This is a genomic window from Thioflexithrix psekupsensis (assembly GCF_002149925.1).
GTDB lineage: Bacteria > Pseudomonadota > Gammaproteobacteria > Beggiatoales > Beggiatoaceae > Thioflexithrix > Thioflexithrix psekupsensis.
In genome coordinates this window covers 57,672-115,342 of sequence record NZ_MSLT01000007.1, presented here as the reverse complement: position 1 = coordinate 115,342, position 57,671 = coordinate 57,672, and the positions used below count along the sequence as shown (strand labels likewise).

At 41.9% G+C, this 57,671-nt stretch carries 47 protein-coding genes, 1 tRNA gene and 1 pseudogene (2 of these 49 cut by a window edge); 29 read left to right on the top strand and 20 right to left on the bottom strand.

Going from position 1 to position 57,671, the window contains the following annotated elements; translation table 11 throughout:
- From TPSD3_RS04895 to ychF, 3 genes are all read left to right on the top strand, one after another.
- A protein-coding gene (locus TPSD3_RS04895; RefSeq protein ID WP_086487474.1) for a 50S ribosomal protein L25/general stress protein Ctc crosses the window boundary here: on the top strand, positions 1–599 show its 3' portion. It extends 25 nt beyond the left edge of the window; only the last 599 of its 624 coding nucleotides appear in the window; its start codon lies beyond the left edge, outside the window; the stop codon is at positions 597–599.
- 112 nt (positions 600–711) lie between these two features.
- Positions 712–1,281 carry an aminoacyl-tRNA hydrolase gene (pth, locus tag TPSD3_RS04890; RefSeq protein WP_086487473.1) on the top strand — a complete coding sequence of 190 codons (570 nt, stop codon included), beginning with the start codon at positions 712–714 and terminating at the stop codon, positions 1,279–1,281.
- 27 nt (positions 1,282–1,308) lie between these two features.
- Positions 1,309–2,400 carry a redox-regulated ATPase YchF gene (gene ychF / locus TPSD3_RS04885; RefSeq protein ID WP_086487472.1) on the top strand — a complete coding sequence of 364 codons (1,092 nt, stop codon included), beginning with the start codon at positions 1,309–1,311 and terminating at the stop codon, positions 2,398–2,400.
- Positions 2,401–2,581: 181 nt separating this feature from the next.
- Here the strand turns inward: ychF and TPSD3_RS18300 are convergent.
- From TPSD3_RS18300 to TPSD3_RS04870, 4 genes and pseudogenes are all read right to left on the bottom strand, one after another.
- A pseudogene (locus TPSD3_RS18300) lies at positions 2,582–2,674 on the bottom strand (IS5/IS1182 family transposase); the annotation flags it as partial.
- 288 nt (positions 2,675–2,962) lie between these two features.
- On the bottom strand, positions 2,963–3,715 hold the full coding sequence (locus tag TPSD3_RS04880; RefSeq protein ID WP_086487471.1) for a phytanoyl-CoA dioxygenase family protein: 753 nt from the start codon (positions 3,713–3,715) through the stop codon (positions 2,963–2,965).
- 82 nt (positions 3,716–3,797) lie between these two features.
- Positions 3,798–5,705 carry a tRNA uridine-5-carboxymethylaminomethyl(34) synthesis enzyme MnmG gene (gene mnmG, locus TPSD3_RS04875; protein ID WP_086487470.1) on the bottom strand — a complete coding sequence of 636 codons (1,908 nt, stop codon included), beginning with the start codon at positions 5,703–5,705 and terminating at the stop codon, positions 3,798–3,800.
- A 102-nt stretch (positions 5,706–5,807) separates the two neighbouring features.
- On the bottom strand, positions 5,808–6,473 hold the full coding sequence (locus TPSD3_RS04870; protein WP_086487469.1) for a hypothetical protein: 666 nt from the start codon (positions 6,471–6,473) through the stop codon (positions 5,808–5,810).
- Between the two features lie 181 nt (positions 6,474–6,654).
- On the opposite strand from TPSD3_RS04870, the gene nadN reads away from it, so the two are divergent.
- The 11 genes from nadN (at position 6,655) to TPSD3_RS04815 (ending at position 18,123) form a co-directional block, all read left to right on the top strand.
- Complete coding sequence (nadN, locus tag TPSD3_RS04865; protein WP_086487468.1) at positions 6,655–8,769, top strand: NAD nucleotidase; 2,115 nt, start codon at positions 6,655–6,657, stop codon at positions 8,767–8,769.
- Positions 8,770–8,984: 215 nt separating this feature from the next.
- Positions 8,985–9,299: an HMA2 domain-containing protein gene (locus tag TPSD3_RS04860; protein ID WP_086487467.1), complete on the top strand. Its 315-nt coding sequence runs from the start codon at positions 8,985–8,987 to the stop codon at positions 9,297–9,299.
- An 18-nt stretch (positions 9,300–9,317) separates the two neighbouring features.
- The gene (locus TPSD3_RS04855; protein ID WP_086487466.1) at positions 9,318–9,647 is read left to right on the top strand and encodes a hypothetical protein; all 330 of its coding nucleotides are present in this window, start codon (positions 9,318–9,320) and stop codon (positions 9,645–9,647) included.
- 26 nt (positions 9,648–9,673) lie between these two features.
- Positions 9,674–10,309: a hypothetical protein gene (locus TPSD3_RS04850; RefSeq protein ID WP_086487465.1), complete on the top strand. Its 636-nt coding sequence runs from the start codon at positions 9,674–9,676 to the stop codon at positions 10,307–10,309.
- Positions 10,310–10,393: 84 nt separating this feature from the next.
- Positions 10,394–12,541: a heavy metal translocating P-type ATPase gene (locus TPSD3_RS04845; protein ID WP_086487464.1), complete on the top strand. Its 2,148-nt coding sequence runs from the start codon at positions 10,394–10,396 to the stop codon at positions 12,539–12,541.
- 56 nt (positions 12,542–12,597) lie between these two features.
- Positions 12,598–12,957, top strand: coding sequence for an HMA2 domain-containing protein (locus TPSD3_RS04840; RefSeq protein WP_086487463.1), 360 nt, complete (start codon positions 12,598–12,600; stop codon positions 12,955–12,957).
- A gap of 22 nt (positions 12,958–12,979) precedes the next feature.
- Entirely contained in the window at positions 12,980–13,219 is a 240-nt protein-coding gene (locus TPSD3_RS04835) for a FeoA family protein (protein ID WP_086487462.1), read from the top strand.
- Positions 13,216–15,549 carry a Fe(2+) transporter permease subunit FeoB gene (feoB, locus tag TPSD3_RS04830; protein ID WP_086487461.1) on the top strand — a complete coding sequence of 778 codons (2,334 nt, stop codon included), beginning with the start codon at positions 13,216–13,218 and terminating at the stop codon, positions 15,547–15,549. Before TPSD3_RS04835 ends, feoB begins: the two co-directional genes overlap by 4 nt.
- Positions 15,550–15,619: 70 nt before the next feature.
- Positions 15,620–15,856, top strand: coding sequence for a FeoC-like transcriptional regulator (locus TPSD3_RS04825; protein ID WP_086487460.1), 237 nt, complete (start codon positions 15,620–15,622; stop codon positions 15,854–15,856).
- 162 nt (positions 15,857–16,018) lie between these two features.
- Entirely contained in the window at positions 16,019–16,291 is a 273-nt protein-coding gene (ftsL, locus tag TPSD3_RS04820; RefSeq protein ID WP_086487459.1) for a cell division protein FtsL, read from the top strand.
- The gene (locus tag TPSD3_RS04815) at positions 16,288–18,123 is read left to right on the top strand and encodes a peptidoglycan D,D-transpeptidase FtsI family protein (RefSeq protein ID WP_086487458.1); all 1,836 of its coding nucleotides are present in this window, start codon (positions 16,288–16,290) and stop codon (positions 18,121–18,123) included. The genes ftsL and TPSD3_RS04815 overlap by 4 nt, the downstream gene beginning before the upstream one ends.
- A 129-nt stretch (positions 18,124–18,252) precedes the next feature.
- Here the strand turns inward: TPSD3_RS04815 and TPSD3_RS17460 are convergent, their stop codons facing one another.
- Complete coding sequence (locus TPSD3_RS17460) at positions 18,253–19,590, bottom strand: hypothetical protein (protein WP_176329736.1); 1,338 nt, start codon at positions 19,588–19,590, stop codon at positions 18,253–18,255.
- Between the two features lie 342 nt (positions 19,591–19,932).
- Positions 19,933–21,009 (bottom strand): A/G-specific adenine glycosylase, encoded by a 1,077-nt coding sequence (gene mutY, locus TPSD3_RS04800; RefSeq protein ID WP_086487457.1) that lies wholly within the window; start codon positions 21,007–21,009, stop codon positions 19,933–19,935.
- Positions 21,010–21,308: 299 nt separating this feature from the next.
- On the opposite strand from mutY, the gene TPSD3_RS04795 reads away from it, so the two are divergent.
- From TPSD3_RS04795 to TPSD3_RS04780, 4 genes are all read left to right on the top strand, one after another.
- Positions 21,309–22,421: an ABC transporter substrate-binding protein gene (locus tag TPSD3_RS04795; RefSeq protein ID WP_086487456.1), complete on the top strand. Its 1,113-nt coding sequence runs from the start codon at positions 21,309–21,311 to the stop codon at positions 22,419–22,421.
- Positions 22,422–22,541: 120 nt separating this feature from the next.
- Complete coding sequence (locus TPSD3_RS04790; RefSeq protein ID WP_086487455.1) at positions 22,542–23,210, top strand: hypothetical protein; 669 nt, start codon at positions 22,542–22,544, stop codon at positions 23,208–23,210.
- On the top strand, positions 23,186–23,812 hold the full coding sequence (cbiM, locus tag TPSD3_RS04785; protein WP_086487454.1) for a cobalt transporter CbiM: 627 nt from the start codon (positions 23,186–23,188) through the stop codon (positions 23,810–23,812). The genes TPSD3_RS04790 and cbiM overlap by 25 nt, the downstream gene beginning before the upstream one ends.
- A 12-nt stretch (positions 23,813–23,824) precedes the next feature.
- Positions 23,825–25,444 (top strand): tetratricopeptide repeat protein, encoded by a 1,620-nt coding sequence (locus TPSD3_RS04780; protein ID WP_086487453.1) that lies wholly within the window; start codon positions 23,825–23,827, stop codon positions 25,442–25,444.
- Here the strand turns inward: TPSD3_RS04780 and TPSD3_RS04775 are convergent.
- Both TPSD3_RS04775 and TPSD3_RS17455 read right to left on the bottom strand, forming a co-directional pair.
- Positions 25,430–26,014, bottom strand: coding sequence for a CoA pyrophosphatase (locus TPSD3_RS04775; protein ID WP_086487452.1), 585 nt, complete (start codon positions 26,012–26,014; stop codon positions 25,430–25,432). The two genes, TPSD3_RS04780 and TPSD3_RS04775, sit on opposite strands and share 15 nt — an antisense overlap.
- Positions 26,015–26,082: 68 nt before the next feature.
- Positions 26,083–26,250: a hypothetical protein gene (locus TPSD3_RS17455; protein WP_176329725.1), complete on the bottom strand. Its 168-nt coding sequence runs from the start codon at positions 26,248–26,250 to the stop codon at positions 26,083–26,085.
- 202 nt (positions 26,251–26,452) lie between these two features.
- On the opposite strand from TPSD3_RS17455, the gene pgsA reads away from it, so the two are divergent.
- The 3 genes from pgsA (at position 26,453) to TPSD3_RS04760 (ending at position 29,331) form a co-directional block, all read left to right on the top strand.
- Positions 26,453–27,022: a CDP-diacylglycerol--glycerol-3-phosphate 3-phosphatidyltransferase gene (gene pgsA / locus TPSD3_RS04770; protein ID WP_086487451.1), complete on the top strand. Its 570-nt coding sequence runs from the start codon at positions 26,453–26,455 to the stop codon at positions 27,020–27,022.
- 197 nt (positions 27,023–27,219) lie between these two features.
- A complete protein-coding gene (rodA, locus tag TPSD3_RS04765; protein WP_086487450.1) occupies positions 27,220–28,314 on the top strand; it encodes a rod shape-determining protein RodA in 1,095 nt (364 codons plus the stop codon).
- Positions 28,315–28,353: 39 nt separating this feature from the next.
- Positions 28,354–29,331: an ABC transporter substrate-binding protein gene (locus TPSD3_RS04760; RefSeq protein ID WP_217884383.1), complete on the top strand. Its 978-nt coding sequence runs from the start codon at positions 28,354–28,356 to the stop codon at positions 29,329–29,331.
- Positions 29,332–29,408: 77 nt separating this feature from the next.
- Here the strand turns inward: TPSD3_RS04760 and gyrA are convergent, their stop codons facing one another.
- The 6 genes from gyrA to TPSD3_RS04730 form a co-directional block, all read right to left on the bottom strand.
- Complete coding sequence (gene gyrA / locus TPSD3_RS04755) at positions 29,409–32,030, bottom strand: DNA gyrase subunit A (RefSeq protein ID WP_086487448.1); 2,622 nt, start codon at positions 32,028–32,030, stop codon at positions 29,409–29,411.
- A gap of 236 nt (positions 32,031–32,266) precedes the next feature.
- Positions 32,267–33,067, bottom strand: a complete 801-nt coding sequence (gene panB, locus TPSD3_RS04750; protein WP_086487447.1) for a 3-methyl-2-oxobutanoate hydroxymethyltransferase — start codon at positions 33,065–33,067, stop codon at positions 32,267–32,269.
- 20 nt (positions 33,068–33,087) lie between these two features.
- Positions 33,088–33,375, bottom strand: a complete 288-nt coding sequence (locus tag TPSD3_RS04745; RefSeq protein ID WP_086487446.1) for a DUF167 family protein — start codon at positions 33,373–33,375, stop codon at positions 33,088–33,090.
- Positions 33,375–34,181 carry an adenosylmethionine decarboxylase gene (gene speD / locus TPSD3_RS04740; protein ID WP_086487445.1) on the bottom strand — a complete coding sequence of 269 codons (807 nt, stop codon included), beginning with the start codon at positions 34,179–34,181 and terminating at the stop codon, positions 33,375–33,377. The genes TPSD3_RS04745 and speD overlap by 1 nt, the downstream gene beginning before the upstream one ends.
- A gap of 234 nt (positions 34,182–34,415) precedes the next feature.
- A tRNA-Met gene (locus TPSD3_RS04735) sits at positions 34,416–34,492 on the bottom strand.
- Between the two features lie 161 nt (positions 34,493–34,653).
- Complete coding sequence (locus TPSD3_RS04730; RefSeq protein WP_086487444.1) at positions 34,654–35,259, bottom strand: PilZ domain-containing protein; 606 nt, start codon at positions 35,257–35,259, stop codon at positions 34,654–34,656.
- A 316-nt stretch (positions 35,260–35,575) separates the two neighbouring features.
- Here TPSD3_RS04730 and TPSD3_RS04725 point away from each other — a divergent pair, with 316 nt between their 5' ends.
- The 5 genes from TPSD3_RS04725 to recQ all read left to right on the top strand — a co-directional run bounded on the left by TPSD3_RS04725 (position 35,576) and on the right by recQ (position 43,828).
- Complete coding sequence (locus TPSD3_RS04725) at positions 35,576–35,767, top strand: YgaP family membrane protein (RefSeq protein ID WP_086487443.1); 192 nt, start codon at positions 35,576–35,578, stop codon at positions 35,765–35,767.
- Between the two features lie 126 nt (positions 35,768–35,893).
- A complete protein-coding gene (locus TPSD3_RS04720; RefSeq protein ID WP_086487442.1) occupies positions 35,894–36,871 on the top strand; it encodes a DUF58 domain-containing protein in 978 nt (325 codons plus the stop codon).
- A gap of 4 nt (positions 36,872–36,875) precedes the next feature.
- Complete coding sequence (locus TPSD3_RS04715; RefSeq protein WP_086487441.1) at positions 36,876–38,888, top strand: transglutaminase TgpA family protein; 2,013 nt, start codon at positions 36,876–36,878, stop codon at positions 38,886–38,888.
- 324 nt (positions 38,889–39,212) lie between these two features.
- Positions 39,213–41,939: a [protein-PII] uridylyltransferase gene (glnD, locus tag TPSD3_RS04710; protein WP_086487440.1), complete on the top strand. Its 2,727-nt coding sequence runs from the start codon at positions 39,213–39,215 to the stop codon at positions 41,937–41,939.
- On the top strand, positions 41,939–43,828 hold the full coding sequence (recQ, locus tag TPSD3_RS04705) for a DNA helicase RecQ (RefSeq protein ID WP_245391523.1): 1,890 nt from the start codon (positions 41,939–41,941) through the stop codon (positions 43,826–43,828). The genes glnD and recQ overlap by 1 nt, the downstream gene beginning before the upstream one ends.
- 15 nt (positions 43,829–43,843) lie before the next feature.
- On the opposite strand, the gene TPSD3_RS17450 is transcribed toward recQ, so the two are convergent.
- The 5 genes from TPSD3_RS17450 to TPSD3_RS04685 all read right to left on the bottom strand — a co-directional run bounded on the left by TPSD3_RS17450 (position 43,844) and on the right by TPSD3_RS04685 (position 51,047).
- Entirely contained in the window at positions 43,844–44,014 is a 171-nt protein-coding gene (locus TPSD3_RS17450; protein WP_176329735.1) for a hypothetical protein, read from the bottom strand.
- On the bottom strand, positions 43,992–44,846 hold the full coding sequence (locus tag TPSD3_RS04700) for an FkbM family methyltransferase (protein WP_086487439.1): 855 nt from the start codon (positions 44,844–44,846) through the stop codon (positions 43,992–43,994). Before TPSD3_RS04700 ends, TPSD3_RS17450 begins: the two co-directional genes overlap by 23 nt.
- Positions 44,847–44,926: 80 nt before the next feature.
- A complete protein-coding gene (locus tag TPSD3_RS04695) occupies positions 44,927–45,646 on the bottom strand; it encodes a hypothetical protein (RefSeq protein WP_176329734.1) in 720 nt (239 codons plus the stop codon).
- Positions 45,647–45,778: 132 nt separating this feature from the next.
- Complete coding sequence (locus tag TPSD3_RS04690) at positions 45,779–48,718, bottom strand: hypothetical protein (RefSeq protein ID WP_086487437.1); 2,940 nt, start codon at positions 48,716–48,718, stop codon at positions 45,779–45,781.
- Between the two features lie 493 nt (positions 48,719–49,211).
- A complete protein-coding gene (locus TPSD3_RS04685) occupies positions 49,212–51,047 on the bottom strand; it encodes an EAL domain-containing response regulator (protein WP_086487436.1) in 1,836 nt (611 codons plus the stop codon).
- Between the two features lie 283 nt (positions 51,048–51,330).
- On the opposite strand from TPSD3_RS04685, the gene TPSD3_RS04680 reads away from it, so the two are divergent.
- Positions 51,331–51,888 carry an HNH endonuclease gene (locus TPSD3_RS04680; protein ID WP_086487435.1) on the top strand — a complete coding sequence of 186 codons (558 nt, stop codon included), beginning with the start codon at positions 51,331–51,333 and terminating at the stop codon, positions 51,886–51,888.
- Positions 51,889–51,892: 4 nt separating this feature from the next.
- Here TPSD3_RS04680 and TPSD3_RS04675 read toward each other — a convergent pair whose 3' ends face one another.
- Positions 51,893–54,646 (bottom strand): AsmA family protein, encoded by a 2,754-nt coding sequence (locus TPSD3_RS04675; RefSeq protein WP_176329733.1) that lies wholly within the window; start codon positions 54,644–54,646, stop codon positions 51,893–51,895.
- A gap of 73 nt (positions 54,647–54,719) precedes the next feature.
- Between TPSD3_RS04675 and polA the strand changes: the two genes are divergently transcribed.
- Both polA and TPSD3_RS04665 read left to right on the top strand, forming a co-directional pair.
- Entirely contained in the window at positions 54,720–57,410 is a 2,691-nt protein-coding gene (polA, locus tag TPSD3_RS04670) for a DNA polymerase I (RefSeq protein WP_086487433.1), read from the top strand.
- Positions 57,411–57,455: 45 nt separating this feature from the next.
- Positions 57,456–57,671 carry the 5' end (the start) of a tetratricopeptide repeat protein gene (locus TPSD3_RS04665; protein ID WP_217884382.1) on the top strand. Its footprint extends 252 nt past the window's final position, so only the first 216 of its 468 coding nucleotides appear in the window; the start codon lies at positions 57,456–57,458; the stop codon falls past the right edge of the window.

Here is a 57,671-nt window from a genome sequence, read left to right as displayed (position 1 = left end):
ATGCCCTGCCACGCAGCGATACAGGGAAAGGTGCGAGCCGCCGCCTGCGTCGTGGGGGCTTAGTTCCCGGTATTTTATACGGTGGAGTGGGACAAGAACCCGTGATGTTGTCCACTCGTTTTCACGAATTGAACAAGCACTTGCAAAATGAAGCGTTTTACAGCCATATTTTAACGCTGCAACTCAATGAGCAAAGCCAACAAGTGGTATTGAAAGACTTACAACGTCATCCTACCAATGGTAATCCCTTACATTTTGACTTACAACGAGTCAGCGAAAGTGAGAAGATTACCATGAATGTCCCCTTACATTTCATCAACGAAGACATTTGTGTGGGCGTGAAATTGGGTGGTGGCGGCATTTCTCACCAGTTGAATGAAGTGGAAGTGCGTTGTTTCCCCAAAAACTTACCTGAATTTATCGAAGTCGATTTGAAAGAAGTCAATGTGGGTCAAGTGTTACATTTATCCGATTTAGTGTTACCTGAAGGGGTAGAATTGGTAGAATTATCTCACGGTGAAGCCCACGATCAGCCCGTCGTTTCTGTTTCTGCGCATGGCGGTGGCCACGGCACTGAAGAAGAAGAAGGCGCGGCGTAATTTCGCACGGCGTAGATGTTTTTTAGTGCTTAAACATCGGCTCAATTCGCATTTAATGGCGAATTGGGCTTTATGTTTTTATTCTTAGGCTAAAAATGGCGAGGATGAACCCATGTCCATTGGCTTAGTGGTTGGCTTAGGCAATCCCGGCGGTCGTTATGCGAATACTCGACACAATGCGGGTTTTTGGTTCGTGGATGCGGTGGCGCGGGATTATCGCTTGAGTTTTCGCACAGAATCGCGTTTTTCGGGAGAAGTGGCGCGTATTCAGACGGCAGATATTGACTGTTGGTTATTGAAACCGCAGACATTTATGAATCGCAGTGGCGTGGCGATTCAAGCCATGGCGCAATTTTATAAAATTCCCGTGAATGCGATTCTTGTCGCCCATGATGAATTGGATTTGTCGCCCGGTACGGTGCGATTAAAAGTTGGTGGCGGCCATGGCGGTCATAATGGATTACGTGACACGGTGCAGCAGTTGGCCAGTGCGGAATTTTCTCGTTTACGTTTAGGGATTGGCCATCCCGGCCATCGGGATCAGGTAGTTGATTACGTTTTATCCGCGCCTACGGATTCGGATCGCCACGCGATGGATGAGGCGATTACACGCAGTCTTGCGGTGATACCGTTATTATTCGCGGGAGAATTCAATAAAGCGATGCAACAATTACATCGTTAAAAATGATTAAATTAGAGTGGAAAAATTATGGGTTTTAAATGTGGAATTGTTGGCTTGCCGAATGTGGGAAAGTCCACTTTATTTAATGCGCTAACGAATGCAGGAATTCAAGCGGAAAATTATCCGTTTTGTACCATCGATCCCAATGTGGGTATTGTCGCCATGCCTGATGCGCGTTTGGATATTTTAGCCGACTTAGTCAAACCACAACGGGTTATTCCTACCACAATGGAATTTGTGGATATTGCGGGTTTGGTGGCAGGCGCGTCGAAAGGCGAAGGTTTAGGCAATCAATTTTTAGCCAATATTCGAGAAACACAAGCCATTGCGCACGTAGTGCGTTGTTTTGACAATGATGATGTGATTCATGTGGCGGGTAAAGTCAATCCATTGGCTGATATTGAAGTGATTCAAACCGAATTAGGTTTAGCCGATTTAGACACCGTTGATCGTGCTTTGCAACGCGCACAAAAACAGTCTAAAAGCGGCAATAAAGAAATGTTAGCGCAAAAAGCCGTATTAGAACGAATGCACGCGCATTTAGATCAAGGTTATTCAGCGCGTCATTTGCCTTTAGATGAAACGGAATCGGCTTTTATTAAAACGTTACAATTATTGACTTTTAAACCTGTTTTATACGTGGCGAATGTCAATGAAGATGGTTTTATTAATAATCCTTATTTGGATGCGGTAACGGAATTAGCGGCGAAAGAATCCGCAGGCTTGGTGACCGTATCCGCGGCGACGGAAGCGGAATTGATGCGCTTAGACCCCGCAGAGCGTGCCGAATTTTTAGAAGCGATGGGCATGAGTGAGCCGGGCTTAAATCGCGTGATTCAAGCGGGTTATGGTTTATTGGGTTTGCAAACGTATTTTACCGCAGGGGAAAAAGAAGTTCGTGCATGGACAATTCCCATTGGTGCGACTGCGCCCAAAGCCGCGAGCGTGATTCATACGGATTTTGAACGCGGTTTTATTCGGGCTGAAGTGATTGCTTACGCGGATTTTGTCGCGTATAAGGGAGAACAAGGCGCGAAAGAAGCAGGAAAATGGCGTTTAGAAGGCAAAGAATACATTGTGCAAGATGGCGATGTGATGCACTTTCGGTTTAATGTGTAGTAGATTTACTACACAATTACTTTTCAAATTTGAACTTCTGCCAAAAAACGCTATAATTACCAACACTAACGCCTGCTACATAAAAAGCCATAATGGAGTTTGATGATTTTTCTGATAACTTTTTATGGATAGTCAGCAGGCTTTTTTTGTTGCCTATTTTTGCCTTACCTAGGCAGTGTCGTCACAAGATTTGTAACCAAAGAAAGAGGCATCGAATTTGTGCAGCAGCGAGAAAGGAGTCGGTATTTTTGGCATACCGGGTGGCGGTACTCCGCCCCTGACAACCTTCCATTTCTACATACTTCTCTGTTGCTTTATTGACTCAGATTCTACCATTTATCCATTTGTGACGACAGCCTCTAGGTTACGTCATCTGTGATTTCATGACGACAGGCTCTAATATCTTCAAACAAAATTTTAGCACCCTGCCCTAACCAGTGGCCTTTTGAATTATATGCAATGCCATTACGGTAATGTAGTGTTGAATCTTCATATATCGGAAAATTTTTATATAAAAAAGAATCCATGCAGGAAAAATGTAAAGAGAAACTCTTTCTAGTAATTATGTTAGATGAGGCGATAGAACTACCATGTACGAGTTTGGAGTTAAGTAGCAATACTTCCCCTTAGTGGCAATAAAGCTTTTTTTTTGCAAACCAGAATTAGCACATATATTCTCCAATTCAGTATGATACTTTTTCATCTGAGTTAAATCCTTATCCGACCCATCCCACAATAATTTTCCATTAGAAAATGTATATGGACTTAAATGATGAGAACGTGGATAAAAAAATAATGCGCCTGAGTTCTCTGATATGTCTTCGCCAGCAATCCAACAAGTTATAGAATGGACTGGATTATCAAAAGGCTGATACACATAATCGGCATGAGCACCTTTATGTGAAGCAAGACGAAACATCTGTGACTGCATTAAAATAGGCGTTTTTCCAAAAGCCTCTATAAGAAAATCAGCAAGAAGATCATTGGTAACGATTTGTAACAAATCTTCAGAATGTTGATGAAAATCATGTACCGAATATCTACCACCTATCTCATTCATGATGTTTTCATTCAAGCTTGAGAAACATCCAATACCTTCTTTATGACAGGTCAAGTCAAAACCTGTATTTAGGGCACTTTCCAAGCTATTCCACGTATTATCAATGAGTGCAGATGGAATTTTCTTAGGCAAAACACAATATCCATCATCTATGAATTGGAAGAGTAATTTTGCATTATTTTTTTGTTTCGCAATTTGTATTGCGTCGTTACTGTCTATCCATAGCTTGTATTTTTCTAGTCGATTATAATTCACGATTTTTACCTAACTTGGGAAAATTTTAAGATTTAAAAAAGCAAATAAAGGCGCAAAAAAACGCGCCTTATCCCCAAAAAAATCACCCCACTTTATCCAAATCATTTCCTTCACTGGATTTACGGCTATAACCGTGTTTTTTCAGAAAAATTAATAATAACGAAATCGCAGCGGGAGTCATGCCCGGTATCCGTGAAGCCTGACCGATAGTCGTAGGGCGATGTCGCACTAATTTCTGGCGAATCTCCGTCGAAAGCCCACTAATCCCTTCATAATCAAAACCATCTGGCAGAATCGTCTCATCATAACGACGTAAACGCGCAATTTCCACCGCTTGACGCTCAATATAGCCTTCGTATTTGGTCTGAATTTCCACTTGTTCAGCCACTCGCGGATCAGCCACACCGGGCGCAATTTCTGGTAAACGCAACAAATCTTGATAACTGAGTTCCGGCCGCCGCAATAACTCAATCGCCGACACATCCCGACGCACCGCACTGGGAAAATTCGCCAAAGCAGGATTATCAGGGTGAATCCATAATTGACTTAAACGCGCTTGTTCAGCCACAATCGCTTGTTGTTTCGTTTCAAAGGCTTGCCAACGGAAATCATCCACCAATCCCAATTCTCGTCCTTTTGGGGTTAAACGCAAATCCGCATTGTCTTCGCGTAATAATAAACGGTATTCGGCACGACTGGTAAACATTCGATAAGGCTCATTAGTTCCCAAACGAATTAAATCGTCAATTAACACCCCAATATACGCCTCATCTCGACGCGGAGTCCATGCCGTTTTTCCTTGTACCAATAAGCCCGCATTTAAGCCCGCAATTAAACCTTGTGCGGCTGCTTCTTCATAGCCCGTTGTGCCGTTAATTTGACCTGCAAAAAATAAATGGGCAACGGCTTTCGTTTCCAAACTGGGTTTTAAATCACGCGGATCAAAAAAATCATATTCAATCGCATAACCGGGTCGTGTAATATGCGCCTGTTCACAACCGCGCATCGAACGCACCAAAGCCACCTGAATGTCAAACGGCAAACTGGTAGAAATCCCATTGGGATAAATTTCAAATGTATCTAAACCCTCTGGCTCCATAAAAATCTGATGTGAAGATTTATCAGCAAAACGCACAATTTTATCTTCTATCGAAGGACAATAACGCGGCCCAATGCCCTCAATCACGCCCGTATAAAGCGGTGAACGGTCTAAACCACTGGCGATAATGTCATGCGTGCGGGTATTGGTATGCGTAATGTGACACATCACTTGCGGCGGATGCTGTTCTGCGTTTCCCAAAAAAGAGAAAATTGGCACAGGATCATCACCGGGTTGCGGCTGCATCACGCTAAAATCTAAACTGCGTTGATCTAAACGCGGAGGCGTTCCCGTTTTCAAACGCTCCACCCGAAAAGGCAAAGCCCGCAAGGCTTCGGCTAAACTTAATGACGGCGGTTCTCCAGCGCGTCCGCCGCGATGCTGACTTAAACCCACATGAATGCGTCCGGCCAAAAATGTCCCAACAGTCAAAACCACCGCATGCGCATAAATGCGCAAACCCATTTGAGTAATTACGCCTTTAACCTGATCATTTTCAATGATTAAATCATCAACCGCTTGTTGAAATAACTGCAAATTCGTTTGTGTTTCTAAGGCAGCGCGAACCACTTTTTTATAACGTTGGCGATCAATTTGCGCACGGGTGGCGCGTACAGCGGGGCCTTTGCTGGCGTTGAGTTGGCGAAACTGTATTCCTGCCAAATCAGCGGCGTGTGCCATTAAACCGCCTAAGGCATCAATTTCTTTGACCAATTGTCCCTTGCCAATGCCACCGATAGCTGGATTACAAGACATTTGTCCCAACGTTTCAATGTTATGGGTCAATAACAACGTTTTCGCGCCCAAACGAGCCGCCGCCAAAGCAGCTTCTGTTCCCGCATGGCCGCCGCCAACAACAATGACATCATAAGTTTCAAAAGCAGTATTCATAGCAGTGATTTTACAAGCATGACAAGGGGTTAAAACAAGCGTGCCGAACGGTTAAACCAAACCGCTCGGCACTTTTAGGAAAGATAAAGCGGCGACTGCCGTCTACTCAAAATCAGGTGGCAATCGTCGAACTTGATGCCGCTCAATGAGAAAATGATCAACTTCTGAGGCTTGAGCTTCTTTTAAATCCAGCGACCCCGCGGGCAAAGCCAATGCTTGAAAAAACAATTCATTACTTTGCAATTGGGGGGCGTTTAAATCAGACAGCCATACCGTCAAAGTCACAGCGCGCGTCATGGCTGTGGCGCGACCGATGGGCGTAGGATCGTGTTGTAAATAATGGTTTACCGGTGGCGCGGAAACACCCGCGATAATTTGCATCGTGGGCATGTCAAGGCGAAATTCTCCCACGCGCACGGGCATAGGAAATTCTCCGGGGCGTGTGCTGTAAGCGAGAAAAATATCAACCGGGACATCGTTGCGAATGCCACTGATTAAAAAATCAATGCGACTATTTTCATTAATTTCTCTGGTGTAAATGACACCGTGGGCGCGACGATCTGAGGGAGGCAAACTGCCCATCAAACCGCGATCCCGCTCTACCCGATAAGGTAAACTTAACGCCTCCGCCGGAACGCCCACTTGATGCAAGGTCAATTCAGGCAGCCAATCGTCAGGCGTACTGGTGCCAAAGCCGCCTGCATAAGCCCATTGACCCCAGCACAATAGGCCGACTAGCAGCAGTGCAAGGGATTGTCGAGTGTTCATTGATTAAACGTCCTTTTGTTAAAAACTGATCAGTCATTGCTTTAATGATAGCAAAATCGCGTCCAAAATGCTGAAGTGCTTAAAAACAAGATGTTAGCTATGGGTAATCCAACAGTGTCATTGCTTTGCCATCTTAATATGATAAATAGGTACTTTTTTAACGGTAAAAACAGAGGTTTCAATGAGAAAAATATTTATTTTCTTCAATGCGTTTTTAGCATTGAATTTAAATTTTGGTATGGGTGCGGTGACAGCCGAAGAAAACTGTCAAATCCCTTATGTTGATGCGCAATTAAATATCCATATTCCCTGTTATATGGCAGAGGATATGGCCTTGAGTGTGGAATTATTATTTAAAGCGGATAATGAGAAACGGGCTTATTGGGATTTGGGGCAAGTTTCTCCCGCCACTTGCACGCCAACGACTTCCCAATGTGGCACTCGCTTAATGGAGCATGGCACGAATTTATTGCTGCATATTCCACAATTAGATGTTTTTGGCAAAACGCATCACACTCAATTCACTGTGGCTTTAGATGCAGAACATGTTAATGGCGGGTATTTTCAATTACCCGAATTAACTTATGTGGCTGAAGATGCAATTAAGTCTCCTTTAACGTTAAATTTACTCCACATTAACGATCACCATTCGCATTTGGTGGAAGAAAACATTAACCTAAAATTTGATGGAGTCACCACACAAGTTAATTTTGCAGGTTTTGCGCGAATGGCTGCGAAAATTAAAGAATTACGCAGTCAAGTGGAAAATCCACTGGTGTTTCATGTCGGCGATGCGATTGTGGGAACGCTTTATTATTCGCTGTTTAAAGGCGAAGCAGATGCGGCTGTCATGAATGCGATTGATTTTGACGCAATGGTATTGGGTAATCATGAATTTGATGATGGCAATGCACAATTAAAAACGTTCCTAAATCAGTTGCAATTCCCCATTGTAACTGCGAATATTGATTTTTCTCAAAGTGAAGACTTAAATCCAAGCCAATTAACCCGACCTATTGAACCTTATTTAGTTAAGAATATTAACGGTCAATCCGTGGCGATTGTGGGGATTAATACTTTAAAAACATTAATCAGTTCTTCTCCGGGTAAAGATTTAACCTTTTCTGATGAAATAGAAACCGCAAAACGCATCACGGCCGAATTAGAAGCCAAAGGGATTAATAAAATTATTTATTTAACCCATTACGGCTACAATCAAGAACAAGCCATGGCCTTGCAAGTGGCGGGAATTGATGTGATTTTGGGTGGCGATTCGCATACCTTATTGGGCGATTTTACCGAAGTGGGTTTAACATCTGAAGGCAGCTACCCCACGATTGTATCCTCTCCGCGTCAAGAGCCTGTTTGTGTTGCTCATGCGTGGCAATATGGCTATGTGTTGGGACATTTGACGGTTAAATTTGATGATAATGGCGTGGTGACAGAATGCCTTGGCACACCCACGTTATTATTAGGCGATCAATTTAAACAAAATGGCGAATTGGTTAATGAAGAAACGTGGGCAAATATTGAACAAAAAATTGCCCAAATGCCTAATGTAGAAATTGTCACGCCAGACCCAGAAGTCAGCGAAATTTTAGCCCGTTATGTTGAACAAGTCGATGTGTTATCTAAACAGGAAATTGGCGAGGCAAAAGAAGACTTATTGCATATCCGAATTCCTGGCCGTCATTCATCGGGTATTGAATTGGCACAAGGCAGCTTAATTGCGCCTTTAGTGGCGAAAGGATTTTTTCAGCAATTAGCCAGTCGTCAATACAATCCTGATTTAGTGATTCAAAACGCAGGCGGCGTGCGAATTGATGTGGTAAAAGGCGCGATAACCATGCAAACCGCTTATACTTTATTGCCATTTGGCAATACCATTTATTTATTAGAAATGAGCGGCGCAGAAGTGAAGCAAGTTTTAGAAGAAGCCTTAATTAATCATTTCGACAATGGCGGCTCATCGGGATCATTCCCTTATGCTTACGGTATTCGTTATACCATTGACATGAATCAAGCCGCTGGCCAACGTGTCACTGTGTTAGAAGTGAAAAACAAAGCGACAAATGAATGGCAAGCCATTGATTTACAAGCAACGTATCGCGTAGGGACAAATTCATTTAGTGCATCGGGTGGAGATGGTTATTTAGCCTTCGGGCGAGTTCCTACCGAAAAACGGGTGGATACTTTCTTTGATTATGCCGAATCTTTCATTAATTATGTTAAGGAAGTCAATACCTTATCTCCGATTGATGACGGTGGATTGACGTTTATTCCTAAAGTTGATTAATGTCTTAATTTCTTGATTTCTTCATTCAGATAAGGGCGAACTTCCATGTTCGCCTTTTTTTGTATTCATCTATTCCCCTCGTTCCCAATCTCCCCAATGAGTGTGATTATATTTTGACAATCTACACGATAACCATTATCATTTAGATTGTTTGTAGGGTTTGACGTTTACTTGCTCTGGCATCTCTTCACAAAAATTTTAACGAAGGCAACAAAATGACGACTTATTTTCACGTTGTCCATCACATTCACGGCAGAATTCGCCTGCGCTTATCGCCCAGCGTGTTGCAACATCCCATTGCAAAACAAGCAGATACATTAGTGCAACGTGTTCGTTCGATTCGCGGTATTCTTGATGTGCGTATTAATTTAGTGGTGGGATCAATTGTAATTGAATACGATCCAGACTGGATTGCTCCACAATTATGGGAGCAGTGGATAAAAGAATACGAACCGCAATTAGATGTAAACGGCTTAATTGAACGCTGGCAAGCCAGTTTAGCTGTGCGTGATGTGGTGTTGTCTTCTTGATCTCAGCGAGGTTTTTTTATGGTTTATTCTTATTTTCCAATGACTTATCCTATTGCTTATCCACCCGTATCCGCGCCTGTGCTGTCTTCTTCTGTCAAACGAGCGGCGTGGGTGGGTGCGGTGATGGGCGCGGCAGGCGCGACCGCTTCTCATTTAAAAAATAATACTACGCCCGACGCGGGTTTAATCGGGGACATTCTTGCGGGTGCGGTCGCAGGAAGCCTCGCCACCGCGGGCGTGACCGTAGTCAGTGAAGGCTTGGGCGTGAAAAATCCATTGTCTAACAGTGCCGTGATGTTCTTAACGGGAACGGCATTATTGTACGTCATGCAGAATCGTTCTGCTTAACCTTTTCATTTTTCTGGAGTTTTTTTATGAATCCGAATGACACGGGAATGCCACCTGATGCAATGGCCGCGGCCATGGCGGCGACTAACGCGAATCCTCAAGGCGCGCCTGCTTATGCGCACGCTTGTCAACACGGTCAGCCCGTCCAACAAGCGCAATACACTCATCCACAAAATGCGCCCATGATGCCTCCGCCCGCTGCGCCGTATCCGTCCCACGCACAATACGCTGCGCAATACGCTACACCCCAAGCACAACCGCCACATGCCGCTTATTACGCCCAACCTGCGCCCGCACAGCCTGCTTATTATCCGCCGCATTATGCCGCACAAAATGCGCCACATTATCCACCAAATTACCCCGCACATTATTATCCCAATGCGCCAATTTATCCGCTGATGCACGCGCATCCTAATTATACTTTAACCCATCAATTATCCAATGGTTTATCCAGCTTTTTTGATTTTAAAGATGAGCGTTTTTTAAAAGGTGCTATTGTCGGTGCGTCCGCGACTTTTTTATTAACCAACGATTCTGTACAAAAAAGTGCAATTAAATCCGTGGTTAAAATTTGGAGTTTATTCCAAGGTGGCGTTGAAGAAATGAAAGAACGTTTCCGCGATGCCGAAGCCGAAATTAAGAGCGAAGAACAGCATAAATAATCGCTGTTTTTATCAAGGGATAATATAAGGTAAAAAATTATATTATCCCTGAATTTTAAATTTAATCATCAGGTGATAACTAGAATGAATCACAGCGTTAAAATTGTACATGAATTGCCGAATCGTTTAAGGGTAAAACTCAGCTTATTAAAAGAATATCCGAAATTAGATAAAACTTATTTAGAAATCTATTTTACCCAACAAGCAGGCATTCGCACGGTACGCTTAAACCCTTATGCGGCCACGATTATTCTTGACTATGATGGGCGAATGGAAACAAAAACTGCTTTTCTTCAAGCCTGCCAAAGCTTAACGCCTGAAAATTGTCCACAATATGCAATGACAATTGCGCCGCGAAATCCTCCCGATATAGGACGGGTATTGATTTCTGGATTGACCTTGTTAATTACGCCGTGGTTAAAACCCCCGTTTAAAGCCTTATTGACTTATTTCATGATTGCGCCAACTTTAGGCAAAGCCGCACACACTTTATTACAAGAAGGCATTAAAGTTGAAGTATTAGATGGATTAGCGGTGGGATTAGCGGCGTGGCGCGGGTCTTATTTTACCGCAATGACGACGAATAGCTTATTGGCATTAGGCGAATATTTACAAGAAAAAACCGATTATCAATCCGATGCCTTATTACGCCATTTATTGCATCCATTACCCAGTAAAGCATGGGTAGAACGCGACGGCACTTTTATCGAAATTCCCAGCGATCACATTACTGAAGGCGATGTGGTCATGATTAGCGTGGGAGATATGATTCCTGTGGATGGAAAAGTCATTGAAGGCATTGCGGAAGTCAATCAGGCTTCTTTAACGGGTGAAAATATCCCCGTGCGTAAAGAAATCGGGGATCGCGTCATGTCGGGGACGGTATTAGAAAGTGGGCGTTTAAAAATACAAGCGCGACGAGTCGGCGAAAATACAACTACATCACGTATTCGTCAATTTATCGAAGAATCCCTGAATAAACGCTCGTCGGCGCAATGTGTCGCGGAAACGCTGGCAGATCAGCGCGTGCTATACACTTTGGGTCTGGGGGGCTTGGTTTACGTGCTAACGCGGGATTGGCAGCGGGTGGCGGCGGTTTTCTTAGTCGATTACGCTTGTGCGATTAAATTGGGAACGCCCGTGGCGATTAAATCAGCCATGTATCGCGGAGCAACGCATGGCGTGTTATTTCGCGGCGGCCAAGCCATAGAAAATTTACAACAAGCCGATACCTTAATTTTTGATAAAACAGGCACGCTAACAACAGGCTTATTAGAAACCACAGATGTGATTTCTTTTGACGAAAGAAAATGGACAAAAGAACAATTATTGGCTCTCGCGGCATCCGTTGAGGAACACACGACCCATCCTATTGCTGAAGCCGTTGTGCAAACCGCAAAAGAAGCCCATTTAAAACACCGTGATCATGAAGATGTGGATTATTTAGTGGCGCATGGATTGACCACGCAAATGGAAGGGCAACATTTAATTGTCGGCAGTCGGCATTTTCTCACTGAACATCATCGCATTAGTTTAACGAAATATAACAAGTTAATTAAAAGCCTAGAATCTGAAGGAAAAACATTATTATATCTCGCCTTAGAAAAGCAAGCGATTGGTGTCATTGCTTTGCGCGATCATTTACGCGCAGAAACGCCTGCGGTATTGGCAAAATTACGTCAATTGGGATTTGAACGGTTTATTTTATTAACAGGCGATCAAAAAGACAAAGCCCTTGCTTTAGCCGAACAGTTAAAAATGGACGATGTTTATTATGAATGTGTGCCTGAAAGTAAGGCTAAAGTCGTTAAAGAATTGCAGGCAAAAGGTTATCGCGTCGCTTTTGTAGGAGATGGCGTTAATGATGCGCCGGCATTAATTTCAGCGCATGTGGGAATTGCCATGCCGCGAGGCGCGGATTTGGCACGCGCCACCGCCAGTATTGTTTTATTAGCTGATCATTTAGAAACACTGCTTTATGCCAAAGAATTAAGCAATAAAACCGTAGAAATGATTGAGCAACATTTTGTGATTTCTACGGCCGCCAATTCGATGGTGGCTTTGGGTGCGGCAATGGGTTGGTTGTCGCCGATTAGCACGGCTTTATTACATAATGGCAGCACGATTGCCGTGTTATTAAATTCGTTATCGGGTGTCAGTTTAAAACACAGCCGTTTAGAAGAATGGAAAGAGAAATTAAATACTTTATATCATGCCATAGAAGCCGAATAAAGTTTTTAATATAACGTTAATTGTTGTTTATTATTTTCTTTTGAGGAGATGTCAAAATGACTTGTTATGTTCACAATATTCCAGGACGGTTACGGATTCGCGCCAATAAGCTGAAATATAGCCCTGAAGGGGCATGGCAGTTATGTCAAGAACTGCAACAATATCAAGGCATTGATAACACCGAGTATAATCCGAAAGCGGGCAGTTTGGTGATTTTCTACAATCCCAATGCACTGAGTGCCGAAGATATTTTATACCAAATTCACAAGACCGATTTATTACGGAATTGTCCCACCAGTGTCACGCGCCATCCTGCGAATCATTTGGGGACAATTTTGGGGAATGCGCTTTTTGGCACGTTGCTGAAAAAGAGCATTGAAACTTCTGTTTTATCTATCGCTAAAGCGATTCGCTAAAAATCGGCTAATAAAGGTTATTATGACAACGCATTTAAGTGATTTAAAAATTGGCGAAATGGGACGTGTAGTCGGCATTGAGAAACAGCAGAAAGCCTATCGGCAAAAATTGTTGGCGATGGGACTCACGCCCGGCACCTCGTTTAGTGTGGTACGTTACGCGCCAATGGGCGACCCGGTTGAAATTCAAGTGCGCGGTTTTTCGCTGAGTTTACGTCAAGGCGAAGCGCAGGCTTTACAAGTGGAGAAAATTGAAAAATGAGCGATTATATTGTCGGTGTGGTAGGAAATCCAAATTGTGGCAAAACAACGCTATTTAACGCATTAACGGGGTCAAAACAGCGCGTAGGCAATTGGCCGGGCGTGACGGTGGATCGCAAAACAGGCTTTTATCAACATGGCAATAAACGCATTGAATTGGTCGATTTACCGGGCATTTATTCTTTAGATATTGCTTCTGAGCATCGTTCGCTGGATGAAAAAATTGCGCAAGATTATTTATTATCGGGTGAAGTCGATTTAATTCTAAACATTATTGACGCGGCTAATTTAGAGCGTAATTTATATTTAACAACGCAATTATTGGAAATGGGAATTCCTGTGGTTTTGGCGTTAAATATGATTGATGTGGTAGAAACGCGAGGAGATGCGATTTTTGAAAATATTCTCTCCGAACGTTTGGGCATTCCTGTGGTGTCTTTATCGGCGAGTAAGGGCAAGGGTTTAACGGATTTACGCGACGTTATTAACCAGATGGCGGCCGCGCCAAAAAAGCCAAGCATTCGCGTTGATTATCCCGCTATTTTAGAACAAGCATTAACTAAAGTGAGCGCATTTACCGATGACAATTACTCTACATGGCAATGTTTAAAATGGCTAGAAGGCGATGCTTATTTTGCACAAAAATCTCCCGCAGGCTTAATGTCAGAAACGCTGCAATTACGGGCTGAACTAGAGCATGAATTTGAAGAAGATTTAGACATTATGATTGCCGATGCGCGCTATAGTTTTATTAGCGAAGTGGTCGAGGTTTCTTTAAAGAAAAATGCGGTTTTTTCTGTCACTTGGTCAGATAAAATTGATAAGATTGTATTAAATCGCTGGTTAGGAATTCCTATCTTTTTGGCGATTATGTATTTAATGTTCACTTTTACCATTACATTAGGCGGTGTTTTTATTGATTTCTTTGATCAATTTACGGGCGTTTTATTGGTTGAAGGCGGACGACATTTATTGGATAGTTTAGGATTTCCCTTATGGATGAGTACCTTACTCGCCAGTGGGATTGGTGGGGGCATTCAAGTGGTGGCCACGTTTATTCCCATTATTGGTTTTCTTTATTTATTCCTGTCTTTTTTAGAAGATTCGGGCTATATGGCGCGAGCGGCATTTGTCATGGATCGCTTTATGCGATTTATTGGTTTACCGGGTAAATCATTTGTGCCGTTAATTGTGGGTTTTGGTTGTAATGTGCCTGCAATTATGGCCACGCGCACTTTAGAAAATCCACGCGACCGTTATATGACCGTTTTAATGAATCCTTTTATGTCTTGTGGGGCGCGTTTGCCCGTTTATGCGTTATTTGCCGCGGCGTTTTTTCCCAGTCAAGGACAAAATGTGGTTTTTGGTTTATATTTGCTGGGGATTGTGGTGGCTATTCTTAGCGGATTAATTATGAAATATACTTTATTACGCGGTGATGCGGGTCATTTTATTATGGAATTACCCAGTTATCATGTGCCAAAATTAAGTGTTATTTTACGCCATACTTGGGAGCGGTTAAAAGGCTTTGTTTTGCGGGCGGGTAAAATTATTGTGCCAATGGTGGTGGTAATTAGCTTTTTAAATGCGTGGGGAACAGATGGCAGTTTTGGACATGATAATACGGATAAGTCGGTATTAAGTGAAATTGGCCGCACTTTAACGCCCGCATTTGAACCGATGGGAATTAATGAGGATAATTGGCCAGCTACCGTGGGTTTATTTACTGGGGTATTGGCGAAAGAAGTGATCGTAGGCACTTTAAACGCCATTTACACCCAATTAGACCGCGCAGAAAATCCAGAATTAGGCGACGGTGAAAATGGTGAATCGGCTTATGATTTATGGGCAGGATTAAGTGGTGCATTGGCGACGATTCCTGAGAATTTATCGGCTTTGCATCAAAAATTATTAGACCCTTTAGAATTTGGTCAATTAGACGAATTAGAAACGGTGGCTGAAGCACAAGGCGTATCCAATAGTGCATTTGGCGCGATGGTGAGCCGTTTTGCCAGTGGTGCAGCGGCGTTTGCTTACTTGTTGTTTATTTTGATGTATTTTCCTTGCGTGGCGGCGACGGCGGCGATTTATCGGGAAACGGGCGCGCGGTGGACGCTGTTTGTGGTGGCTTGGACAACGGGTTTGGGCTACATGTCTGCGGTTATTTTTTATCAAGCCGCCACATTTAGCCAACATCCCACGCAATCGGCAATTTGGATTGGTGGATTAATGACTTTATTTTTTTGTGTGGTGTTATTAATGCGTTTAAAAAGCAATCCTCATTATCGCAATTTGACAGCGACCACTGAATTGCAGAAAGCCACAAGCTAATAAAATCAGATAATGTAGAGATTATTTTTTATCTCTACATTATTAATTTTTTCTTAAAATAGGAGCGTTAATGATGGGGCTTTTAGACATTAAAAAATATTTAATGCAACATCGTCGTGCAACTTTATTGGATTTATCGTCTTATTTTAATACTGATGCGCAAATATTAATGCCGATGTTGGCACATTGGGAGCGTAAAGGAAAAGTGCGGCGCGTGCATTTTGCAGGCTCTTGTCAAAAAGGCTGCTGTCAGCAACAATCTGCGATTGATGTGTATGAATGGGTTGAACATTTGGATTTGACGTGATTTTTAAAAAGTTAAGTCGTTTTATAATTTTTAGTAGAGAGAATAGACCGCGTCAAAAATGGGTATAAAATGGGTCTCTGCTGCGGTGTGTTGAAAAAAGCACCGTTGACCCTCTTAGCTGGAGTGAATCACGAATATAAAATTACTTATTATTAGGTACTTATGAAGTTTTTTCTACACATCATGACCCTGATTCTTGCGGTGGCTTTATTGACATCTGCATTGGCTTTGATTTGGGTGCGGCATGAAAACCGTCAAATGTTTATAAAATTGCAGCAGTTACAACAACAACGCGAACAGTTGCAGCAAGAAGAAACACAATTGCGTTTAGAATACAGCACATGGTCGCATAGCCACCGCATTGACACCTTAGCACGTCAACAATTACACATGCAACCACCTGATGCCACACAGAAAAAATGGATTAAACCGTGAGTCAACGCGATTCTTATTTTTCCAAATGGCGTTATTTTCGGAGAAAAGGCGCAAAAAATACCCCACACTCGAAAATTAAACGCTCCCCCCAAAAAACATTACTCGAATACTTGCGCCAAACTGAACTTCCATCTCCTCCCTCTCCACGTCCCCGCGCCAATTCTAGCCTTGATGTGCCACCTGTGGAATCGTATTGGGGACGGCGACAGTGGTTATTGTTAATTATGGTGCTGGTTATTTGTATTTTATTGGCGCGTGCGGCGTATTTACAGGTGATGCACACCCAATTTTTGCAAACGCAAGGGGATGCGCGGCATATTCGCACGGTGACGTTGCCGGCACACCGTGGTTTGTTGCTGGATCGGCATGGGACTCCGTTGGCGATGAGTACACCGATTGAGTCGATTTGGGTGAATCCTAAATTATTTTTAGCCTTGCCTGAGCAGATTCCTGTGTTATCTCAAGTGCTTGATTTATCTTCGCCAGAGTTATTGCACTTGTTACGTGGGCGAGAGCAACGGGAATTTGCCTATATTCGTCGTCATGTGCCGCCGTCGTTAGCCCAAGCGGTGCAAGCCTTGAAATTACAAGGTGTTTTTTTACAACAAGAATATGGGCGTTATTATCCTGAAGCAGAAATTACGGCGCATATTTTGGGATTTACTAATATTGATGACGAAGGACAAGAAGGCTTGGAATTGGCGTTAAATCGTTATTTAATGGGGGTGGCGGGCAGTAAACAAGTGATACAAACACCACAGAAGCATTCGGTCGCAGAATTGGCAGTTTTACAAAATCCCCGTCATGGACAGGATGTGGAATTGACGCTTGATAGACGTTTACAATACATGGCTTATCGGGAATTAAAAACTGTCGTGGAGAAAACGGAAGCACGGGCAGGTGCAGCGGTTTTGTTGGATGTGCATACAGGCGAGGTGTTGGCGATGGTGAACCAACCCGCCTACAATCCCAATGATCGTTTACGTCGAGATGGTGGCGTGTATCGCAATCGAGCGGTGACTGATGTGTTTGAACCGGGATCAACGATGAAAACTTTTATTGTTGCTGCGGGGTTAGCCCATGGGCGTTACACGCTGAACAGTCGAATTGATACCCGTCCCGGTTATTTTCAGTTGGGAAAATATACGGTACGCGATCCGCGTAATTATGGCGAAATCAGTTTGGCCACTTTGATGCAGAAATCGAGTAATGTGGGTGCAAGTCGTATTGCTTTGTCGTTAGACGCGCAGGCATTGTGGCAATTTTTGAGGCAATTTGGTTTTGGTGATATTTCGGCTAGTGGTTTTCCCGGTGAGGCAAAGGGGCATTTATCGCTTCCTGAGCAGTGGCAAACGGTGGATCAAGCGACATTGGCTTTTGGTTATGGTTTGAATGTGACCTTGTTGCAATTGGCGCGGGCGTATGCGGTATTTGGCAATGGGGGGCGTTTACCGACGGTGCATTTTGTGCGCGCCACGGCGCAAATGCCACAGACTTGGCCACAAGTGATTTCGCCTACGGTGGCGGAAAATGTTTTACGTTTGTTGGAAGGGGTGACTTCTGCCTCTGGTACTGCTCCATTGGCACAGGTTGCGAATTATCGGGTGGCCGGAAAAACAGGCACAGCGCGTAAGCATCAAGGCAGTGGTTATGTGCAAGGTGCGTATATTAGTTTGTTTGTGGGTTTAGCTCCTGTGGATAATCCACGGTGGGTGATGGCTGTGATGATTGACGAGGCGAAAGGTGAAGAATATTACGGTGGACAAATTGCTGCGCCTGTGTTTTCTGCGGTGATGGACGAGGCATTGAGGGGATTGGGAGTGGCGCGTTAAATTTTTTAGTGGGTTGACAGCAGAAATGAAAAAGGGACAGTGTCTGTGAAACATTGTCCCTTTTTTTGTTTTACTTCAGATGGACTCCGTTGTGAAAACGCAGTCCATTTCTGATTTTTCGCTTACGTTTTATCCAGCAACGGGTTCTTCAGCGACGGGTTCTTCAGCAACGGGTTCTTCAGCGACGGGTTCTTCAGCAACGGGTTCTTCAGCGACGGGTTCTTCAGCAACGGGTTCTTCAGCGACTGGTTCTTCAGCGGCTGGCTCTTCAGCAACGGGTTCTTCAGCGGCTGGTTCTTCAGCAACGGGTTCTTCAGCGACTGGTTCTTCAGCAACGGGTTCTTCAGCGACTGGTTCTTCTTCGTCTAAAACAACTTGTTGCAAAGCCGTACTGTCTTCAACAACAGCGACTAAAGGATCAACGCTGGTGATCTTTAATGTGCCAGTGTAGGAGGTAATGACCGTTGTTCCGCCATAGCTACTGAACAAGTCAATAATCGGCAGTGCTAATGTCGCGCTTTCTTGATCAACAACTGCATCGCCTTCAGAAACTACTGGCATACCTTCAGAAGATTGAACCGCTTGCAAGACATACTCGTAACTGCCATCTTCTTGTTCAACTGCTTTGAACAGTAAGGAGAAAACGAGAACTTGTCCGTCTACTTCCATCTTCACTTCGGGTAAAAAGGCCAGTTGACCATATTTTTCTGTGTAGAAAGAACGGGTAATCAGTGCCTGTTGCAACAAGTTCAATTGTTCTTCTGGACTTGCTGTCACCAGTTCTTCGCCCACTTCTTCTAACACACCCAACGTATGTTCTTGTTCTGCGTCTGGAGTCTCAACAGTTGGAATTTCTTCGGCTGGTTCTTCAGCAACAGGTTCTTCAGCAACGGGTTCTTCTTCGGTTGGTTCTTCAGCAACAGGTTCTTCTTCGGCTGGTTCTTCAGCAACAGGTTCCTCTTCGGCTGGTTCTTCAGCAACAGGTTCTTTTTCGGCTGGTTCTTCAGCAACAGGTTCTTCTTCGGCTGGTTCTTCAGCAACAGGTTCTTCTTCGGCTGGTTCTTCAGCAACGGGTTCTTCTTCGGCTGGTTCTTCAGCAATAGGTTCTTCTTCGGCTGGTTCTTCAGCAACAGGTTCTTCTTCGGCTGGTTCTTCAGCAACAGGCTCTTCTTCGGCCGGTTCTTCAGCAACGGGTTCTTCTTCGGCTGGTTCTTCAGCAACGGGATCTTCTGGTTCTTCTTCGGCCGGTTCCTCAGCAGGGCAAGCTCCCTCTGTTGCGCCAGCATTGAGTAATCCCTTCAGCGCAGCCGCAGCAACACTTAATGTTTTACCGTTATGGCACACTTCTATTTTGCCGGGATTTCCTGCGTTTTCCGGTTTGCCACCGGGTGCTGCATGTAATGCGAAAGATGCGCCCATTAATACACCGGCCACAGCAACGGCCAGTAATTTTCTTTTCATGTTCATTTGTGATCCCCTTCGATTGCTCGAAATCTAAAATTCAGTTGCAAATTCATGATGATGCTAACTTTACAGAAATTCTAAGTTGTTGATTCAATCAAGCACTCAATTCCTCTTGTTAGCTCTTGATGAATAGTTTAAAACGATATGCAAAAATGGGCTATGAGACTTTTTCTGATTTTTCTCTGAGAGAAAAACTTATCTATCTGTTTTTTCTCTATTTTATAAAAAATAACCGACAAACGGTAATGGTTTTCTGATAACCGTGAATTTTAATTCAGTGAAAAATTCAAGTTAAAATATAAAAAAGTCTTCAAATGGATTATTTTTATCAGAATTCTGAAATGTTTAACATTTCATTTTAATTTGTTCCACTAGGCGCACCACCGGTGCCGGTAATCCCAGCGCAGGCGGTGCATCAAAGTTGTACCAGCAAAACGAAGCCGACGGCGCAACCGCTAGTAAATTAGGCGCATTTCCCTCAGGCAAAACAATGGCCACCGGATGAAGATGTAATCGTAAGTGGGTCAATTGATGGCTCAGACTCGGCCAAGTGTGCCAATTTGTCGGGGTGAATTGACAGTGTGTTTTACACCAATCGGCTATCGCGGTCATGTCAGAAACTTGCGGTAAACTCCATAATCCGCCCCAAATTCCTGTGTCAGGGCGTTTTTCTAGTAAAAGTCCTTTTTCGCTTACAATCACGAGTACTATCAAATGATTTTCAGGAGTTGCTTTGCGGGGTTTGCTGTGTGGATAGGCATCTACCGCTTGTTGCCGGTAAGCCTGACAATCGCTGTGTAAAGGACATTCCTCGCACAATGCCCCCCTTCGCCGACAAATTAATGCCCCTAAGTCCATCATGGCTTGGGTGTAATCAGCGACTCGATTGGCGGGTGTGTATTTTTCCGCCAACGCCCACAAGGACTGACTGACCGCACTTGAACCCGACCAGCCAGTTATCGCATGGTAACGACACAAAACCCGTTTCACATTGCCATCTAAAATCGCATAACGTTGTCCGTAGGCCAAGGCCATTATTGCGCCTGCGGTGGAACGCCCAACGCCCGGTAATGCCACAATCTCTGCCCATTGGGTGGGAAAAATGCCGTGATGTTGAGAGTGGATGTGTTGCGCCGCTTGGTGCAAATGACGCGCACGAGCGTAATAACCCAATCCTGTCCAATAGTGCAATACCTCGTCTACGCCCGCCGTCGCCAGCGCAGAAACATCCGGAAAACGCACCATAAACCGTTGATAATAAGGAATCACGGTGGTGACTTGGGTTTGTTGTAGCATGATTTCTGACACCCATACGTGGTAAGGGGTCGGTTGTTGTTGCCACGGTAAATGTTTGCGTCCGTGTCGATCAAACCAAGTTAATACTCGATTCGAGAAGTGATTGTCTGTTTGATGTGTGTTCATTATGCGTTTTATTTCCGTTAGATTTTTCTACATTGATAAGTTAAATCCATGTTTATTTAGCGTTTTTGTAATCAAAAAAAAGTCAATTTATCTTGATAAATCAAGCTATTGTATTCGTTAATCAAAATAACGATTGCTAATGATATACTTTACGCCTAATGTACAAAGAAAAATAATTTTTGCCTGTTTGTTTTACTTTTTAATGTAGTATAACTTAACCTTTTTATTGAATAGACGATAATGAAACACTTTTTAATACGCCATATTTCTTTTTAAATACTTTTTTATGGATCATTTTAATGATCTTTATGGGTTCAATTTCTCCTGTATTTTCTCAGGAAAAACAAGCCAATTATCCCGTACAAGCCAAAACCAATGATGGGAAAAAATGGCGTATTGGTTATTTGGAAGGCGGCCCTTTTGCTGATTACCAAATGAATTTAATCGCAATTTTTCACGGTTTGGTGAGTTTGGGATGGATTGAAGATCAAGCAATACCCACACAAGCCGACGACAAAGACAACAGCCAATTGTGGCAATGGCTGGCAACCTCGATACGCAGCGATTATGTCGAATTTGTCGCTGATGCGTATTGGACATCACATTGGGATGCTGAGTTGCGCCCTGCCACCAAAGCCGCTGTGTTAAAACGCCTTAATGAACAAAAAGATATTGATCTGATGTTGGCTTTGGGGACGTGGGCGGCTTTGGATTTGGCGAATGATGAGCATCATACGCCAACAGTGGCCGCTTCGGTGGCTGATGCCTTAGAAGCAAAAATTATTAAAAGCGTAGAAGATTCAGGCTACGATCACCTGCACGCTAAAATCGACCCCAGTCGTAATGCGCGTCAACTCATGTTGTTTCATGACACGATGGGGTTTGATCGGTTGGGGGTGGTGTATGAAAATTCAGAAGAAGGACGCAGTTATGCGGCGATCAATGATGTGGAAAAATTGGTGAAAGAACGCGAAATTGAATTAGTAACTTGTCATGCCAGCTTTTCTAACACTGATTTGGAAGTGGCTAAACAGGAAGTGTTCGCTTGTTATGAAAAATTAGTGGGAGAAACAAAAGCAATTTATATCACTCGCCATCGCGGTCTAACGCCAGATGTGGTGGAAAAGTTGGTGCCTATTTTTAATAAAAATCAGGTTGTCACGTTTTCTCAACAGGGTTCACGCGATGTTAAATTGGGTGTTTTAATGAGCATTGCATTGGCGGGGCATAAGTGTGTGGGCAATTTTTATGCAGAAACAATCGCTAAAATTTTTAATGGCGCATTACCGCGAAATTTACCGCAAGTTTTTGAAGAACCGCCAAAGATTGCAATTAATTTAAGTTCTATCCGCGCTATTGGTTTGGAAATACCTGTAGAATTATTTGGCATTGTGGATGAGGTTTTTGAATGAGTGGTTTTGGGGTTTAGACAGATTGTGCCTTGTCTTCTTTTGCAGTCGGCTTTATAGTACGATGGTGATGAGCGTTCATTGTTTCAACGTTATTTTTGAGTGATAAGTGGAGTGGTTGATATGAATGACATCACCATGAATAAAGGTGGCATTTTGTTTTATTTCAGTATTATTTTATTGGGTTTATTATGGTTTGAAAATGTGCAAGCGCACCGTTTAAAGTTATTTGCCAGTGCGCAAGGATTGGAAATAAAGGGATCAGTTTATTTTGCGGGCGGAGTTTCTGTTAAAGAAATATCGGTGGATATTTATTTTAATGAAACAAAAATCGCCCAAGTCACTACGGATTCGCAGGGACAGTTTAGTTATTTGGCTTCACATTCTGGCGATTACCAATTGGTGGCGAATGCGGGATCGGGTCATGTGGCTCGTTTTCGTGTACAGGTGACGGAGGCAAGTGAAACTGCGCCTGATGTGCCGGTGGCATTGCGGCCGTCTCCCGTGCAAACTGCCACGGAAGCGATTGAAAATGCGCAAGTTGATCAGTATCGTCATGACATGGAAGTGGCGCATTTGGAGAGGGCTTTACAGCCTTTGCACGCGCAACTTTTTGAGTTACAAAAACAAATAGATGCTTATGAAGCTAAAATTCGCTGGCACGATATTTTGGGGGGATTGGGTTATATTTTTGGTGTAGCGGGTTTGTGGCTATGGTGGCAAACTCGTTGTTTTTCTTTAAAAAATAAAAATGGAGAAGACCCCTCATGCACATCGCAGAAGGTGCGCTAACTTTGCCTGTGTTGGCTACGGGAATGCTGATGAGTGCAGCAGGCATTACAATTGGTTTACGTCAATTATCTACCGACCGTGTGCCGTTGGCGGCGATGATGGCGGCGACGTTTTTTGTGGGCAGTTTGATTCATTTGCCTGCTGGATTGAGCAGTATTCATTTGGTGCTTAATGGGTTATGCGGCATATTGTTGGGTTGGGTGGCGTTTCCCGTTATTTTTATTGGTCTGAGTTTACAAATGCTCATGTTTGGTTTTGGGGGATTAACGCCGTTGGGAGTGAATACAGTAATTATGGCGTTACCTGCCGTGATTTGCTATTACTTATTCGGGCAAAATTTAACGAATTATTCACATCAACAGGTTTTTTGGCGTGGTTTTTTAGCGGGCAGTGTGGCGATTATTTTAGGTATAATTTTATTAAATGGCGCATTATATTGGGCGGGAGAAAAGGCGTTTTTAGAATTAATGATGTTAATTGGTTTTGCCTATTTACCGGTCGCCATTGTGGAAGGATTGGTTACAGCAACGATTGTGGGTTTTTTATATCGGGTGCAACCTGCTTTATTAAACTTACCGGCTTATTTAGCCCAACGCGGTTAATTTTATTAAATAATGAGAATTATCTTTACATGGAGTTTAGTTTTTGCTTTATTAGCAATTACTTTTTTCGTTTATTTTCCTGTTTTATCTTACGATTTTGTTTATTATGATGATTATGGTTATGTGGTAGAAAATCAGTTTATTCGCGGTTTTTCTTGGTCTAATTTTTGGGGTTTATTAACGCAAACGGACATGGCGTATTGGGGGCCAAGTACTTATTTTTCTTTTGCAATTGACTATTACTTTTGGCAATTTGATCCGTTTGGGTATCATTTAAGTAATTTAATAGGACATGGTATTAATGTTGTCTTATTGTTTTTTCTGATAGCTTATATTCTGCGTTTATCTCAGTTTCAGCATTCTCCCTTTTTTAGCCAAATAACGGCTGCATTTGCCGCGTTATTATTTGCGATTCATCCGCAACATGTTGAGCCTGTGGTGTGGATTGCTTCGCGTAAGGATGTGTTAAGTTTGGCTTTATTTTTATTGACTGTGCTTTGTTATTTTCAATATCATCAAGCCCAACAAAATAGAGTTAAAAAAATATGGTATTTTACGGCAATTTTTTGTTTTATCATTGCGATTGGTGCAAAACCTATTGTGATGACGTTGCCGGTGATTTTATTGTTATTTGATGTGTATTTATTACGGCGTTTGCCGCAGGAAAGTATAAAGAAATTATTATTAGAAAAAGTGCCATTCTTTCTATTGGCATTGATTCCTGCTTTATTCACCGTATATGGTCATGCACAAAGTGCGGTTTTAGCTGATTTACAACAAGTTTCATTGGATTTTCGCTTACTCAATGCGGCACAAACCATTTTACTCTACTTATCTCATGCCATTATTCCTGTCGGTTTTTCTGTTTTCTATCCCTTGCCAAAAGCTGAAGAATTAACTGTTTTGCCGCTGTTGGCGGTTATTTTAATCACTTTATTTTTATTTTTGCGTCGGCAATCTTTAAGCTTTCTTTTGATGTCTTGGTTATTTTTTTTAATCACTTTATTTCCTGTTTTGGGTATTATTAGCTTTAATCAAATTCAAGCGGGTGCGGATCGTTTTGTTTATTTGCCAATATTGCCTTTTTATGCTTTGTTGAGTGCAGTGACAATACGATTTTTACAAGACAAAAAGCGAGTGATTCAAATCATGATGGGGGTGGTTTTATTGGGTTTAATTTTAACCTTGTCTTTACTCACGCGCCAACAGCAAACCATGTGGCAAAATGATGTCACGTTGTGGCAACACGCGTCACAACAACATCCTGAACAACGTATTATTTATGAATATTTGGCCACGGCGTATCGGCGTATTGGGCAGCCGATGCGCGCCATTGAGTCGTTGAAACAAGCCATTCAATTAAATCCCAATTGCTTGCGTTGTTATAAAGAATTGGCTGAATTATATTTACAAATCAATCAACCCCATACTGCGCTGGCTTTATTCACCCAAATGACAGAAAAGATAAGCGATTGCATGGCTGAATTAGACCGTGTTTATTTCAATATGGCATTACTGCACTATCAATTGGGCAATATTGAATCTGCTTTGCATTTTTCTCAACGTGCCTTACAGTGTAATCCAAATCACTCTCAAGCCATGCAATTAAAAGATCATTTAACGCCAATGTAAGCGTTCGGCGAAATCATGTAGAATGCTCGCTGTTGCCCCCCAAATCATGCGCCCGTGATAATCCAGCACATAATAATGGTGAATGGTTTGGTTTAATTCCACTTGTTTTTGCGCATAATGGTGGAGATTTAAAACAAAATGTAATGGCACTTCAAATAAATCAGCCACTTCAAATTGATCTAAACGCAATTCAAAACCAGTTTTGACAAAACCAATCACGGGAGTAATTAAAAAACCAGTGATGGTCTCATAATCATTTAAATAGCCTGCAATTTCTATAAATTCTCGACTTAATCCAATTTCTTCTTCCGTTTCCCGTAAAGCGGTTTCAATAAGACAATGATCGTGCTGATCATAACGGCCGCCGGGCAAACAAATTTGTCCGGGATGGTGATGTAAATGCGCGGCGCGCTGGGTCAAAATTAAATAAAAGCCATCCCCCCTATCCACCAGCGGTAATAACACCGCTGCACGCTGTAAATGCTGCCCTGAAAGCGGAGAAATAAATGAGACCGGAGGCGCAGGTTGAGTCTGTGGCAATAATTGCCGAATGAAGGAACGAGTGAGCATGATCGATGTGCCATTTTATGTTTTGATACCTTTGGAGTTTTAAGTATTATTTAAAGAAGCTGTGGTTTTCAAGTTTTACGGGAAAAATAGTGGCAAAGACGTGACATTTTCGGTTTGGCTTCTTCGGGATGGGCGAAAATTCGATTGTTTATGGTTAATTGAATGCCCATGACATATTTACTTTCATCACTGGCTAAATATAAAATGCCATAAGCGACATCAAATTGATGGGACAAATATTCCCATTCTATCTTGTGGCGAGGTTTCTACATCATTCCACACGTCTTCTCATTTCTTAAAAAGTTTGATTAATGGGGTCTATGGATATAAAAGACATCATTATAATTTCTCCTTATCTACATTAGCATTTTTTCGATAAGTAGATTCATAGCATAATAACGAAATAATTGACTATAAATTTATGGCACTTTTAACGGTATGAATATTCCGATTTTTTTAACTTTATTACGGGTGGCACTTATTCCAGTTTTAATGGTGGTTTTTTATTTACCGCTGGGTTATTGGGCGAATTTTTTGAGTACAGCGATTTTTGCGGTTGCTGCGCTGACGGATTGGTTTGATGGTTATTTGGCGCGTCGTTGGCAGCAAACATCGCAATTTGGTGCGTTTTTAGACCCTGTAGCGGATAAATTAATAGTTGCGGCGGCATTAATTCTGCTGGTGGAAGCCAATCCGTCGCCGTGGTTGGCTGTTCCGACGGTGGTGATTATTGGACGGGAAATTGCTATTTCAGCGTTGCGTGAATGGATGGCTGAATTGGGAGAAAGGACACAAGTGGCAGTTTCTTATATTGGTAAGATAAAAACCACTTTACAAATGATAGCCTTATTAATGCTATTATATCATTATCCAATCTGGTTTTTACCGATTTATGAAATGGGAATGATTTTATTATATATTGCGGCGGGTTTAACTTTATGGTCGATGTTAATTTATTTAAAAGCAGCCTTGCCCATTTTATTACGGGATGTGAATCGACGGCCATAAAAAAGGCATCCATTTGAGGTGTAATGAATGCCTATACATTTGGAGGAATGTAAGTGTGATAAGTATGCCGACAATGAAAAGTCAGGTCTATAAGGTCGATCCCTTATTTTAAAACGGATGCCAAGTGATTGAGTGCAATAAGGGGTAACTTTGTTTCACTGTGGGTTATCCTCTATTTTTTATGGTTATTAACTGTTATGCAAATTAGTTGGAATCAGAACGATTTTTTTCATTTAGATAAGCCGTTATTGCTTGGTTTATTCATTATTACCGTATTGGGTTTAGTGATTTTGTACAGTGCCAGTGGACAGGATGTGGATGTTGTATTGAGACAGGTGGTGAGAATTAGTATTGGTTTTGTGGTATTGATTATTTTGGCGCAGATACGCCCACAAAGTATTTTGACGTGGGTGCCGTGGATTTATGGGATTGGTTTATTTATGTTAATTGCGGTGTTATTGGTGGGGGATGTGTCCAAAGGTTCACAACGTTGGTTAAATCTCGGATTGATTCGTTTTCAACCTTCAGAATTGATGAAATTAGCCGTACCGTTAATGGTCAGTTGGTATTTATCGGATAAACCGTTACCGCCTAATTTTCAACGAATTGTTATTTCTTTATTAATTACTTTAATTCCTGCCTTATTGGTCGCTAAACAACCCGATTTAGGGACAGCATTATTAATTACTGCATCAGGTATTTTTGTGTTATTGCTCAGTGGATTGTATTGGCAATTGATTGCGGTATCTTTGGCTTTAATTCCTGTGGTGATTTGGGGATTATGGCAAGTGATGTACGATTATCAAAAACAGCGCGTTTTAACCCTATTAAATCCAGAAGCAGACCCATTAGGAACAGGTTATCATATTATTCAATCTAAAATTGCGATTGGATCGGGAGGATTGTATGGTAAGGGCTGGTTAAATGGCACACAATCTCATTTGGAATTTTTACCTGAGCGGTCTACGGATTTTATTTTTGCTGTTTTTAGTGAGGAATTTGGCTTAATTGGCGTGTTAATTTTGCTCAGTTTATATCTTTTTATTTTAACTCGTGGAATGGTTATTGCGTTGCAGGCGCAGGGTAATTTTGCGCGTTTATTGGCGGGCAGTTTGGTGTTGACTTTTTTTGTTTATATTTTTGTGAATATGGGCATGGTTTCGGGATTATTACCGGTGGTTGGGGTGCCATTACCATTGATTAGTTACGGTGGCACCTCAATTGTCACTTTGATGGCAGGCTTTGGGCTACTAATGGGTGTGCATACTCATAAACGTCTGTTATCGGGTTAATATGATTATTCTGAGTTGTTTTTAATCGTAGGAGTTTCAATGATGAAGCGACATTATTTTTTACCTTTATTGTTGTTATTAGTTGGCTTATTGGGTTCAAGTTTCAGTTATGCCACACAAGTGGTTAATTATGGCGTGCAACCTGCCACAATGCCAATTTATATTGCGAAGGCAATGGGCTTATTAGAAGAGATTGAGAAAAAGCACAATGTTAAAATTGAATTGCGCTCTTTTTCTTATGGCGCGCCTGAGAATCAAGCGATGGCCGCCGGTCAATTGCAAATCGCTTCGGCGGGAATGGGGCCAGCAATGGTGGCTGCGGCGCGTTTGCCCGCTAAATTAATTGGTATCTCTATTTTAGAGCAAACTGCCATTATTATTCCTATCGATTCTCCCGTGCAAAGTGTGGCGGATTTGAAAGGTAAAAAAATTGCTTTCCCCGGTGAAGGTTCACAGCAATATCCGCTGTTATTAAAAGCGTTAAGTGACGTGGGATTGAAAGCGGATGATGTGTTGTTATTTAAGACCAAAGGCTCTGACGTTCCCACTTTATTGGAAAATAAATCAGTGGACGCAGGGATTACTTGGGATCCGCACGTGTCTAATGCGTTAGCTGCTGGACATTCTAAAGTGCTGTTAAAAGCAGAAAAGATTATGCCCATTAAGGAAAATCATTATATCGGTAATGGCGAATATGCCAGAGAAGATTTTATTGCCGCTTATCCTGAATTAGTACAAGATTTAATTACGGCAAATGTAAAAGCCATTGATCATATTTTGAAAAACCCTGAAGATGCCATTAAACAATGGAGTCAACAAATTGGTTTTCCTGAAGAGGTGATTCGCTTTTCTTTAGAACAGGGCATTTCTGTGTATAGCCGCGATATTATTCCCACGCAAGAAGCAGTGAGCATTTACACTGATTTCTTAAAACAAGCAGGCATTTTAAACGCCGAGGATATGCCTAAATTTGATCCAACATTTGCCGAAGTGGCATTGACTCAATTAGCCGATTAGTGGTTTATGCTATCTCCTGAAAAATAAGAATTAATACTTCTTAATTTCAGGAGATAATGAGGTAAAACTTAATAAAGTTATTCAGGTATCATTTCGGTACTGGTATCGGGTTCAACATCGTCTCCCACCTCATCGTCTGATTCTTCATGGAAATCTTCAGCATTTGCGCCTTCAATTTCTTTCACAGGCTCAATCGCCACTAAGCGTTCATCACCCGTCAAATGAATTAAAGTCACGCCTTGAGTATTTCTATCCAATACAGAAATACCTTCAACTTTAATGCGCACCAAGATACCCCGATTATTCACTAAAATAACGTCATCTTTTTCCCGCACCAATACTGCCCCAATCACTTCTCCATTACGCTCATTAACTTTAATGGTAATGACCCCTTGGGTGTAACGGCCTTTTTGTGGATATTTGTCTAAGCGAGTGCGTTTGCCAAAACCTTTTTCTGTCGCGGTTAAAATCGTGCAGTCTTCATCAGCAATTAACAGCGCAATGACTTCATCATTCTCCGCCAAACGAATGCCACCCACGCCGTGTGCCGTGCGCCCCATGGCTCGCACATCGTCCTCGCTAAAACGCACACCTTTACCCTTGCGAGAGAATAACAATACGTCTTTTTTACCATCGGTAATATCTACGCCAATTAAGCGATCATTATCGTTTAAACCAATCGCAATAATGCCACTTTGACGCGGATTAGAAAATTCACTTAATAAAGTTTTCTTGACCACACCTTTAGCTGTTGCCATAAAAACATAATGCGCCGCACTAAATTCACGAATAGGCAACACGGCATTTAAACGTTCATCAGCTTGCAATGGCAGAATATTAACAATCGGCCGCCCTTTAGAAATGCGGCTACCTTGCGGCAATTCATAAACTTTTAACCAATACACTTTACCGTAATTAGTAAAGCACAATAAAGTGTCATGACTATTGGCGACAAATAATTTATCAATATAATCCTCATCGCGCATTGTTGTCATACTTCGCCCTTTCCCGCCGCGTCGCTGGGGTTGATACGTGCTGACGGGCTGGGCTTTAATGTAGCCTTGATGCGACAAAGTCACGACCATATCTTCTTCGGTGATCAGGTCTTCGTAGTTTAAATCGCTGCGTTTGGCTAAAATTTGACTACGTCGCTCATCGCCATAAGTTTCACGAATACTGATCAGTTCTTCTTGAATCACCGCCATTAAACGTTCAGGATTGCGCAGAATGTCTAAATATTCGCCAATTCGCAGCAAAATTTGACGGTACTCGTCGAGTAATTTATCCTGCTCCAATCCCGTTAAACGATGTAAACGCAAGTCTAAAATTGCTTGAGCTTGGGCATCGGACAGGCGATAACCTGTTGTTTGCAAACCAAAATCGTCTGGTAAATCTTGGGGACGCGATAAACCTGATTCATCCCCTTGCAGCATTAACGCTACCGTATTTCCTTGCCACATCCCCGCCAACAACTGTTCCCGCGCTTGGGCAGGCGTGCTGGCTTGGCGAATCAGTTGAATCATCGCTTCAATGTTGCCCAAAGCGATGGCCAAACCTTCCAAAATATGCGCCCGCTCTCTGGCTTTGCGCAGTTCAAATAAAGTACGACGAGTCACCACTTCACGCCGATGTCGCAAGAATAATTCTAAAAGCTGTTTTAAATTCAGCAAACGCGGCTGCCCATCCACCAAGGCCACCATGTTAATTCCGAATACGCTTTGTAGTTGGGTGTGTTGATACAAATTGTTTAACACCACATCGGCCGACTCACCCCGTCGTAATTCCAACACCACGCGAATCCCATCTTTATCCGATTCGTCGCGCAATTCGGCAATGCCTTCCAATTTCTTTTCTTTAATTAATTCGGCAATTTTTTCAATTAAACGAGCCTTATTCACCTGATAAGGTAATTCGGTAATAATCAATCGTTCGCGGTTATTTTGCTCATCAATTTCCGTGTTGGTTTTAGCGCGAATATAAATGCGACCACGTCCCGTACGATAAGCCTCATTAATGCCTTCCGCACCATTAATAATTGCTGCGGTTGGAAAATCAGGCCCCGGTAATAAACGCATTAACGTTTCTATCGAACTGTTTGGCTCTTGAATTAAATGCAAACAGGCATTAATCACTTCACGTAAATTATGCGGTGGAATATTGGTGGCCATTCCCACAGCAATACCGCTAGAACCATTCACCAATAAATTAGGAATGCGCGTGGGAAAAACACTGGGTTCAGATTCTGATTCGTCGTAATTAGGCACGAAATTAACCGTTTCTTTTTCAATATCGGCTAATAATTCATGCGCAATTTTAGACATGCGAATTTCGGTATAACGCATGGCCGCAGGCGCGTCGCCATCGACGGAACCAAAGTTTCCTTGTCCATCGACCAGCAAATAACGCAATGAAAACGGTTGCGCCATACGCACAATGGTATCGTAAACGGCAGAGTCGCCATGAGGATGATATTTACCGATCACATCCCCGACAATACGGGCTGATTTTTTGTAGGCTTTATTCCAATCATTTCCCAATTCGTGCATGGCATATAACGCTCGACGATGCACAGGTTTTAAACCATCTCGCACATCTGGCAATGCCCGCCCCACAATCACGCTCATCGCGTAATCGAGGTAAGATTGTCGCATTTCATCTTCAATGTTGACGGGTTGGATTTCTTTGGCAAAGTGACCCATAATAATTTGGCTGTCCTTTAGTGAGCAATAAACATCGCTCATTATAACACAAATTCTATGTCATGGATTCAGATCAAGAGTGAAACAAAGGCTCAGAATTTACAGAATGAATAGGCAGTTATTGTTTATTCTTTAAAATATTATTTTTATAAACAATCTGATGTTTTATTTTCAGTTTTTTAAATTCTTTCATCGGCCTTATTGCTTTAGACAAACAAAAAACGCTGAAAATTAACTCACGTCCCAAAACTATGCGCATCGCTGGGAAATTCGCCTGTTTTCACGGCAGACACATAATTTTTTATGGCAGAACCAATTTCCCCGGTTTCGGCTAAAAAATCTTTAGAGAAAGAAGGGCGTTTACCAACAGTAATGCCGAGCATATCGTATAAAACAAGAATTTGTCCGTCGCACATACGCCCCGCACCGATGCCGATTACAGGTATTTCTAATGCGTGGGTAATTTGGCGAGTAAGTTCTACAGGAACGCATTCCAACAACACCAAAGAAGCCCCAGCCGCTTGCAAGGCCAGCGCGTCGTTGTAGATTTGAGTGGCTTCACTTTCGCGTCGTCCTTGTACAACATAGCCACCGAATTGATGCACCGATTGCGGCGTTAAACCCAAATGTCCACACACAGGAATTCCGCGCTCTGTCAATAACTTAACCGTTTCTGTCAGCCATGCGCCCCCCTCTAATTTCACCACTTGGGCGTAGCCTTCTCGCATCAAACGAGCTGCATTAATTAATGCCGTTTCAGGCGTGGCGTAAGTCATAAATGGCATATCCACCATTAACAAAGCCCGCTGTGTACCGCGATGTACCAATTTGCAATGATACAGCATGTCTTCCATTGTCACCGGCAATGTGCTGTCATGACCTTGTATAACCATACCCAGCGAATCTCCAACAAGTATCACTTCAATGCCCGCATGTTCCATAATATGAGCGAAACTGGCATCGTATGCCGTTAAACACGCAAATTTTTGTTGTTCGCGTTTCAATTTGCGCAAATAATTTAACGTAATTCGATTCATGATTGCAGTACCATGTTGGTTTATAAAGCAGGAGCGATGCCCGCCAATAACTGTTGGGGGCGATCAATACAGAGGTGCTTATTCCGATGTGTTTCGCCACTGAGCAGCGTAACCCGTTGTTTACTCACGCCAAATTGTTTTGCCAATACACGGATCACTTCGGCATTGGCCGCCCCATCAACCGGTGGCGCACACACGGCAATTTTTAACCGTCCATTGTATTCGCCTACGATTGTGCTGCGGCTGGCGCGAGGTTGTATGTACACTTGCAGATGTAATTGCGTACCTTGCCAGTGGTAAAAACTCATTACAACCGCGCCAAATTCTGCCCGTAGAAAATCTCCATCATTTCCTTTTTCAAACGGTGTTCAATTTTGCGCCGTTCTAATTGTGATAATTCTTCTGATGAAGCATTGAATAAATAATTATCCAAATCAAATTCTTTCAATACCATTTTGGTGTGAAAAATGTTTTCTTGATAAACATTCACATCGATCATTTGGTACATTTCACGAGTGCTGCGTGCCAGATAATTCTGAATCGAATTAATCTTGTGATCAATATAATGTTTGCAACCTAAAGTATCTCGCGTAAAACCACGCACCCGATAATCCATAATTACAATATCTGATTCAAAACTATGAATTAGGTAATTTAAAGCCCGTAAAGGAGAAATTCGCCCACACGTTGACACGTCAATATCCGCACGGAAGGTACTGATTCCATTATCTGGATGGCTTTCAGGATACGTATGAACGGTAATGTGACTTTTATCCAAATGCGCCACCACTGTGTCGGGCAAAGGGCCAGGCTCTTCGGTATTTGGCCATGTATCTGATTTAATTTCTTCTTCAGAAATTAACATGGTGACACTCGCCCCTTGCGGATCATAATCTTGGTGTGCAATATTTAGAATATTTGCCCCAATAATATTAGCAACATGAGTGAGAATTTTAGTCAAACGTTCGGCATTATAAGCGTTGTCAATATAAGCAATATATTCTCGTTGTTGCCTTTCGGTTTGCGTGTAACAGATGTCGTAAATATTAAAGCTCAGGGATTTGGTGAGATTATTAAATCCCTGCAATTTAATTTTGAGTTCTTTACCTATCATTTTTCACACCTTAAACGTAGCCATTTCAGAGACATCTAAGAAAAAATAAGACTCTGAATCAAAGGCAATAGAAAATCGCTATCCTACCACGACCGTTGAAAGTCATATTATGGTTTTATGGGCGATGATAAAGCGAGACAAGCGACGATTTGGTTTTTTCGCTGAGATGAGCGCGCAGGAGGTAAACGTGGCACATCCTGCCAATGCAGGAATGACAAATAATGAGGACTTGGGTGGTGGCTATGGGTGGACTCGAACCACCGACCTCAGCATTATGAGTGCCGCGCTCTAACCATCTGAGCTACATAGCCATTTTTTGAGGCAGTTTCTGTTAAGAAGTGAGCATTTTAGTCTTCCTCTGCGCATTTGTCAAGAAAAAATTCAGCGATTGCGTCGCTGTGAGGGCTTTTGGGGAAAATTCGTTATTTGAATTACACAAAAACAGGTTAGGCGTGAACAAGGGCATCAACGGCTAAATTCGCACTAAACGGGTTTGTATTTGTTGTTGGCGCAAAGTGTCTAACAATTGGTGACAACTGGTTTGTTCAGGGTGATATTGAACGTTCATCATGCGATTATTTTCTGCGCGAAGACTCACCGCAATCACACCGGGTAATTCTCTGACTTGATCGCTGATCTCATAAAGTTTTTCTACATCAAAAATCTCTTCAATCATCAAGGTCATTTCTACAAAACTATTACCAATACTGCGTTGACTCCATAATTGCCGCACTAAATCACGAATAATATTTAAAGTGGGTTCGCTGATTTCGGTAAATTTAAAGCCGATTTTATAAAGTTCAGGTTTTATCATGGTGCGCCAACGACTTTGGGCGCGTAATTGAATCTTTTCAGGTGCGTTTTTATAACGCATAATTTGTTGTAAATCAGTACCTTGCAAAACAAGAGCGTGTTCTTCATGAATCATAACGGGCAAACTACTAAACAGCATGATTCCAGTCATACTAATATCTCCTAACGCGCCCACAACATGATTCCCCTCTGCTTCATACACGGGCAATAACAACAATAATTCACGGCGTTTATGATTGCGTCTTTCTTCGGCTGGCGTAAGCATTATCTTCTCCCATTCATCCTACTTTAAAATTAAAATTAGCTTAAATTTTGACTGGGTTAATAAATATTTTAGAATGAGATCATCAGCATCATTTTTATTATTTTTTAACCCCATTGAAAAACAAGCATAACTCTGGTATCACCGTAAGGCCAGAATAGTGTAGCTGATGAAAGAATATCACTGCAACGCCTATTGTGGTTTTTGCCACAATTTTTGTTCTGTGAAAAATACCATCGCAATCTTGATTTTCAGAATAAGACCCATATCTAGGATAGGTAGATTATTATTTTCTAATATACTTTATGAGGATAACACAGTGAAAGCAAATGTTGGCATGGTGGATCGAGTGATACGTGCAGTGGTCGGCGTGGCAATTATTGCAGCGGGCGTGTACTATCAAAATTGGTTGGGTGCGATTGGTATTGTGCCGTTGGCGACGGCGGCGATAGGTTTTTGCCCTGCGTATTTGCCGCTGGGTCTTTCTACATGCAAAACCGAAGAAAAATAAGTATATCGTAGCCCGTTAATTTCGCTCAAGTATTGTCATCAATGAAGGATAACACCAATATGGGGTTATCCTTTTTTGCGTTTTAATGACATATTTTCTTTTTTGCTTTACGGAGGTTAGAAAAAAATGACCCATACTTTGATGACTTCATTACGTCAGCTATTTCACTGGCCGCCGTATAGGCAATCTCCTCAAGCGGTGGTAGAATTACGTCGCCGTCAAGTTTATATTTTTCCAACAAAACAAGGATTTGCTTTTATTTTTGTGTTGTTTATTTTATTGATAGGTTCAATGAATTATAACAATAACATGGGTTATTTATTAACCTTTACTTTAGGCAGTATGATGTTGGTGTCGATTCTGCACACGCATCGCATGTTGCACGGATTACGTATTGAAGCGGGTCAAACGCATTCTGTATTTGCTGGGGAACGGGTCTTGTTTCAACTGGGTTTGGACAATCGGCATCATGCGGCGCGTTTTGATTTACATTTTAAAGTACAAACACCGTTAAATACATGGGATGAAGTGGTGGTTGTGAACGTGCCGGACAATCAAAAAATCAATGTCAACTTACCGATTGCCAGTTATCGTCGGGGGCGTTTAGCGTTGCCGCGGCTTCGGATTAGTAGCGTGTTTCCGCTGGGGCTTTTTGAGGTTTGGTCTTACATTTTTATCGAAAGTGAAGCGATTGTCTATCCCAATCCTGTGGGACAACGGGTTTTTCCTGTGCGACAAGAGGCGCGGCAAAGTACACAAGGACAGCATCCCAGTTTACAAGGGGAGGATTTTGTTGGTTATAGAAATTACAAAACAGGTGATTCTCCGCGTCATATTGATTGGAAAGCGGCGGCTCGTGGACAAGAAGGTTTAATTAAACAATTCGGCGGTCATTCTACAGATTCATTTACTTTTTCTTGGGCAGATGTGCAGCATTTAGAAAATATAGATCGTGCCGTTTCTCAACTTTCTTTATGGATCAATATGGCAGAAAAGCAACAATTGCCTTATGGTTTACAATTACCGCATTTAGACCTTAAACAAGGTTATGGTGATAGCCATTATAATCGTTGTTTAACCGCTTTGGCTTTATATCAAGGTTAATGTTATGTTATTAGCCCATATTCCGCATTATCCGAATCGAGACACGACTATTTGGTTGCTGATTTCGCTTATTTTGGTGTCTATTCCACATATCACACGCTTGCCTTTTTGGGTGCCATTAGTGCTGGTTTCTTTACTGGCTTTACGTTATTTTGCGATCACGAAATGGGCAAAATTACCGAGTGCTACAGTACAGTTTTTTTTAGCGTTATTGGTGGTTGCGGGCATATTTATTCATTATAAAACCTTAATGGGGCGTGATCCGGGTGTCGCCTTATTGGTTGCTTTATGCGGCTTAAAATTTATTGAAATGAAAAACCGACGCGATGCGTTGTTACTTTGTTTCTTAGGGTATTTTTTAATCATTACTAATTTTCTTTATTCGCAAAGCATTCCAACTGCTTTATATATGGGATTAGTGATGATTATTACTACGGGAACATTGATCAGTTTAGCCCATTCTACCCAAGAATTAAGCCACAAAAAACGTTTTAAATTAGCCAGTATTTTATTGTTACAAGGGCTGCCCATTATGCTGTTATTATTCGTGTTATTTCCGCGAATTTCAGGGCCATTATGGGGTTTGCCTAAGGATGCGCATACGGGGCAAACTGGCTTGAGTGATAGACTAGAATTAGGCACGATTAGCGAATTGAGTTTGTCTGATGAAATTGCTTTTCGGGTTGAATTTAAAGATAACATTCCGTTGCCTGCGGATCGTTATTGGCGTGGGCCGGTGTTGTGGAATACGGATGGTAAAAATTGGCACAGTGGTTTTCAGAGAAATATTGAAAATCCACCGTTAAAAGTAGATTATTTAGGCAATCCTTATCACTATACTTTAACTTTAGAACCCAATGGAAAACCATGGTTATTAGCCTTAGACATTCCCACTCAAGCTCCAGATACCATTCGCAGTCGATTGCAACATGATTTACAGATTTTAGCCCAGCGTCCTATTCAATATCGCACTCGCTATGAATTAACTTCTTATAGTTATTATCGTATTGATCATTTAACAGACAATAGTGATGCAGATGATCTCAAACGTTTAGATTTTTATTTACGTACCGCTTTACAATTACCCGATAATTGGCATCCAAAAACCAGAGCATTAGGAGAACAATGGCGAGCGCGTTATGAAAATCCAATGGATATTGTGAATCAGGCTTTAATTTACTTTAATCAAGAACCGTTTTATTATACTTTTCTATCACCGTTAATGTTGACTGATCCGATTGATCAATTTATGTTTGAAATGCGGCGGGGTTTTTGTGAGCATTATGCGGCGGCTTTTACGGTTTTGATGCGATCTGCGGGCATTCCAACGCGCATTGTGACAGGATATTTAGGAGGGCGAATTAATCCTGTTAATGGTATGTTAATTGTGCGCCAAAGAGATGCCCACGCATGGAATGAAGTGTGGTTAGAAGGACAAGGCTGGGTGCGGGTTGATCCCACAGGCGCAGTGTCTCCTGAACGAATTGAACAAGGAATTGATACAGCATTATCCAGTGATTTTCCTGAGTTATTAAATCCTTTTCAAGATATGTTATTAGGAGAATGGTTACAACAATTGCAAGATCGTTGGGATGCGGTAAATAGTTTGTGGAATCAATGGGTATTAGGCTACGATGCACAACGCCAAAAAAGTATAGGTCATTGGCTGAATTTAGGCGATATTGATTGGCAAGAATTAACCGTGGGATTGGTACTTGGGGTGAGCGTGATATTATTGGGCTTATTGTGGTGGTTATTACGCCCGCAATATCCGCCTAATATAGACCCTGCTCATGTCTTATATTTGCGTTTATGTCGTCGTTTAGCCCGCTTGGGAATTGAGCGCGCTCCCTGCGAGGGTCCCTTGCATTTTGCGCAGCGGGTCAGTCGCACTTATCCCGAATGGGCGAGTAAAATCCAATACGCCACTGAATTGTACATTAAAGCACGCTATCAAGCACATCCTTCGCCTGATATTTTGCCGAAATTACGCGCGGCGATTCGTCAGTTTATTTAGTATTCTTATACTAAAATAAGGGGGATTATAACCCCTTATTTTGTCTGAATTAGAATTTACAGCATTAAAGAATTGACAAAATTGATTCTTTCTGGAAAATAAGACACTTAATAACCCAAAGATGACGATTCAGCTTATGCCAAATGCGTTAAATGCGATATACTTACTCATCAAAATCAATACTAAAAACGACTAAAGTGAGTTTGCGAGGAGTTGTGCCAACTTAAACCGTGATTAGAAAAAATTTCGGTGAGCTGTGCATTTTGCCTGTGGTGGGCTGGTGACGCTGCCCTTGTTTTCAACGCACTGCATCGTTTTATCATCATGTACCCAATACATTATCCCTACGCCGATAACCAACTGTTTGATTCTGAAGCCTTTGAACGGGCTTTACAGACCGATGAAACGCCCATTAGTGTGTTTCGTAAAGCCCTGCAACAAGGGCGCGAGATCATTGCGCAGCGTTTTCTTGCCACTTATCATGCCTCTGAAGCAGTATCACAACAAGCGTGGTTGGTTGATCAAATTTTACAGCACGCATGGCAACGAATTACTTGGCCTGCCTCGCCGCAAATTGCTTTGGTGGCGGTGGGAGGGTATGGGCGCGCTGAATTACATCCCAGTTCTGATGTCGATATTATGATTTTGCTGGGTGCGCCTGCGGATGCAGAAGTAAGACGTTGTGTAGAAGAATTTATCATGTTTTTGTGGGACATTCGCCTTGAGGTAGGACACAGTACCCGCACTTTAGTTGATTGTGTTCACGAGTCCAGTGCAGATATTACCGTAGTCACGACTTTAATGGAATCACGGTTATTACTGGGGCCGAGTGCGCTTTACCAAGATATGCAAGCTTGTGTAGGACGTTCTCGGGTGTGGCCGAGTCGGGAGTTTTTTGAAGGAAAACTACAAGAACAGCAAAAACGCCACCAAAAGTATCACGATACCGCTTACAATTTAGAACCAAACATTAAAGAAGGCCCTGGTGGATTACGGGACATTCAGATGATTGGTTGGGTGGCCAAGCGTCATTTTGATGCCAATACTTTACACGATTTGGTGCAGCATGATTTCCTCACAGAAACCGAATATCAACAATTAATTCGTGGTCAAGAATTTTTATGGAAAGTGCGTTATTTACTGCACACCATTGCCAAACGACGTGAGGATCGTTTGTTATTTGATTATCAACGAACTTTAGCGGATCGTTTAGGTTTTTACGACGATGACACGCATTTGGGCGTTGAGAAATTCATGCGTCAATATTATCGAACTATTAAGGAATTAAGCAGTTTAAACGATATGTTATTGCAATTATTCCAAGAAGCGATTTTATATGCCCATTTGTCAGAAGAAGTGTGGTATTTAAATAAACGTTTTCGGGTGCGCAATCATTATATTGAAGTGAACCATGATAAGGTTTTTAGAAATTATCCATTTGCTTTATTAGAAATTTTTTTATTAATGCAACAACACCCTGAAATTCGTGGTGTGCGCGCCAGTACGATTCGCTTAATTCGTCAATATACTTATTTAATTGATGAGGCATTTCATCGGGATTTGCGGGCGCGCAGTTTATTTTACGAAATTATTCGCCAGCCAGAGGGATTAACAAAAGCATTAAGACGCATGAATCGTTATGGGATTTTAGGGGCTTATATTCCTGCTTTTGGGCGTATTGTGGGGCAGATGCAATATGATTTATTTCATGTTTATACGGTGGATGAACACAGTTTATTTGTGGTGCGTAATTTACGCCGTTTTGCCATGGCGCGTTTTCGGGAAGAAATGCCGACCTGTCACCGCATTATGCAGCTTATTCCGAAGCCAGAATTATTATATTTAGCGGGATTATTTCATGATATTGCGAAAGGTCGGGGGGGCGATCATTCGGAATTGGGGGAAGTTGATGCGTTAAACTTTTCTCAAGCGCATGGATTAAGTGACAATGATTCCCGTTTAGTGGCGTGGTTAGTGCGCCATCATTTGCTCATGTCCACCACCGCACAACGTCAAGACATTACCGATCCTGAAGTGATTCATTTATTCGCACAAAAGATACAAGATAAAAGTCATTTAGACTATCTTTATCTGCTCACTGTCGCGGATATTAGAGCCACTAATCCGAAATTATGGAACAGTTGGAAAGCGAAATTATTAACCGATTTATATTATCAAACGCGGGCTGCTTTACAACAAGGTTTAGATTATAGTGGTTTGGATAAACAAGCGAGAATTCAAGAAGTTCAATATGCGGCACGTCAGCAATTAAGCGATTTATCGCCAGAGCGCATTAGCGATTTATGGACGGATTTAGGAGAAGATTATTTTCTCTATACATCACCTTATGATATTGCGGATGAAACCCGTGCTATTTTACACCACGAATTAACTGTGCCTAATGAACCTTTAGTGATGGAGCGGCGCAATCATCGCGGCGGCAGCCAATTCTTGCTCATTTATCTCAAAGATAGAGATTATTTATTTGCAGCCACCACGCATTTTTTAGAGCAGAAAAATCTCAATATTGTTGATGCTTATATTGTTCCTACGCAACGAGAATATACGCTAGGGGGCTATACTGTTTTAGAGCAAGATGGGGGAGAAATTAATAATCCTCAGCGGGTGCAAGAGATTGTGCTTGGATTAAGACAGGCTTTATCTTCTGAATTAAGTCAGAATTTATGTCCTATTAGTCGTCATGTGGCGCGTTATTTAAAACATTTTCCTGTTCCTACTCGAATTACCTTTAGTTATGATAAAGCCAATAATCACACAGTATTAGAAGTAATTACCAGTGATCGGCCGGGCGTTTTATCGCGCATTGCGGAGGCTTTTGTTAAGTGTAATGTGCGAGTGAAACGCGCTAAAATTGCCACATTAGGCGCACGAGTAGAAGATATTTTCTTTATTACCGATTATGAAAATCGCGCTTTACATTCTGCGGATCATTTGGATTTATTGCGCGAAGAATTATCGGATTTATTAGAAGTGGAGGGGTCTCATCTTTCTTCAACCACTCGTTTTTCAGGATCGGAATTGGTTATTTAATGGATATGAACGGCACTCATTATAGTCAAAATATATTAGATAATGAAAATTGGTTAGCGGTGAATGAAGAATATACCACTTATTCTCCACTGCCATTATTAAAAAAAATATTTGGCTATGATCATTTCCGTGGACAGCAAGCCGAAATTATCCAACATATTGTGACGGGGGGCGATGCGTTAGTATTAATGCCGACGGGGGGTGGAAAATCGTTATGTTATCAACTTCCTGCCTTAATTCGCCCCGGTGTGGGCATTGTGGTTTCTCCGCTCATTGCATTAATGAAAGATCAAGTGGATGGCTTATTGCAATTAGGCATTCGGGCAGCGTTTCTTAATTCTAGTTTAAATTATGAAGAAAGCAGCGAGGTGGTTTATCGCTTAAAAACGCGCCAATTGGATTTGCTTTATGTCGCGCCCGAACGGCTGGTGATGAATCATTTTTTAGAAACGATTGAAACGATAGATATTGCGTTATTTGCGATTGATGAGGCGCATTGTGTGTCGCAATGGGGGCATGATTTTCGCCCTGAGTATGTGCAGCTATCGATTCTGCATGAACGCTTCCCTCACGTGCCTAGGATTGCTTTAACGGCGACGGCAGATCAGGCAACGCAACGAGAAATTAAGCAGCGTTTGGCATTGGAAAATGCACAAGTTTTCTGCACGGGATTTGATCGCCCTAATATTCGCTATTACGTGGTGCAAAAAGCCAATGCAAAACAACAATTATTAAAATTTCTTAATCAGCATCATCGTGGTGATTCGGGAATTGTTTATTGTTTATCGAGAAAACGGGTTGAAGAAACTGCGGATTGGTTATGTGATGAAGGCTGGCGTGCGGTGCCTTATCATGCGGGATTGGCAAGAGATGTTCGAAAGATAAATCAAACCCGTTTTTTACGTGAAGAAAATTTAATTGTGGTAGCAACCATTGCATTTGGAATGGGAATTGATAAGCCGAATGTGCGCTTTGTGGCGCATTTAGATTTACCGAAAAGTTTAGAATCTTATTATCAAGAAACGGGACGCGCTGGCCGCGATGGATTGCCGGCGAATGCGTGGCTCGCTTATGGTTTGCAAGATGTGATTTTATTGCGCGAAATTTTGGCTAAATCCGAAGCCAATGAACAGCATAAACGCCTTGAACAACATAAATTAGATGCGATGCTTGGTTATTGCGAATTAACCACCTGTCGCCGTCAATCTTTATTGGCTTATTTTGGTGATATATTGCCAGAGCCGTGTGGTAATTGTGATAATTGTTTATTTCCCGTTGCCACGTGGGATGGAACAATTGCGGCGCAAAAAGCCTTATCTTGCATTTATCGCACGGGACAACGATTTGGTGTGAATTATTTAATTGACGTGTTATTGGGTAAAGAAACTCCGCGCATTTTACAATTTAAACACCATAAATTAACCGTTTATGGTGTGGCTAAAAATGATGGTTTAACAGGCGATCAATGGCGTGCTATTTTTCGTCAATTGGTGGCTGCGGGTTATGTTTCTGTTGATGTAGAAGGGCATGGTGGCTTGCAATTGGCTGAAGCGGCGCGTCCTGTTTTGCGCGGTGAGAAAAAGGTATTTTTACGTCAAGATTCTCCGCGTATTAAGACCGTTAAAAAATCGTTCCGTGCCAATCAAAATAAACCTGAATTAGACGAGGCGGATCGTTCATTATTAGAAGCCTTACGCGCCAAGCGAGCTGAATTAGCGCAAAATCAAAATGTGCCGCCTTATGTGATTTTTCATGACAGCACTTTATTGGACATGGTGCGCGTGCGTCCCGAAAATTTAGAAGAAATGGGACAAATTTCAGGAGTCGGTAATTATAAATTAGATCGTTATGGACAGATTTTTATTGATATTATTGAGAGGGTGGGGTGAAACGACTTGCAAGAGTTAATTTTGAAAATTCTTTAATTCTGTAAATTCTGATTCTGACAAAACTGGCTCATCTTTTAGTTTCTCAAGCAACCCTCCCCAATCCCCTTGTTTCGCCAACGACAAAAACAACTTATGCAGAGGACAAACAATTCGCTTTGCCATTTCAATCCCGACAAGCCAAGACATTTTCAGTTAATGGACGATGATAACCCGCATTTTGTAAACGATTCATTAATTCTTCCCCTAATTCTGGAATGGAACAATGACGGTTTTGGATTTTCATTTCGGTTAATAATTGTTTTGTTACCGTACTGATAATGGGTAATTCTTGTTTTAATTGGGCTAAATTTATATCGACTAATGATGATGTCACCCATTGTAATTTAAAATGATATTTTAAGAGTAAATCAATAAAATCTTGCGGTTCAATGCCATATTCACATAATGCGCCAGGTGAAAATTCGGTTAATAATTTTATATTGGGATAGCGTAATAAAAGTTGTTGCATTCCTTGAATCGCGGTATATTCTGCGCCTTCAATATCCATTTTAATAAAGTCAATATTGCCCTTAAATTCGGCAAAAAAATCATCTAAACACACGCTTTCTACCGTCACCTGTTCTTCTCCACAACAAACCGAAGAATAAACCCGGTGCATTCCACGATTATCATCGCATAAATGTAAGGTTATCAGGCCATTGTGGTTGTTGACGGCTTTATTAATGGGTTCTATATTAGAATAACCATTTAATGCAATATTTTGACACAATAACGCAAAATTACTGGGATCGGGTTCAAACGCATAAACTTTGCCTTTTTCTCCTACTAATTGAGCAAAAATCAGGCTGTAATAGCCAATATTTGCGCCAATATCCAGTACCGTATCGCCCGGCCGCACGTGCGAGCGTACCACAGCCACTTCGTCCGCTTCATAAACGCCAAATTGGGCGAGATTTAGACTGTCTTTATCGTCTAAATACATTTTATGGCCTTGAACTAAATGGATATTTTGTTGCACAACTTATTCCTTTTTTAATACAAAATAAAATACTGGCGCAATATCCATTCGGAGACAACGCCAGTAAAAATAAATTACATTTAACGATTATCGGGAACTAAACGATCCCCAAACGGAGTGCGTACTACTCTCATGCCCGGTGGCACATCTTCATCTTTAATCACTTGACGTTGAAAGTTTTTATAAATTTCCCGTCGCCGTTCTAACTCTTCTTCTCGTTTACGTTGTTCTTCTGGAGTCAATTCCCGTTGTTGGGCTTGCTGCTGTATCAAGCTGGCAAACGGATTATTTTGCACTTCTGGGGGAACTGTGGCAGCCACTTCTTGTACGGGGGCGGGGGGAGGCGGTGGCGGGGCAATCGCGCCTTTGCGAATTAAATCTAAACGCGCCTGATGCCCTCCTGAATAACAATTAACGCCTTTATCCGTTTTCGACACCTGACAGGGGGCATCGTTTGGATAAGCGATTTTGATTTGGCGCGCATCCACACTGAGCAAAAAAAAGCCCGGATAACCATCAATAGGCGTTTTACCGCTGGCATCAAGACGTTGCACAAAAGTTTTACCATCCGGTGCTTGTAAAATCGCCGAGCGATATTGACCAATTAAACTCGTCCCAATCAACGTAAAATCACGTTGTGGCCCTTTGGGGGGTGGCGGGGGCGGATCAGGGGGTTTTTGGTTTTGAAAAGGGTTTGTTGTTGGCGGTGGTGTTTCTGGAGGCGGGGTTTTTTCTTTACCGCGTTCGGGATCAAAGAGATCAAAACCATAAACCGCATTTGACACTAAAACACTCGTCAATAGGATAAGCGCATTCACTTTCACGGCATCATTCCCAAAGTCAGAGATGAAAAACGGCACACTGTTGAACAGTGTGCCGTATTTTACGCCTTTCCCTCAATCAGGATCAACTGAGGTTAGCGACTGGCGATCTTAGTTGGTACGAGGATCGTCGATCTTCAACTGCAACAAGTCTCTGCCGTACATGACAACACCATCATTTAAGCGGTAAGCCAACAACAGATACAATTCGCCTTCCACACCGAAACCACCTTCTGGGGTTTCAAAGATGTTGAATACATTGTATTTTCCTAAGGCTTTCGTTTCAAACGCACCGATGCCTTCGACAGTACCATCCCAAGGAGAAATTGACGCTCCACTGTTTTCAAGAACGAAAACATCTTGCACTTCAAGTTCTTTTCCTAGCGGCACGCCTGCGTACAACACCAGAACATCAGCATTAGTGCCAACATGTGCATCGGCTGCTTCAACTGAGCCAACAATTTTCACGATAGCCTTAGGATCAGCACTCACAGCAGGATTGGTGATTGGACCACCATTGATAGAGTAACCACCCTTAAACACTGTACCCGCAGGAACAGTGACGGGTTCACCTTTGCTGTTGATTCCTTCTGCACCTATAGGAGGCGGAGCAGAGCAAACTTTACCCGCATAAGCACCACCTACCGCATTACAGGTAGCCTCAGTTTTGCAACCAGCCAAGTTGGTTGGGGTACACTCGTTCTTCAGCTCTTGAGTCACTTGGAACTGACGAACAGCCGATTCTACAGAACCCGTTGGGTCAACAAAAGTCAACGTAAATTGACCTGTGGTTTGGCCACCATTGACTTCAAACACTTTCTTGCCACCATCAAAGTTGATGATGCGATTGGGTGCAATAATATCCCCACGTGAACCATCGGCCATCACTTCACGCACAACAGGTGCAGTAATTGTGTCGCCTTCAGTGCCATTGACTACAAAACGAATCGAATTCGTGCCTTGAACCGCATCACCATTTTGATCCAACAGTTCAACAGACATAGCCACTTTACTGTTTACAGGAATGGTTGACTGCTCAACATAAGTCTTAATGAACTTGAAGGTAATGATTTCGGGTAACGTGGTCTTAATCGTAGTGGCTTTAGTAAAGCCGGGTGCCGTCAAGTTTACAGTCAGCGGAGTCTCGCCTGTACCGGCAGCCGCAACTGGGTAATCAACCAGAACCGTTTCATAACCTGTCGGAGTTGCAGAAGCTGCACCGGCTGGATAGCTCACCACCGCACCTGAAACAGCACTGGTCAATGTAAATTTACCAGCAGGCGCACCCGTCACTGGGTTGCCGTGTTGATCTTGCAGGCGAACTGCTTTTTCAGGTAAAACAGTTTGTAATCCTGTGTTACCGGGCAATAAGCTGGTCAAAACAGAGTCAACCACTTCATTGTGCGCGTTACGAATTTCCAATGAAACAGGCGTACCCGGAATAATGGTTGCGCCATCTACCAGAATTTGAGCGTACTCACCGGCACGATCAGAAACCATGTAAGGGCCGTGACCCACTTTCTTGAATACAGCACGAACTGTTCCAGTAGTTGGATCACGCAAAGCTTCACTGGCTTCATCGGTGCCTACGTTCTTGATGCTGACAGGATTGGTGGCACCGGGGTCTTTATCGACATGAACCGCTACAACTTGGTTATTGGCGATGACCATGCTTCCAGCCGCAAACTCAGGTTGAACCGTCACGTTGAACACTTTGTCAACCACGTTCAAACTCACCACAGATGAAGTGGATAAACCTGTGGCTGAAGCTGCCAAAGATAATACACCAGTAGCAACACTGATTTCGCCCGCTTGATCACCCAACACGATGGTGTCATGATTGCCATACGCATCTAAAACGGCCGTCATAGAACCAGCATTGTTATTGGCTTCCTTGATACTGACCGTGTAAGAACCGCCCGCACGATTAGTGGTTGTGTTACCATACTCATCCAAATACTTGACTTTGATAGCCGCGCCTTGACCGACCTGAGTAATGCGCTCTTTGTTAGAGGTCAAAGACAGAGCCTTAGGTGCACCCGTAGAAATCACAGTGACTTTATCAACGCTGTCTAAACCAACGCTACTTACTGTCTTAGTTGCGCCATCTTCACCTGTGAAAGTCATCTCGGCTTTGATGTAGTAGTCGCCTGCTTTGGTAATGCTTGGAAGACTTACAGTGGCAGTACCATTGATCATCGAACCTGTAGTAGTGATCGGAGCCCCTTTACCCATTGGAGTCAGGGTTAAATTTACCGAGCCACCGGCACGTTGGTTCAACGCGGTGACAACCACTTCTGCGCCCGCACCTACCGCACCTGCGGTCATTTGTCCATGGATCCCATCTGAAGGATCGGTATCCATTTGACCAGCAGTGTCGTTAAAGCCGTAGTTGAATTCAGAAACATTTAAAGCAAAAGGGTTGCTAGCGGGAGGAGCAATGGTGATGTCTTTCACGACTTCTTTAATCGTATTGACACGAATACCACCATTGGCGGTGGATTCCCGTTCTTGCAATTTAACTGTAATTCGACCGCCTACAGTTGGGTTGGAATTGGGTTGGTAGTAAACGTTGATTTCCCCATTCCCATTTTCCAATTTGACTACCCGCGTGGTTCTGTAGTCATCAGGATTTGCAGAAGGTTGGCCTTGACGATTGACGAAACTCCCGTTTCCGATAGAATCGCTGGGGGTTTGACCAGAATTGGGAGAACCTTGAGCAGGCATCGCTTCACCACCGATTGGAATCAAACCTTGCGTGGTACTGATAACCGCCATCAGGATAGAGCCACCGTCTTCACCAAAGCGATCCACTTCGCCCACAGTGTTTAGACCTAAAATGGCCAAGTTAATGGTTTCGCCAGCTTTGACACTGGTTTTGTCTAAAATGAATTGACCTTCAACGGTTGTTGTGCTACAAGTTACGCCCGCTTCCTTATCGAAGGGTGCAATCGGCTTACCGGTAGGGCCTAACACATCGCAAGGAACAGCCCATGCAGAGCCGCTCATCACCGCCAACGAGATGGCAGAGGCTAATGCTGTTTTTTTCATCTTAAAAATACTCCTTAGAAAATTTGTCAAGGGTAGAAGAGGTGTCTAAATTTACGTAGGCTTGGTGTTATCATTGGGGCAACACGTGTAGGGTAATATACCACACCTCTGCTTGATGTTGCTATCTAAACACGAATGGTATAAATATCGCACACAAACCCTACCAATTGCAAGCCGCTGTCAACAATTTACTCAATTCAGCTCAAAACCAACGGTTTGTTGGAGGGGTTATGTTGTCAATGCGCTGACGAAATGCGGTTATCGTAAAATGATTCTTTAGAAGAAAGCACAGGCCGAAGTCTATTCCCCTTATTGCTACGGAATTAAGGCGCAAAACAAGCCAAGCCACCTTTTTCGTCACTGCCACACATTGCCACAGAGTCACCGAAAAATGCAAACTAATTTTTAATGAATAACACAACAGGTGTCTCTTTTAGACCACAACACCAAGACCTATAGGCACACTATACCACCATTTTGGGAAACATTGAGATTAACTAAAGCGAGAAGTGGTCGTTTTTTGGATTAATTCAAGTGCTTGTGTGGCATCAAGGGGATAAGATAAACCATAACCTTGTCCCAATTGACAGCCGTTGGCAGATAACCACTGCCGTTGTGATACTGTTTCAATCCCTTCCGCCACCACCGTCAACGACAATGCTTGTGCTAATGCAATAATCGCGCTCACAATGGTACGACTGGAATCAGCCGCATCCAAACGCGCCGTAAATGCCCGATCAATTTTTAACTCATCAATCGCAAATTGATGCAGGTAACTTAATGATGAATAACCCGTGCCAAAATCATCTAGCGATATGGATAATTTATAAGCTCGTAAGGCTTTTAATAATTGTTCAGCCGAATTGAGATTATCCATAATCGCACTTTCAGTAATTTCTAATTTTAATTGGCCGGGGCGAAGATCAAATGCTTGCAAAATGGATGCAATGGTGCTTAATAATTGCGTGGTTTGGGAAAATTGACGGGTAGAAACATTGACACTGAGCGTCAATTGCTGCGCGGCGGATGAAAGCTGACACCAGCGTTGCAATTGCTGACAGGCCTGTTGCAAAACCCATTCTCCCACAGGCAGAATTAACCCCGTTTCTTCACACACCCCCACAAAATCTAAGGGCGATAATAATCCTCGTTCTGGATGTTGCCAACGCAATAAAGCTTCAAATCCCGCCAATTGTCCCGTGATTAAAGAAAAAATAGGCTGATACAATAAATGAAATTCTTCTCGTTCCAAAGCGCGGCGTAAATCACTTTCTAAAAGCAATCGATTATGCGCTGCCGTGTGCATGGATGCGTCAAAAACGCAATAACCGCGTTGCGAGTGTGCTGTTTTAGCACGATACATGGCCGTATCTGCATCACGCAAAATAAATACGGGATCGTAGTAACTCGAATCGATTAATGCAATCCCAATACTGACTGTAATAAAAATTTCATGATTGGCTAAAGTAAAAGGAAGTACAAAAGCCCGTCTCAATTCCTCTGCCAACGCCAACACCGGCGCAATATCCACCACATCTAACATTAAAATAGTAAATTCATCTCCACCCAAACGAGACAATAATGCCACTCGCTGTTCACACACATTTTGCAAGCGTTTAGCAATCGCTAATAATAACTGATCGCCCAGCAAATGACCAAAAGAATCATTGACCAATTTAAACCGATCACAATCTAAAAACAACACGGCAAATTTTTTACAATTATCCTGATGAATGGTATCTAATGCCGACGTTAAATATTCCATTAATAACGTGCGATTGGGCAATTCCGTTAATGAATCATGTTTAACCAAATATTCTAAACGCAATTGCGTTTGTTGTCGCTGCTCAATTTCGGCTTGTAAAGCAGCAGTGCGCTCGCGGACACGCTGTTCTAATTCGGCATTTAAGGTAGAAAGGGCTTGTTGCAATTCTTGTAAACGCAATTGATTTTCAACACGTGCCAATACTTCTGGCCATTGAAAAGGTTTTGTAATATAATCAACACCACCCACTGCAAAAGCCTGCACTTTATCTAAAACTTCATCTAATGCACTAATAAAAATAACGGGAATAAGACTGGTATTTGGATCGGCTTTTAACTGTTGACACAAACTAAAACCATCCATTTCAGGCATATTAATATCCAATAAAATTAAATCAGGCGGAGCAGCCCGAACACCAATTAAAGCCATTGCGCCACTAATGACGCTGCGCACTTTATAACCTTGTTTGGTCAACATCGCCGATAATAAACGCAAATTATCAGGATTATCATCCACAATCAAAATATTTTTACGCACAGGAGGACGAGCAGTTGAAGTCAGCATATTATTAAAACACAAAATAGCCCAAATGAGTTTCGTATTGTCGCACTAAATGCCACAATTAGAAAGTGGCTTGTTGTCCATCGGGGGTGATTTATTCTCTAAGCCATGACGTTATTGCATTGACTTTGACAAAAATAGTGCCAATATTCATTGGATATGCGTCGATTGAGGCGAGTTTAGCACAAAAGCAGTCTTTTTATGAATTACAATAATTTATTTGGTGTTGTTAGATTTTAAAATAATGACAAATTAACTTTATTTGATAACCCGTGGAGCGCGATCAATGACTACTGAACGATTAAATCGACCTGTCATTGTTTTTTCTCGTAATTATATGCCGATTAATCGCATTCATTTAAAGCGTGCGATTGTGCTTTTATTAACAGGAAAAGCGGAGCCTATTGATTTTATCAACGAGAATAAACAAATCGCCGTTCATTCTCCTCATTTTGTGCTGTTTGTTCCTTTGCACATTAGGCTTACCGTCACGCATCAAGAGCGGCGAGGCTGGAAGATACCCACGGTGACTCGTCGGGAGGTGCTGCGCAGAGACCGTCATACTTGTCAATATTGTGGTAGCACTAAAAACTTGACCATAGACCACGTTATTCCGCGATCTAAAGGGGGCGGCCACACGTGGGATAATGTGGTGACTGCCTGCGAACGGTGTAACAGTCACAAAGGCGACCGTTTGCCGCAGCAAGTGGGTATGACTTTACGTACTCAACCCAAAACACCAATGCACCCTGCGGTGATGTTTGCCGATGAATTTTGGCAACAACAAGCCAGTCATGAGAAAAAAATAGCCGCCATTCCAGATACTGAAAATACTGTGATTTAATGCGTTATGGATCGCGTTTTAATCCGCGTAAAAAATGACCGACGGATTGTCCTAATTCTTTTAAATTTTCTAAATCCAGTGATTCATGACTCTGAATGGGTTGAAATAAAGGGGATTTTTCTGATTTAATGTCTGGTTGTAAAGCCCCTAATCCTGTGCTTAATAACACTTGATAATCAGGCTTGATTTGCGGAGCAGAAAAGGTGCCTGAAATGAAGATAGGAATGCCCACGCCTTTTAATATCTCTAAACTTTTTCCTTCCTGCCCCGTAGAAGTATTAACCACCCAAGTGTCTAAGCGAAGATCAAGCGTTTCTTTGGGCAGATCAATATTTCCTTTTCCATTCACACGCAATAAAGGAGATTCTATCAATAAAGTGTTTGTTTTTAACAAACCTTGCTCAACAGTAAATGTCCCCATTAAGCGAGAAAAATCACTTTTTAATGGTTCAGGAGGTGGCATAGGTTCTTGTTTTAAAATGGCTTTTGCTTGACGAAGGCTGCGGGCTAAATTAAAGCCATTAATGCTGCCATTCTTCAATTCAACCGCTATTTTTCCTGTTAAATTTTCTAAAATATCGGCTTGATAAATAAAGCGTGTGTTTAATTGAACATGGGCTTGTGCGATGCCTTCTAAAAAATTAGTTTGGGTGGTGTCTTTTAATAACGGCGATAAAGCCACTTGATCCAATTGATATTCGCTGTCCAATTGCGCGGGAACGGCATTAACATTTAAGCGTGTTTCTCCTTGCAATAAGCCTTGATATAATCCCAAAGTTTTATCCACTTGCAATTGACCATTTTTACCTTTTATTGACAAAGTGACATCACTTAATTTCGCGCCCATTGTTTGTAATTGGCGAACTTTTAAAACCCCTTGCACTTGTAATTTTTTTAATAAAGCAACAGGCAATAATTCTTCTGTTTCTGTGCTTGGATTGGGCGATTTTTTAACACTGGATTCTGGCGGTAAATAACGATCAACATTAAATTGATCCACCGCTAAATTAAAATCAAGTTGATGCGGCTGCAATAAATTAACATTGATTTTTCCCGTTAAAAGAGAATCATCAAGTTGTAATTGTAAATTATCTAATGCAAAATTATCTAAAGTGCCAGAAAAAACAGTATTAAAACCAAAACGAGTGAGTGTATTTTTATCCTTTCTTTCGGGTAAATCAACGGCGAATTGTTTTAATAAAACAGAAGGATTAAATGGTTTAATAGACACATTTCCTGACAAGCCATAATTATCATTAATTTTACTCACCTCTGCATTTAATAACATATTGCCATCAAAAGCATCTACTTGTAATTGTTCTAATGTAATTTGGCTAAAAGTAGCCTTTGTTTTTAACTGCGCCATTCGCAATTGCTGCTGGTCTAATTGCAAGCGGAATTGTTTTAATTGCCAATCACTTAAATCAGAGTGAATTTCAGTGTGTAATGACAATTGTGTTTTGCTTAATAATTCTGGAATCGGCCAATTTTCAACAAACAATTCAGCCAATAATGGTTTTATCGCAGTTAATAGAGAAATTTCTGCGAATAACTCAGGCTTTTCTCCCATGATATTTTTAATGGACAAATGCCCATTGGCTTGGGTATTTAACCAATCGATTATCCATTGAGAAACCGTTAATTGATTATTTTCAAGATCAAGAATAACTTGCGGAATTTGCACTTGTCCTTGATCAAGATTAAGCATCCAATCCGAAATCATCATTTTTTTAGTATCGGCATGAATCATTGCACTTAAACTACTGCGGGTTAAAACAGAATCTTGCAAGCCATCAGGCAAAGCAATATTAAAATAAGTTAAAAGCGTTCTGGGATTAAATTCAGCCATAGTTAATTCTGTTTCTAGTTGGGCGGCCGTCATCAATTCTTTAACCTGTAATTGTGCATGAAGTTCCACTAATTCCAATAAGGTTAAATGAATACCAGAACCTGTTAATTTTTCATGAATTAAATCGAGAGAAAGATCAGCCATCTTTAATGTTAAAGCGGCATTTAATGGGGATAATTCTGGATAGTGAATACTTAATTGCGTTTTGGTCAAAGAAAAATGACTTGCTGCAATATGAATATTTAAATCTGTGTTGAAATTAAAATGCAATAGCAAGGGTTTTTGATTCGCTGTTTTTGTGCTTAATGTCGCCGATAATTCAAGCGGAAGCGTGGCCATCTCTGGGTAATTAATCTCACCTGTTTTTACATTAATTTGACTAAACTGTTGATGTTGTTGTGTTAGTGCATCTTGCCAATCAATTGTGCTATCATTAAGCGCAATCCCTGAGAAAGTGATTTGCTTAAATAGCGGGCTTTTTGTAGGGCTGGGTTCAGATTTTTGTGTGAGTTGCAATAAATCATCCCAATTGGTTTGTCCTTGTTCATTCCGTGCCAGCCTAATGTGGGCTTGATTAAGTTGGATAATATCCACATAAAGATGGCGTTGTAATAACGGTAATGTTTTTACGCGCACCTTGATTTGTTCTGCTTTTAAAAAAGGCTCAGGCTCAAACCCTTTGGCATTGCTAAATTGAAGCTGATTTATTTCTAAACTGAACCACGGCCAAAAACGCCAATGAATCTCGCCTGCAATGATTAAATCTCGCCCTGTTTCTTTTTTTATTGCGGCTTGTAATTGGGGTTTATAATCATTGGGATTAATAAACCAAGCCAATAAGATTAAACTCAATATCAATGTTGCCACTAAAATAAACGACAAAGTAAAAAACCATTTTAACCATTTCATATTAAAACTATCCTTATGTTTTGCAAATAAAACACGGGGTAACATCCGATTAACTGCTATTCTATAATAAACAATGAACATTGAACAGACTTTAATTTTAATCGATGGTTCAGGCTATTTATATCGTGCATTTCATGCCTTACCTGATTTAAGTAATCGACAAGGACAAGCCACCCATGCAATTTATGGCGTGGTGTCCATGTTACGGCGATTATTAAAAACATATCAACCGCATTATGCAGCCGTTGTTTTTGATGCCAAAGGCCGCACTTTTAGACACGAATTATTTGCAGATTATAAAGCCAATCGCCCTGCAATGCCTGATGAATTAATTCAGCAAATTGCACCTTTACACGGCTTAATTAAAGCATTAGGTTTACCCTTATTGGTTGAGCCTAATGTAGAAGCCGATGATGTCATTGCCACATTAACAAAACAAGCCACTGAACAGGCAATGCAAGTGCTTATTTTTACCAGTGATAAAGATTTCGCGCAATTGGTTAATCCGCAAGTTACTTTGATTAATACTTTAAATGAAACAACTTTAGATGAAGCGGGCGTTTTTGCTAAATTTGGTGTCATGCCACATCAAATTGTGGATTATTTAACGCTTATTGGAGACACGGTGGATAATATTCCAGGTGTACCTAAAGTTGGCCCTAAAACAGCCGCTAAATGGCTGGCTCAGTATGGCGATTTAAATCATTTATTACAACATGCCCACGAAATTAAAGGAAAAGTCGGGGAATATTTACGCCAAAGTCAAAACCAATTGCCTTTATCTAAACAATTGGTGCAAGTAAAAACAGATGTAACTTTAGATTATGCTATTCATGATTTGCAGATTAAAACGCCTGATTTTTCTCAATTACGCCACTATTATCAACAATTAGATTTTAATGTGTGGCTGGCAGAATTAGACAGCATTAATCCGCCAGTATTAGAGCCGAAAAAAACAGTTAATTACCACACGATTTTAACCCAAGAACAATGGCAATTGTGGTTAGCGCGTTTACAGCAAGCCGATTATTTCGCATTTGATACCGAAACCACCAGTTTAAACGCATTGGATGCGGAAATGGTGGGCTTTTCTTTCGCTTTAACTCCGCATGAAGCGGTTTATGTGCCGCTCATGCACCGCTATTTAAATGCGCCTGTGCAATTAGATCAGCAATCTATTTTAAACGATTTAAAACCGTTATTAGAAGATGAACAGCGTCTAAAAATAGGCCAGCATTTAAAATATGACGCGCATATTTTAGCCAATTATGATATTAATTTGCGTGGGATTGCTTTTGATACTTTATTAGAGTCTTACGTGCTGGACAGTTTAAGTCGGCATGATTTAGATTCTTTAGCCGAATTTTATTTAAATTATAAAACAGTTTCATTTACTGACATTGCAGGGAAAGGAAAAAAACAACTTGATTTTTCAGAAATTCCCATTGAACAAGCGGCATTTTATGCGGCTGAAGATGCGGATATTGCGCTGCAATTGCACCAATGTTTATATGCGAAATTAACGCAAAATGAAAATTTATTAAACGTCTATGAAACAATAGAACGTCCTTTAATTCCTGTTTTAATGCAGATGGAAAGAACAGGCGTAAAGATTGACGCGCATTTATTGGCACAGCACAGCGGTGAATTACAACAACGTTTGACTGAATTAGAACAGCAAGCGCACACTTTAGCAGGGCATTCTTTTAATTTAAATTCAACTCAGCAATTGCAAGTGGTTTTATTTGAAGAACAAGGCTTGCCTGTTTTGCAAAAAACGCCTAAAGGACAGGCTTCTACGGCCGAATCGGTGCTGCAAGAATTGGCACACTCTTATCCCATTGCAGAAGTCATTATGGCGCATCGCAGTGTCAGTAAATTAAAGTCCACTTACACCGATGCTTTACCGCAACAAATCCGCGCCAATACGGGACGCATTCACACTTCTTATCAACAATCTGTTACTGCTACAGGGCGACTTTCTTCTACCGATCCTAATTTGCAAAATATCCCCATTCGCACGGCTGAAGGGCGGCGCATTCGTCAGGCTTTTATTGCCGAATCGGGTTTTAAAATCATGTCTGTTGATTACTCACAAATTGAATTGCGCATTATGGCGCATTTATCTCAAGATGAAACTTTATTAAATGCGTTTTTAACAGGAATTGATGTGCATCAAGCCACAGCGGCCGAAGTCTTTAATGTTCCTTTACAAGCAGTTAGCACGGAACAACGACGCAGTGCTAAAGCGATTAATTTTGGTTTAATTTACGGCATGTCTGCTTATGGATTAAGCAAGCAATTAGGCATTGAATCCCCTCAAGCCCAAAACTATATTGATCTCTATTTTGAGCGTTATCCTAAAGTAAAAGAATATATGGATAATATTCGCCAATTTGCCCGCGATCAGGGCTTTGTAGAAACCGTTTTCGGGCGACGACTTTATTTACCCGACATTAACAGTCGTCATTATCAAAAAAGACAATATGCCGAACGCACTGCCATTAACGCTCCCATGCAAGGCACGGCGGCGGATATTATTAAACGTGCCATGATTGTTATTTATAATTGGCTAAATCAAGACTTGCACGATCACATTAAAATGATTTTACAAGTTCATGATGAATTGGTATTTGAAGTGGCTGTGGATTATTTACCAATTGCCCAGCAAAAAATTCCTGAATTAATGACCCAAGTTGTCGCCTTAAAAATTCCCTTAGAAGTGCAAATGGGCATTGCTGATAATTGGGATCAAGCCCATTAATCAAATTATTTTCTTTTCTTTTATTTTTTTGCCATGGAGATGTTAATGAATTTACTTTCTAATCAACTAAGCGCAGAACAAACCATGTCTTTACATAGCGGTATTGCCGCTTTTGAAGCCAAGCATTTTGCACGAGCGCAACAATTGCTTTATCCGCTGGCAATGGCAGGGCATTTGGAAGCCTTATATCGCATGGCAATTATGGCGCAAAATGGCTTAGGTATGGTGGTGAATGCGCAAAATGCCGCACAATGGATGCGT

Excerpts from the sequence above, each read along its gene's own strand:
- pth (WP_086487473.1), top strand. The coding sequence starts at position 712 with ATGTCCATTGGCTTAGTGGTTGGCTTAGGCAATCCCGGCGGTCGTTAT.
- ychF (WP_086487472.1), top strand. The coding sequence starts at position 1,309 with ATGGGTTTTAAATGTGGAATTGTTGGCTTGCCGAATGTGGGAAAGTCC.
- mnmG (WP_086487470.1), bottom strand. The coding sequence starts at position 5,705 with ATGAATACTGCTTTTGAAACTTATGATGTCATTGTTGTTGGCGGCGGC.
- TPSD3_RS04870 (WP_086487469.1), bottom strand. The coding sequence starts at position 6,473 with ATGAACACTCGACAATCCCTTGCACTGCTGCTAGTCGGCCTATTGTGC.
- nadN (WP_086487468.1), top strand. The coding sequence starts at position 6,655 with ATGAGAAAAATATTTATTTTCTTCAATGCGTTTTTAGCATTGAATTTA.
- TPSD3_RS04860 (WP_086487467.1), top strand. The coding sequence starts at position 8,985 with ATGACGACTTATTTTCACGTTGTCCATCACATTCACGGCAGAATTCGC.
- TPSD3_RS04855 (WP_086487466.1), top strand. The coding sequence starts at position 9,318 with ATGGTTTATTCTTATTTTCCAATGACTTATCCTATTGCTTATCCACCC.
- TPSD3_RS04850 (WP_086487465.1), top strand. The coding sequence starts at position 9,674 with ATGAATCCGAATGACACGGGAATGCCACCTGATGCAATGGCCGCGGCC.
- TPSD3_RS04845 (WP_086487464.1), top strand. The coding sequence starts at position 10,394 with ATGAATCACAGCGTTAAAATTGTACATGAATTGCCGAATCGTTTAAGG.
- TPSD3_RS04840 (WP_086487463.1), top strand. The coding sequence starts at position 12,598 with ATGACTTGTTATGTTCACAATATTCCAGGACGGTTACGGATTCGCGCC.
- TPSD3_RS04835 (WP_086487462.1), top strand. The coding sequence starts at position 12,980 with ATGACAACGCATTTAAGTGATTTAAAAATTGGCGAAATGGGACGTGTA.
- feoB (WP_086487461.1), top strand. The coding sequence starts at position 13,216 with ATGAGCGATTATATTGTCGGTGTGGTAGGAAATCCAAATTGTGGCAAA.
- TPSD3_RS04825 (WP_086487460.1), top strand. The coding sequence starts at position 15,620 with ATGATGGGGCTTTTAGACATTAAAAAATATTTAATGCAACATCGTCGT.
- ftsL (WP_086487459.1), top strand. The coding sequence starts at position 16,019 with ATGAAGTTTTTTCTACACATCATGACCCTGATTCTTGCGGTGGCTTTA.
- TPSD3_RS17460 (WP_176329736.1), bottom strand. The coding sequence starts at position 19,590 with ATGAACATGAAAAGAAAATTACTGGCCGTTGCTGTGGCCGGTGTATTA.
- mutY (WP_086487457.1), bottom strand. The coding sequence starts at position 21,009 with ATGAACACACATCAAACAGACAATCACTTCTCGAATCGAGTATTAACT.
- TPSD3_RS04795 (WP_086487456.1), top strand. The coding sequence starts at position 21,309 with ATGATCTTTATGGGTTCAATTTCTCCTGTATTTTCTCAGGAAAAACAA.
- TPSD3_RS04790 (WP_086487455.1), top strand. The coding sequence starts at position 22,542 with ATGAATGACATCACCATGAATAAAGGTGGCATTTTGTTTTATTTCAGT.
- cbiM (WP_086487454.1), top strand. The coding sequence starts at position 23,186 with ATGCACATCGCAGAAGGTGCGCTAACTTTGCCTGTGTTGGCTACGGGA.
- TPSD3_RS04780 (WP_086487453.1), top strand. The coding sequence starts at position 23,825 with ATGAGAATTATCTTTACATGGAGTTTAGTTTTTGCTTTATTAGCAATT.
- TPSD3_RS04775 (WP_086487452.1), bottom strand. The coding sequence starts at position 26,014 with ATGCTCACTCGTTCCTTCATTCGGCAATTATTGCCACAGACTCAACCT.
- pgsA (WP_086487451.1), top strand. The coding sequence starts at position 26,453 with ATGAATATTCCGATTTTTTTAACTTTATTACGGGTGGCACTTATTCCA.
- rodA (WP_086487450.1), top strand. The coding sequence starts at position 27,220 with ATGCAAATTAGTTGGAATCAGAACGATTTTTTTCATTTAGATAAGCCG.
- TPSD3_RS04760 (WP_217884383.1), top strand. The coding sequence starts at position 28,354 with ATGATGAAGCGACATTATTTTTTACCTTTATTGTTGTTATTAGTTGGC.
- gyrA (WP_086487448.1), bottom strand. The coding sequence starts at position 32,030 with ATGGGTCACTTTGCCAAAGAAATCCAACCCGTCAACATTGAAGATGAA.
- panB (WP_086487447.1), bottom strand. The coding sequence starts at position 33,067 with ATGAATCGAATTACGTTAAATTATTTGCGCAAATTGAAACGCGAACAA.
- TPSD3_RS04745 (WP_086487446.1), bottom strand. The coding sequence starts at position 33,375 with ATGAGTTTTTACCACTGGCAAGGTACGCAATTACATCTGCAAGTGTAC.
- speD (WP_086487445.1), bottom strand. The coding sequence starts at position 34,181 with ATGATAGGTAAAGAACTCAAAATTAAATTGCAGGGATTTAATAATCTC.
- TPSD3_RS04730 (WP_086487444.1), bottom strand. The coding sequence starts at position 35,259 with ATGCTTACGCCAGCCGAAGAAAGACGCAATCATAAACGCCGTGAATTA.
- TPSD3_RS04720 (WP_086487442.1), top strand. The coding sequence starts at position 35,894 with ATGACCCATACTTTGATGACTTCATTACGTCAGCTATTTCACTGGCCG.
- TPSD3_RS04715 (WP_086487441.1), top strand. The coding sequence starts at position 36,876 with ATGTTATTAGCCCATATTCCGCATTATCCGAATCGAGACACGACTATT.
- glnD (WP_086487440.1), top strand. The coding sequence starts at position 39,213 with ATGTACCCAATACATTATCCCTACGCCGATAACCAACTGTTTGATTCT.
- recQ (WP_245391523.1), top strand. The coding sequence starts at position 41,939 with ATGGATATGAACGGCACTCATTATAGTCAAAATATATTAGATAATGAA.
- TPSD3_RS17450 (WP_176329735.1), bottom strand. The coding sequence starts at position 44,014 with ATGTCTTGGCTTGTCGGGATTGAAATGGCAAAGCGAATTGTTTGTCCT.
- TPSD3_RS04690 (WP_086487437.1), bottom strand. The coding sequence starts at position 48,718 with ATGAAAAAAACAGCATTAGCCTCTGCCATCTCGTTGGCGGTGATGAGC.
- TPSD3_RS04685 (WP_086487436.1), bottom strand. The coding sequence starts at position 51,047 with ATGCTGACTTCAACTGCTCGTCCTCCTGTGCGTAAAAATATTTTGATT.
- TPSD3_RS04680 (WP_086487435.1), top strand. The coding sequence starts at position 51,331 with ATGACTACTGAACGATTAAATCGACCTGTCATTGTTTTTTCTCGTAAT.
- TPSD3_RS04675 (WP_176329733.1), bottom strand. The coding sequence starts at position 54,646 with ATGAAATGGTTAAAATGGTTTTTTACTTTGTCGTTTATTTTAGTGGCA.
- polA (WP_086487433.1), top strand. The coding sequence starts at position 54,720 with ATGAACATTGAACAGACTTTAATTTTAATCGATGGTTCAGGCTATTTA.